General features: G+C 48.1%; 54 protein-coding genes (2 of these 54 cut by a window edge). 4 read left to right on the top strand and 50 right to left on the bottom strand.

The annotated features are described in order from the left end of the window. The 8 genes from carB to lspA form a co-directional block, all read right to left on the bottom strand. A protein-coding gene (carB, locus tag ACXX53_RS11160; protein ID WP_458568718.1) for a carbamoyl-phosphate synthase large subunit crosses the window boundary here: on the bottom strand, positions 1-673 show its 5' end (the start). The gene continues 2,546 nt to the left of window position 1, outside the view; the window shows 673 of its 3,219 coding nt (coding positions 1-673); the start codon lies at positions 671-673; the stop codon falls past the left edge of the window. 1 nt (position 674) lies between these two features. Continuing rightward, complete coding sequence (locus tag ACXX53_RS11155; protein WP_458568717.1) at positions 675-1,805, bottom strand: carbamoyl phosphate synthase small subunit; 1,131 nt, start codon at positions 1,803-1,805, stop codon at positions 675-677. 116 nt (positions 1,806-1,921) lie between these two features. Next, complete coding sequence (locus ACXX53_RS11150) at positions 1,922-3,196, bottom strand: dihydroorotase (protein WP_458568716.1); 1,275 nt, start codon at positions 3,194-3,196, stop codon at positions 1,922-1,924. A gap of 79 nt (positions 3,197-3,275) precedes the next feature. Then, positions 3,276-4,187, bottom strand: a complete 912-nt coding sequence (locus ACXX53_RS11145) for an aspartate carbamoyltransferase catalytic subunit (protein WP_458568715.1) — start codon at positions 4,185-4,187, stop codon at positions 3,276-3,278. 6 nt (positions 4,188-4,193) lie between these two features. Next, a complete protein-coding gene (gene pyrR, locus ACXX53_RS11140) occupies positions 4,194-4,739 on the bottom strand; it encodes a bifunctional pyr operon transcriptional regulator/uracil phosphoribosyltransferase PyrR (RefSeq protein WP_458568714.1) in 546 nt (181 codons plus the stop codon). Between the two features lie 687 nt (positions 4,740-5,426). After that, positions 5,427-6,680 carry an LL-diaminopimelate aminotransferase gene (locus ACXX53_RS11135; RefSeq protein WP_458568713.1) on the bottom strand — a complete coding sequence of 418 codons (1,254 nt, stop codon included), beginning with the start codon at positions 6,678-6,680 and terminating at the stop codon, positions 5,427-5,429. A gap of 135 nt (positions 6,681-6,815) precedes the next feature. Beyond that, positions 6,816-7,724, bottom strand: coding sequence for an RluA family pseudouridine synthase (locus tag ACXX53_RS11130; protein WP_458568745.1), 909 nt, complete (start codon positions 7,722-7,724; stop codon positions 6,816-6,818). A 62-nt stretch (positions 7,725-7,786) separates the two neighbouring features. Further along, the gene (gene lspA, locus ACXX53_RS11125) at positions 7,787-8,287 is read right to left on the bottom strand and encodes a signal peptidase II (protein WP_458568744.1); all 501 of its coding nucleotides are present in this window, start codon (positions 8,285-8,287) and stop codon (positions 7,787-7,789) included. Positions 8,288-8,472: 185 nt separating this feature from the next. On the opposite strand from lspA, the gene ACXX53_RS11120 reads away from it, so the two are divergent. After that, positions 8,473-9,213, top strand: coding sequence for a TraR/DksA C4-type zinc finger protein (locus tag ACXX53_RS11120; RefSeq protein ID WP_458568712.1), 741 nt, complete (start codon positions 8,473-8,475; stop codon positions 9,211-9,213). A gap of 46 nt (positions 9,214-9,259) precedes the next feature. Here ACXX53_RS11120 and ACXX53_RS11115 read toward each other — a convergent pair whose 3' ends face one another. Together ACXX53_RS11115 and ileS are read right to left on the bottom strand one after the other, a co-directional pair. Beyond that, positions 9,260-9,649 carry a DUF5665 domain-containing protein gene (locus ACXX53_RS11115; protein ID WP_458568711.1) on the bottom strand — a complete coding sequence of 130 codons (390 nt, stop codon included), beginning with the start codon at positions 9,647-9,649 and terminating at the stop codon, positions 9,260-9,262. Positions 9,650-9,795: 146 nt separating this feature from the next. Next, positions 9,796-12,897 (bottom strand): isoleucine--tRNA ligase, encoded by a 3,102-nt coding sequence (gene ileS / locus ACXX53_RS11110; RefSeq protein ID WP_458568710.1) that lies wholly within the window; start codon positions 12,895-12,897, stop codon positions 9,796-9,798. A 158-nt stretch (positions 12,898-13,055) separates the two neighbouring features. Between ileS and ACXX53_RS11105 the strand changes: the two genes are divergently transcribed. Further along, entirely contained in the window at positions 13,056-13,256 is a 201-nt protein-coding gene (locus tag ACXX53_RS11105) for a hypothetical protein (protein WP_458568709.1), read from the top strand. Between the two features lie 105 nt (positions 13,257-13,361). Here ACXX53_RS11105 and ACXX53_RS11100 read toward each other — a convergent pair whose 3' ends face one another. From ACXX53_RS11100 to ACXX53_RS10945, 32 genes are all read right to left on the bottom strand, one after another. Beyond that, positions 13,362-13,844, bottom strand: a complete 483-nt coding sequence (locus ACXX53_RS11100; RefSeq protein ID WP_458568708.1) for a DivIVA domain-containing protein — start codon at positions 13,842-13,844, stop codon at positions 13,362-13,364. A gap of 95 nt (positions 13,845-13,939) precedes the next feature. Next, entirely contained in the window at positions 13,940-14,728 is a 789-nt protein-coding gene (locus ACXX53_RS11095) for a YlmH family RNA-binding protein (protein WP_458568707.1), read from the bottom strand. A gap of 24 nt (positions 14,729-14,752) precedes the next feature. Beyond that, the gene (locus ACXX53_RS11090) at positions 14,753-15,022 is read right to left on the bottom strand and encodes a YggT family protein (protein ID WP_458568743.1); all 270 of its coding nucleotides are present in this window, start codon (positions 15,020-15,022) and stop codon (positions 14,753-14,755) included. Positions 15,023-15,036: 14 nt separating this feature from the next. Next, positions 15,037-15,495 (bottom strand): cell division protein SepF, encoded by a 459-nt coding sequence (locus ACXX53_RS11085; protein ID WP_458568706.1) that lies wholly within the window; start codon positions 15,493-15,495, stop codon positions 15,037-15,039. A 1-nt stretch (position 15,496) separates the two neighbouring features. Beyond that, positions 15,497-16,180 carry a YggS family pyridoxal phosphate-dependent enzyme gene (locus tag ACXX53_RS11080; RefSeq protein ID WP_458568705.1) on the bottom strand — a complete coding sequence of 228 codons (684 nt, stop codon included), beginning with the start codon at positions 16,178-16,180 and terminating at the stop codon, positions 15,497-15,499. Positions 16,181-16,184: 4 nt separating this feature from the next. After that, positions 16,185-17,036 carry a peptidoglycan editing factor PgeF gene (gene pgeF, locus ACXX53_RS11075; RefSeq protein ID WP_458568704.1) on the bottom strand — a complete coding sequence of 284 codons (852 nt, stop codon included), beginning with the start codon at positions 17,034-17,036 and terminating at the stop codon, positions 16,185-16,187. 96 nt (positions 17,037-17,132) lie between these two features. Further along, entirely contained in the window at positions 17,133-17,441 is a 309-nt protein-coding gene (locus ACXX53_RS11070) for a YlmC/YmxH family sporulation protein (RefSeq protein WP_458568703.1), read from the bottom strand. Between the two features lie 135 nt (positions 17,442-17,576). Then, the gene (gene sigG / locus ACXX53_RS11065) at positions 17,577-18,359 is read right to left on the bottom strand and encodes an RNA polymerase sporulation sigma factor SigG (protein WP_458568702.1); all 783 of its coding nucleotides are present in this window, start codon (positions 18,357-18,359) and stop codon (positions 17,577-17,579) included. Positions 18,360-18,519: 160 nt separating this feature from the next. Further along, positions 18,520-19,242 (bottom strand): RNA polymerase sporulation sigma factor SigE, encoded by a 723-nt coding sequence (sigE, locus tag ACXX53_RS11060; protein ID WP_458568701.1) that lies wholly within the window; start codon positions 19,240-19,242, stop codon positions 18,520-18,522. A 64-nt stretch (positions 19,243-19,306) separates the two neighbouring features. Further along, positions 19,307-20,302 carry a sigma-E processing peptidase SpoIIGA gene (locus tag ACXX53_RS11055; protein ID WP_458568700.1) on the bottom strand — a complete coding sequence of 332 codons (996 nt, stop codon included), beginning with the start codon at positions 20,300-20,302 and terminating at the stop codon, positions 19,307-19,309. Between the two features lie 388 nt (positions 20,303-20,690). Beyond that, positions 20,691-21,815, bottom strand: coding sequence for a cell division protein FtsZ (ftsZ, locus tag ACXX53_RS11050; protein WP_458568699.1), 1,125 nt, complete (start codon positions 21,813-21,815; stop codon positions 20,691-20,693). A 64-nt stretch (positions 21,816-21,879) separates the two neighbouring features. Further along, on the bottom strand, positions 21,880-23,118 hold the full coding sequence (gene ftsA / locus ACXX53_RS11045; RefSeq protein WP_458568698.1) for a cell division protein FtsA: 1,239 nt from the start codon (positions 23,116-23,118) through the stop codon (positions 21,880-21,882). 289 nt (positions 23,119-23,407) lie between these two features. Beyond that, positions 23,408-24,211 (bottom strand): cell division protein FtsQ/DivIB, encoded by an 804-nt coding sequence (locus tag ACXX53_RS11040; protein ID WP_458568697.1) that lies wholly within the window; start codon positions 24,209-24,211, stop codon positions 23,408-23,410. Positions 24,212-24,269: 58 nt separating this feature from the next. Next, the gene (gene murA, locus ACXX53_RS11035; protein ID WP_458568696.1) at positions 24,270-25,568 is read right to left on the bottom strand and encodes a UDP-N-acetylglucosamine 1-carboxyvinyltransferase; all 1,299 of its coding nucleotides are present in this window, start codon (positions 25,566-25,568) and stop codon (positions 24,270-24,272) included. A 16-nt stretch (positions 25,569-25,584) separates the two neighbouring features. Continuing rightward, positions 25,585-26,490, bottom strand: a complete 906-nt coding sequence (gene murB, locus ACXX53_RS11030) for a UDP-N-acetylmuramate dehydrogenase (RefSeq protein ID WP_458568742.1) — start codon at positions 26,488-26,490, stop codon at positions 25,585-25,587. Positions 26,491-26,704: 214 nt separating this feature from the next. After that, positions 26,705-27,811: an undecaprenyldiphospho-muramoylpentapeptide beta-N-acetylglucosaminyltransferase gene (gene murG, locus ACXX53_RS11025; RefSeq protein WP_458568695.1), complete on the bottom strand. Its 1,107-nt coding sequence runs from the start codon at positions 27,809-27,811 to the stop codon at positions 26,705-26,707. A 5-nt stretch (positions 27,812-27,816) separates the two neighbouring features. Further along, on the bottom strand, positions 27,817-28,914 hold the full coding sequence (spoVE, locus tag ACXX53_RS11020; protein ID WP_458568694.1) for a stage V sporulation protein E: 1,098 nt from the start codon (positions 28,912-28,914) through the stop codon (positions 27,817-27,819). A 55-nt stretch (positions 28,915-28,969) separates the two neighbouring features. After that, the gene (gene murD, locus ACXX53_RS11015) at positions 28,970-30,394 is read right to left on the bottom strand and encodes a UDP-N-acetylmuramoyl-L-alanine--D-glutamate ligase (RefSeq protein ID WP_458568693.1); all 1,425 of its coding nucleotides are present in this window, start codon (positions 30,392-30,394) and stop codon (positions 28,970-28,972) included. A gap of 4 nt (positions 30,395-30,398) precedes the next feature. Beyond that, positions 30,399-31,361, bottom strand: coding sequence for a phospho-N-acetylmuramoyl-pentapeptide-transferase (gene mraY / locus ACXX53_RS11010; protein ID WP_458568692.1), 963 nt, complete (start codon positions 31,359-31,361; stop codon positions 30,399-30,401). 30 nt (positions 31,362-31,391) lie between these two features. Beyond that, positions 31,392-32,795, bottom strand: a complete 1,404-nt coding sequence (locus tag ACXX53_RS11005) for a UDP-N-acetylmuramoyl-tripeptide--D-alanyl-D-alanine ligase (RefSeq protein WP_458568691.1) — start codon at positions 32,793-32,795, stop codon at positions 31,392-31,394. After that, on the bottom strand, positions 32,792-34,288 hold the full coding sequence (locus ACXX53_RS11000; protein WP_458568690.1) for a UDP-N-acetylmuramoyl-L-alanyl-D-glutamate--2,6-diaminopimelate ligase: 1,497 nt from the start codon (positions 34,286-34,288) through the stop codon (positions 32,792-32,794). The genes ACXX53_RS11005 and ACXX53_RS11000 overlap by 4 nt, the downstream gene beginning before the upstream one ends. Positions 34,289-34,293: 5 nt before the next feature. After that, a complete protein-coding gene (locus ACXX53_RS10995; RefSeq protein WP_458568689.1) occupies positions 34,294-36,222 on the bottom strand; it encodes a stage V sporulation protein D in 1,929 nt (642 codons plus the stop codon). Positions 36,223-36,292: 70 nt separating this feature from the next. Further along, positions 36,293-38,479 (bottom strand): penicillin-binding transpeptidase domain-containing protein, encoded by a 2,187-nt coding sequence (locus ACXX53_RS10990; protein ID WP_458568688.1) that lies wholly within the window; start codon positions 38,477-38,479, stop codon positions 36,293-36,295. A 13-nt stretch (positions 38,480-38,492) separates the two neighbouring features. Then, complete coding sequence (ftsL2, locus tag ACXX53_RS10985; RefSeq protein WP_458568687.1) at positions 38,493-38,876, bottom strand: cell division protein FtsL; 384 nt, start codon at positions 38,874-38,876, stop codon at positions 38,493-38,495. A gap of 2 nt (positions 38,877-38,878) precedes the next feature. Further along, a complete protein-coding gene (gene rsmH / locus ACXX53_RS10980) occupies positions 38,879-39,844 on the bottom strand; it encodes a 16S rRNA (cytosine(1402)-N(4))-methyltransferase RsmH (RefSeq protein WP_458568686.1) in 966 nt (321 codons plus the stop codon). A 70-nt stretch (positions 39,845-39,914) separates the two neighbouring features. Further along, complete coding sequence (gene mraZ / locus ACXX53_RS10975) at positions 39,915-40,346, bottom strand: division/cell wall cluster transcriptional repressor MraZ (protein ID WP_458568685.1); 432 nt, start codon at positions 40,344-40,346, stop codon at positions 39,915-39,917. 125 nt (positions 40,347-40,471) lie between these two features. Then, complete coding sequence (locus ACXX53_RS10970) at positions 40,472-41,581, bottom strand: DUF4349 domain-containing protein (protein WP_458568684.1); 1,110 nt, start codon at positions 41,579-41,581, stop codon at positions 40,472-40,474. A 117-nt stretch (positions 41,582-41,698) separates the two neighbouring features. Continuing rightward, a complete protein-coding gene (locus ACXX53_RS10965; RefSeq protein WP_458568683.1) occupies positions 41,699-42,973 on the bottom strand; it encodes an adenosylhomocysteinase in 1,275 nt (424 codons plus the stop codon). Between the two features lie 82 nt (positions 42,974-43,055). Further along, complete coding sequence (gene bshC / locus ACXX53_RS10960; protein WP_458568682.1) at positions 43,056-44,687, bottom strand: bacillithiol biosynthesis cysteine-adding enzyme BshC; 1,632 nt, start codon at positions 44,685-44,687, stop codon at positions 43,056-43,058. 67 nt (positions 44,688-44,754) lie between these two features. Then, positions 44,755-45,138, bottom strand: coding sequence for a DUF3397 domain-containing protein (locus tag ACXX53_RS10955; RefSeq protein WP_458568681.1), 384 nt, complete (start codon positions 45,136-45,138; stop codon positions 44,755-44,757). Positions 45,139-45,160: 22 nt separating this feature from the next. Continuing rightward, the gene (locus ACXX53_RS10950) at positions 45,161-46,132 is read right to left on the bottom strand and encodes a ketopantoate reductase family protein (RefSeq protein ID WP_458568680.1); all 972 of its coding nucleotides are present in this window, start codon (positions 46,130-46,132) and stop codon (positions 45,161-45,163) included. Between the two features lie 210 nt (positions 46,133-46,342). Then, positions 46,343-46,981 carry an RsfA family transcriptional regulator gene (locus tag ACXX53_RS10945; protein ID WP_458568679.1) on the bottom strand — a complete coding sequence of 213 codons (639 nt, stop codon included), beginning with the start codon at positions 46,979-46,981 and terminating at the stop codon, positions 46,343-46,345. A 294-nt stretch (positions 46,982-47,275) separates the two neighbouring features. On the opposite strand from ACXX53_RS10945, the gene ACXX53_RS10940 reads away from it, so the two are divergent. After that, positions 47,276-47,512, top strand: coding sequence for a DUF2626 domain-containing protein (locus ACXX53_RS10940; RefSeq protein WP_458568678.1), 237 nt, complete (start codon positions 47,276-47,278; stop codon positions 47,510-47,512). Positions 47,513-47,570: 58 nt separating this feature from the next. Here the strand turns inward: ACXX53_RS10940 and ACXX53_RS10935 are convergent, their stop codons facing one another. Next, on the bottom strand, positions 47,571-48,686 hold the full coding sequence (locus tag ACXX53_RS10935; RefSeq protein ID WP_458568677.1) for a class I SAM-dependent methyltransferase: 1,116 nt from the start codon (positions 48,684-48,686) through the stop codon (positions 47,571-47,573). A gap of 143 nt (positions 48,687-48,829) precedes the next feature. Between ACXX53_RS10935 and ACXX53_RS10930 the strand changes: the two genes are divergently transcribed. After that, on the top strand, positions 48,830-49,945 hold the full coding sequence (locus tag ACXX53_RS10930) for a hypothetical protein (RefSeq protein WP_458568676.1): 1,116 nt from the start codon (positions 48,830-48,832) through the stop codon (positions 49,943-49,945). Between the two features lie 53 nt (positions 49,946-49,998). Here ACXX53_RS10930 and ACXX53_RS10925 read toward each other — a convergent pair whose 3' ends face one another. The 7 genes from ACXX53_RS10925 to typA all read right to left on the bottom strand — a co-directional run. Continuing rightward, positions 49,999-51,405 (bottom strand): extracellular solute-binding protein, encoded by a 1,407-nt coding sequence (locus ACXX53_RS10925; protein WP_458568675.1) that lies wholly within the window; start codon positions 51,403-51,405, stop codon positions 49,999-50,001. A 606-nt stretch (positions 51,406-52,011) separates the two neighbouring features. Further along, entirely contained in the window at positions 52,012-53,346 is a 1,335-nt protein-coding gene (locus ACXX53_RS10920) for a PhoH family protein (protein WP_458568674.1), read from the bottom strand. A 328-nt stretch (positions 53,347-53,674) separates the two neighbouring features. Then, complete coding sequence (locus ACXX53_RS10915) at positions 53,675-54,127, bottom strand: pyridoxamine 5'-phosphate oxidase family protein (RefSeq protein ID WP_458568673.1); 453 nt, start codon at positions 54,125-54,127, stop codon at positions 53,675-53,677. A 91-nt stretch (positions 54,128-54,218) separates the two neighbouring features. Then, on the bottom strand, positions 54,219-55,331 hold the full coding sequence (locus tag ACXX53_RS10910; RefSeq protein WP_458568672.1) for an LCP family protein: 1,113 nt from the start codon (positions 55,329-55,331) through the stop codon (positions 54,219-54,221). 15 nt (positions 55,332-55,346) lie between these two features. Then, entirely contained in the window at positions 55,347-55,619 is a 273-nt protein-coding gene (locus ACXX53_RS10905; RefSeq protein WP_458568671.1) for a hypothetical protein, read from the bottom strand. A gap of 24 nt (positions 55,620-55,643) precedes the next feature. Further along, positions 55,644-55,934, bottom strand: a complete 291-nt coding sequence (locus ACXX53_RS10900) for a YlaH-like family protein (protein ID WP_458568670.1) — start codon at positions 55,932-55,934, stop codon at positions 55,644-55,646. A 164-nt stretch (positions 55,935-56,098) separates the two neighbouring features. Beyond that, positions 56,099-57,671: the 3' portion of a translational GTPase TypA gene (typA, locus tag ACXX53_RS10895; RefSeq protein ID WP_458568669.1), read on the bottom strand. The gene runs 263 nt beyond the window's last position; the window shows 1,573 of its 1,836 coding nt (coding positions 264-1,836); its start codon lies beyond the right edge, outside the window; it ends in the stop codon at positions 56,099-56,101.

Here is a 57,671-nt window from a genome sequence, read left to right as displayed (position 1 = left end):
TCGCGTCGCGCATAACTTCGTATTCGACTTCCTTCATGCCAGCTATGCTCTTCTCGATCAAGCATTGTCCGATCGGGCTGTAGCGGATACCGCTTGCTACGATGTCGCGAAGCTGCGCTTCGTCATCACAGATACCGCCGCCTGTACCGCCAAGTGTATAAGCCGGGCGAACGATGATCGGGTAGCCGATCTCATTCGCGAAGTCGACAGCTTCTTGTACAGAAGTAACGATAACACTCTCAGGTACTGGCTGCTCCAGCTCGCGCATCAGCTCGCGGAACAAGTCGCGGTCTTCCGCGCGCTCGATCGCTTCAAGCTGTGTGCCCAGCAGGCGAACATTTTCCTGTTCCAGAATGCCCGCGCGAGCCAACTCTACCGCCATGTTCAAGCCTGTTTGTCCGCCAAGCGTTGGCAGTAAGCCGTCTGGACGTTCTTGGCGAATGATTTGAGTTACAAATTCTAGGGTAATCGGCTCGATGTAAACCTTGTCCGCCATATTCGTGTCCGTCATGATTGTTGCTGGATTGCTGTTGATTAGGACTACTTCCAATCCTTCTTCTTTTAGCGCTTGACATGCTTGTGTCCCAGCATAGTCAAATTCCGCCGCTTGGCCGATAACGATAGGACCGGAACCGATAACGAGTATTTTTTTAAGTGTAGTATTTTTCGGCATGTTATTGTTCCCCTCTCAACTGAGCTTGCAGCTCCGCTTGGCGCGGCAGCTTCGGATTGTTGCGCTTATGTTCACGAATCATGTTCAGGAACTGATCAAACAGGTAGCTGCTGTCGTGCGGACCTGGCGCTGCTTCTGGATGATACTGCACTGTAAATGCAGGGTATTTCTTATGTTTAAGACCTTCTATCGTCTTATCGTTGTTGTTGATATGTGTAACTTCAAGCTCTGTTCCTGCAATCGACTCGTCTACTACGGTGTAGCCGTGGTTTTGAGAAGTGATATAGCAGCGGCCTGATGCAAGCTCTTTAACTGGATGGTTACCGCCACGGTGACCGAACTTCAGGCGACCCGTATCCGCGCCGCAAGCAAGTGCGAACAACTGATGTCCCAAGCAAATGCCGAAGATTGGAATCTCACCGATCAGCTCTTGCAGCATCTTCACAGCGTGAGGTACATCTTTCGGGTCCCCAGGGCCGTTGGACAATTGGATACCGTCTGGACGCAAGCGGCGAATCTCATCTGCTGTTGTATCATGCGGTACGACAACTACGTCACAGCCGCGTTGAGTCAACTCGCGGAGGATACCGCTCTTCGCGCCGAAGTCTACCAATACGATGCGCTCGCCCTTGCCGGAGCTCGCGAACACTTCCTTCGTGGAAGTGCAGGCCACTTGATCGCTTATTAATGGAGTAGTTTGCATCATCTCTTGCAATTCTGCAGGCGACTTGTCTCCTACGGACAAGATCCCTTTCATCGTACCGTGATGACGCAGGATGCGAGTGAGCATCCGTGTATCGATATCGCTGATACCTGGTATTCCATACTCCTTCAGCAGTCTATCTACGGAGTATTCTGCACGCCAGTTGCTTGGAATCTCTTCATGACGTCTTACGACAAAGCCGTGTACATATGGACGAATCGCTTCAAAGTCATCGCGAGTAATCCCGTAGTTTCCGATCAGCGGATAAGTCATCGTTACAATCTGTCCGCAATAAGAAGGGTCAGACAGCACCTCTTGATAACCTGTAATACCTGTATTAAATACGACTTCCCCGACTGATACTCCATCCGCACCAAACGCTTTGCCTGTAAACAGGGTGCCATCTTCCAATAACAATCTTGCTTGCATCTTCGTCACTCCTCGCTTGAATCGGTTTGGCTGAATCTCCGCCAACCGTTATCTATCTATTCAGTATTAAATCTATAAGGACAATGTTGGGTATTGCTAGAGTTACTCGTAACAATCTACTCGGACCATACAACCTTGCCGTCAACCAATGTCATGACTGTCCAGCCCTTCAGCTTCCAGCCTGTAAATGGCGTATTGCGGCCTTTAGACAAGAACTGTGTCGGATCAACTTCACGCTCTGTATCCAAATCTAGTACAGTCAGATCGGCAGGCGCTCCTTCTACCAGACGTCCAGTAGACAATCCGAACACCTTAGCAGGGTCTGAAGTCATGCGGCGGATAAGCAGCTCAAGCGGCCATTTTCCTGTAGCTACGAACTTCGTATACATGAGCGGGAACGCTGTTTCCAATCCTACGATACCGAATGGCGCAAGCTCCATCCCCTTCGCTTTCTCTTCCTCACTATGCGGCGCATGATCCGTTACGAGAATATCGATTGTTCCATCCTCAATCGCTTGAATGCAAGCTTCTACATCGCGTGGTGTGCGGAGAGGAGGATTCATCTTCCAATTTGCATCCATACTTGGAATATCTTCATCAGACAGCAGCAGGTGATGCGGGCATACCTCAGCAGTTACATGAATGCCGATCTCCTTCGCCTGACGAATCAAGCGGATCGATTGCTCTGTGCTCACATGGCAGACGTGATAGTGAACACCTGTCGCTTCCGCCAACAGGATGTCGCGGCCTACATGGATCGCTTCCGATTCGTTCGGGATCCCTTTCAGTCCATGCTTGCGTGCAAATGCGCCATCTGTTACAGCAGCGCCCTTTACAAGCGAGTCGTCTTCGCAGTGTGCGATAACCGGCATGTCAAGCGCCTTCGCGCGAGCCATGGCGTCCTTCATCATCTGTGCGTTCTGAACGCCTACTCCGTCATCTGTGAAGCCGATGACTCCAGCATCCTTCAGCCCTTCAAAGTCAGTCAAATCTCGCCCGAGCTCATTTTTCGTAATCGAGCCGTAAGGGAGCACTTTCACGATTCCTTCTTGCTTCGCTTTATCGTGAATGAGTTGTACCGTTTCCGCTGTGTCGATCACAGGTCGTGTGTTCGGCATGCAAGCGATCGTCGTGAACCCGCCGCGTGCAGCGGAGCGCGTTCCTGTCGCAATCGTTTCTTTATGTTCGAATCCCGGCTCGCGAAGATGCACATGCATATCGATAAAGCCTGGGCTGACAAACTTGCCTTTGACATCTATGATTTCTGCTTCGCTAGGAAGTGGAGCAGCTGCTTCTGTGACTCTTCGGATGACGCCTTCTTCAACCCAGATGTGCGCTGAAGTCAGGCTCCCTTGTTCGTTTAATATGCTTGCATTTGCTAGAATCAACATGTAATAGTTCTCCCTTCGCCTAGTTCCGGTTTGCGCTTTATTCACTGCTATTTCGTTATATCAGCATATCGTTTCAATACTAGCGAACCGCTCGTTCCATAACCGCCATTCGAATCGGCACTCCGTTAGCCATCTGCTCGAAGATGCGGGATTGAGGACTTTCTACTAATTCGCTGTCAATCTCAACATCTCGGTTCACTGGCGCTGGGTGCATGATGATCGCGTGTTTCTTCATGCGGCTTGCTCGTTCGACGGTCAATCCATATGCTTCACGGTAATCCGCTGCTGTGGTGTACACCTTGTGGTCATGTCGCTCCAGCTGTACACGTAGCATCATGACAACGTCTGATTGCAGCGCTTCTTCCATCTCTACATATGGAGCATCAAGCTCATGAGCTCTCATATTGCTCGGTGCGCAGAAGGAAACGTTAGCTCCAAATTTGCGCAGCGCCCACAGATTGGAGCGGGCGACCCGGCTGTGCTCCACATCTCCGACAATTGCGACATTCAAGCCGCGCAGATCGCCGAAGTGCTTGCGCATCGTGTAAAGGTCAAGCAGCGCTTGCGTCGGATGCTCGTTGTTGCCGTCGCCGGCATTGACGAGCGGCATCTTCACGCGTTCCGCGATCTCTTGCAGCATCCCGACCGGCTTCAAGCGGATGACGCCTGCATCCAGTCCCATTGATTCCAAGGTGCGGACTGTATCGTATATGGACTCGCCCTTTGCTACACTGGAGGCAGCAGCCGCGAAGTTTATCACTTCAGCTCCCAGACGCTTCTCCGCCACTTCGAAGGAGGAGCGAGTACGAGTGCTGTTTTCAAAAAACATATTCGTTACGATCCGATGCTTGAGTGCATCGTGAATCTTATTCGGCTGCATCTCCCAGAATGCAGCTCGTTTCAAGATGGATTCGATCTCATCACGGCTTAGATCTTTTAGCCCTAACAGGCTGCGTTCGTTTACCATGCGTTCCAAATGTATCGTAGCCATTGATGATTACCCCCGTTGATGTATGATTTTGACTTCATCGATTCCATCGACTTCTTTTAGTGCTACTTCAATTTCTTCTGTCTTTGATGTTGGAACGTTCTTGCCAACAAAGTCAGGCCGGATCGGCAGTTCCCGATGGCCTCTATCTGCCAAAACAGCAAGCTGAATCATTTGTGGTCTGCCTTGATCCATGAGCGCATCCATCGCGGCACGGATCGTCCTGCCCGTGTAGAGCACATCGTCACACAAGATAATCGTCTTGTCATGGATCGAGCACGATAGTTCATTTGCTGCCAAGACATCTGATTCCATCACTTTGCGATCATCCCTATATCGTGTGATATCCAACTCGCCTACTTGAACGTTTGCGTTCTCTATAACTTGAATTCGTTCCGCGATTCGGTTCGCGATGTAGATGCCTCGCGTACGAATCCCGACTAGCATGCAATTGTCAATGCCTTTGTTTCGTTCTAGAATCTCATGAGCGATACGCGTCAGCGCGCGTCGGATAGCTGCTTCATCCATGATGATGTTGTAATCCGCCGTACTCATAATTGAACTGCTCCTTCCGTTTGCTACAGGCTTGTTGCCAACTCAGCTTCGATTAACTTGACGGGCTTTCTTGTAAGTATTTGTCACAATAAGATGAACTTATTACTTATTTCTTGTTACGTCTCCATGCAAAAAACTCCTTGCCCAGAAGGCAAGGAGTCGTGAAGTCAGATGGATAAGGGCGTAACGATACACAGGCATATTAAAATCGGCCGCATACTGTTCATCACCCTCTACTCTCTGATAGAGCGGTCTATGTTACGCGTCCGACACCCATGCACGATCCCTTTTCGTTAACGAGCGTCACCTTGCCAGTCTCTCGGACTGATTTAAAGGTTCCTTATGAAGTTGTGTTTATTATTTCACTTCTGACTTCCGGTGTCAAGCTATTATCATATATATTTAAAATTTGAACGTTGGTAAATGAAGGGACTTTGTATGTATCTGTAAAACACACTTCTGTAACACGGAAAAACCCCGCTATCTCGTCCAGACTAGCTACTACACTCGCTGTAACACGGTATTTCCGCGTTAACTCTCACGCGCCGATCTCACTTGCCTTTCAAATGCCGCTATTCCCCGCGCCCACACTCCACTCCACAAAAAAGCACCTTCGTTCACGCTGCCTAAGCTCAAGCCTCAATGCTAAAGCTTCAACAGCAATGAACGAAAGTGCTGCGTCATCGCTTAGAATACAAATTCAACATCCGTCAAACGGCGCTTCAACTCGTCAATTACCCGCTTCTCTTCAGATTCACCCTTCGCATGGAAAGTAACGGAGAATCGAATATAGCGTCCCGCATCATCCCAAGGTACCGTTGAAATCAGCTTCTCACGAATCAAGTACTGCGAGAAGTCTTCGGCTGTAGCGAACTCAGGACCGTTCTTAACTGCCTTAGGCGCTTCCACGTAGAGGAAGAAGGAGCCCTTCGGTTTCTCTGCACAGAATCCGATCTCATTCAGCGCATCCACCAGCATATTGTGGCGGCGGGAATATTTCTCCGAGATCGCTTCCGTAATCTCCGGATGCTCTAGCCCGTATATTGCCGCTTTTTGAATGGCGATAAACTGTCCGGAATCATTATTGTCTTTCACATCGCCAAATGCCTTAACAATCAACGGATTGCCTGCGATGAATCCGATCCGCCAGCCCGTCATATTGTATGACTTCGACAAAGAATGAAGCTCGACGCCAACATCCTTCGCACCAGGAACGCTCAGAAAGCTGAGCGGCTTCTCGCCGTCATATGTGAGCGCAGCGTACGGCGCATCATGAACGACGATCACTTCATGCTTCTTCGCCCATTCTACAACCCTCGCAAAGAATTCAACTGTTGCTGAGGCTCCTGTAGGGTTGTTAGGATAATTCAGATACAGCAGCTTCGCGCGCTTGCATATATCTTCAGGGATGCTGTCCAAGTCTGGCAAGAAGTTATTCTCCTTCGTTAGCTCGACTGTATACACCTCGCCGCCCAGATACTTTGTATGCGTACCAAGTACAGGGTACCCAGGAACCGTCATAATCGTGACATCTCCAGGGTTGATGAAGCATGACGGCAGCATAGCCAGCGCAGGCTTCGAACCGATGGAATGCAGCACTTCAGTCTTCGGATCAATACCATCCACGCCGAACACATCGCATAGATATTTTGCCGCAGCAGCTTTAAATTCAACGATTCCATTATCAGCATATCCGCGATTCTCTGGCTTGGCCGCTTCTTCAGCAAGCTTAGCTACGATACCTGCGTCTGCCATTTCGTCAGGTTCGCCGACACCCATATCGATTAATTCCACATTTGGATAAGCGAGCTTCGCAGCAGCCTTCGCACGCTTAATCTTTTCGAATTTATAAATGTTTGTATCTTTTCCATAGTTCGCGCCGCCGATGCGGTCAGCGAAGACAGTCTGAATGTATGTCTGTTCATATTGTTCGATACTCAAGATAGCCACACCCCTTATTTGCTTTCATCATTATCATGAAGCAAAGAGACCGCTGACGGAATGGACGATGTATGCAACATTTTGTACTCGTTGCATATATCGCTTCATCCCGCTGCGGCCTCTCGTAAGAGTGTCCTAACGGTTGCGTATCGATTGCAGCAGCAATTCCATATCATCTGGAATCGGCGCTTGGAATTGCAGTGTTTCACCAGTAGTTGGATGGACGAAACCGAGCGTTTCAGCGTGCAGCGCTTGACCATCCATCGTAAGACCGCGCGTGCCGCGGCTGTACATCGGATCACCTACGAGCGGATGCCCGATGAATTTCATGTGCACCCGAATCTGATGGGTGCGTCCCGTCTCAAGCTTCAATTCGACAAGTGTAGAATCGCCGAAGCGCTCGAGCACCTTAAAGTGCGTAACTGCATGCTTCGCATTGCGCTCTGTCACGGTGTACATCTTGCGGTCATGCTCATCGCGACCGATCGGCGCGTCAACTGTGCCTTGATCATGAGGCACATTGCCGTGAACCAGCGCAACGTATTTGCGAATAACCGTATGCGCTTTAAGCTGCTCAGCAAGCGATACATGTGCGCGATCATTCTTCGCCGCCATCAAGAGACCGGACGTATCCTTATCGATGCGGTGCACGATACCAGGGCGCAGTTCTCCGTTGATCCCAGACAAGTCCTTACAATGATGCATCAGCGCATTCACGACTGTACCGGAAGTATGTCCCGGCGCAGGATGAACGACCATTCCGCGCGGCTTATTGATCACAATGACATCCGCATCTTCGTAATAAACATCCAGTGGAATATCCTCCGCCGCGATGTCTACAGACTCCGGTTCGGGCATATGAAGGGTAACAACGTCGCCTTCCATACATTTCGCATTTGCCTTTACCTGCTGGCCATTAATAAGAACATGCCCATTTTTAATCCACAGCTGCACCTGTGAACGAGACACATTTTCCTCAATCGATTCTGTTATATATTTGTCTATTCGTTCCTTTGCATATTCGGCAGTTACTGTCCATACCATCGTATCTTGTTGGTCGTCGGCCTCTCCGAATTGCTGTGAAGAATGGTGTTGTTCATTTACATTCATTTGCCTTCTTCAACCGTTCCTTCCTGATGCTCATTCATCTTATTCTCACGTCTTACAGCTAAGAACGCATCAAGGAGCACTAAGCCTACACCGATGCAGATTGCGCTGTCCGCAATATTAAAGATTGGAAACGTGTATGAACCAAAGTTAAATTGCAGGAAGTCGACAACTTCTCCCGTAATCACACGATCCACAAAGTTTCCAAGAGCACCGCCCAATATTAAACTCAAACCAATCGGCAGCACTTTACCCTGAGTAAATTTAACCTTTTGCAAATACCATATGATACCAACCACAGCGATAATCGTTACAACAATGAAAAACAAACGTTTGCCTTCCAACATACTAAAGGCGGCTCCTGTATTTCGATGGGATGTGATCAGGAAGAAATCTCCAATCACTGGGATTTTATCTCCTTCTTCCATCACTGTGGCAATCAGCCACTTCGATCCTTGATCCAACAGCAGCACAATTAGTGCGATACTATACACATACAACACGGTTTAAAGTCACCTCATTTATTAATGCATGTCGATTCCTTACTTGCTCCGCTCATTGTACCATATTCCTAAAAATAACGTCCAATCCAAGCCAAACAAATCGGCATTTACCATGTGAATTCAGCTTCTGACGGTGCATCCTATTACAGAATGAGATTGCATGCCAGGAAGGAGAATGAGGCATGTCCCACTTAACCTCAACCCAGCTTCACCAACTTCGAACCAAGCTGTTGGATATGAAAAAACAATTTGAACAGCGTGAAGTGAGCGCTGAACGCTTTGGCTTAGATTCATCCATGCGTGAGAATACAGGCGAGCTGTCAGGCATCGACAACCACCCTGGCGATCTCGGCTCCGAGATGTTCGAGCGCGGGAAAGATCTTGCATTGAACGAGCTCCACGAAACTCAATGGGAGCGAATTGACACCGCACTTCAGCGAATGGACGAAGGAAGCTATGGTACATGTACAGTTTGCGGTCAAGATATTCCGTTCGAACGTCTGGAAGCCGTCCCGGAAACAATGTACTGCATCGAGCATAGCCCTAAGTACTTTTCCGCTAATCCTCGTCCTGTGGAAGAAGAATTCTTATCACCTCCATTTGGACGCACCAGCTTAGATGAATTGGATACGCAAAATGGATTCGATGGTGAAGACGCGTGGCAAATCGTTGAATCTTGGGGTACCTCCGATACACCAGCCATGCACGAAGAATATGACATCTTCAGTTATGATCAGATGATGATCGAAGCCGCAGATGAGTTAGATGGATTTGTGGAACCATTCGAGAGCTTCGTAGCAACGGATATTACCGGCAAGGATCTGGTTATCGTTCGCAACCATCAGTATGAAAAATACATGAGTGATGGCGAAGGTGAACCCCTGCTCGAAGAGGATATCCATTACGATGAAAATGATGAATAAGAATTTACACGGACAGAGCTGCAGCGCTGTCCGTGCCTTATACTGCCTAATATAACCTTGTGTCCAGCTGCAATTGCACGATGCGAACAATTTCTGCAATGAAATCTCCGATGATCGGCAAATTCAATGCCACAAGATGCTGCAAGAAATATAAGATAAAAGCAGTAATGACAGTCAAACCGATCGCGATTCCAACTCCGCGGCCAACTCCCGCGAGCATGTTCAGCCACAACAGCCGTCTCGGCGTATGCATAAGTTCTGTATATTCCCTGATCTTGGACTTTTCCAACAATATAGCCAATTTCATAGTCAAGACATGAATTTCTTCAAGTATCTCTCTCTCGCTCTTGTCTGAATCATCGATCGTGTCCGCTAATTCATTCGTTACTATGTCCTTCCTTAGATCTTCAAACTTCTCTTTCTTGCGTTTACGCAAGAACAACTCCCCCAATCTTCGGGTCATCTCCTATTATGTAAAGAGAGCGCGACCGCGTGGCCTCAAGCCAATGAAGCCTCCGTGATCGACGCTCTCCCTCTAATGCGTGAAGTTCATCATAAACATATCCTTAGTTTGACACGCGATTAACGAATTGATACGCCAACCGTCTTGCTGCCAAGCTCAACCTTATCCATTCCTTCAGCTGTACCGAAGGATAATCCCGATACGAGGACATTATCTCGCAGCGTAGATTCAAATGCCGTAATTGCCGCCTTCAGCTCGTCATCGACATCCAACACTATATCGACACGCTTCTCGATCGGCAGATCCAGCTTCTTACGAGTATCCTGGATGGCGCGGACAACTTCTCTTACCCAGCCTTCCTGCTCAAGCTCAGGCGTAATGTCCGTATTCAACGCGATCGTCATCTTGTAGCCGGATGCAGATGCGAAGCCTTCCTTCGCTTTCTTCTCGATCAGCAGCTCTTCATGAGTCACGACAAGCACTTCGCCTTCTGGACTTGTGAATGTGAATTCACCGCTATCTACGACCTTGCGGGCAGCTTCAACGTCCATATTGCGCAGTTCGTTCTGCAATGGACCTACATTCTTGCCGTATTTCTTGCCGGCAACCTTAAGATTGAGCTTCAAGCTGAAGTCAACGAAGCCGTTGTCGCTGTTCTCGATCCGAATATGCTTCACGTTGATTTCATCCTTGATGACATCTTCGTAGCCAGCCAGATCAAAGTCGCGATCCATCGAGACGATGAGCTCTGACAATGGCTGACGAGTCTTAATGCCTGTTTCGTTCCGCACATTGCGTGCAAGCTCTACGATTTGACGAGCTGTTTCCATGTCGCGCTCCAGCTCTTCATCGATCATAGAAGCATCTGACTTCGGATATTCATCCAGATGGACGCTCTCCTTCTCACCGCCCAGATTGCCGTACACTTCTTCAGCGATCATCGGCGCATAAGGTGCGATCAGCTTGGCGATCGTCAGCAGCACTTCACGAAGCGTCTGATAGGCGGACAGCTTATCTTCCGTCATCTCACTGCCCCAGAAGCGGTCGCGTGAACGGCGGATGTACCAGTTGCTCAGCTCATCTACATAAGTTTCAATCGCTTTCGCAGGATTCAGGAAGTCATTCACTTCCAGCCCTTTGTTAACGAGCGCTACGAGCGATTGCAGACGAGACAGGATCCAGCGATCCAGCTTGTTATTCGAACGCTTCACCGGATACGCGCTTGCATCATAGTTATCGATGTTCGCATACAGCGCGTAGAACGCGTGTGTATTTACCAGCGTATCGATTACCTTGGACTTCGCTTCAGCCACGATCTGCTTCGAGAAGCGCTTCGAGTTCCACGGCGCACTGTCGGACAGCAGCGCCCAACGGAATGCGTCTGTACCGTACTCGTCAATGATTTCCCAAGGATCAATAACGTTGCCCTTGGACTTCGACATCTTCTGACCATTCTCATCCAGAATATGTCCTGTTGCAATTACAGCTTTGTAAGGAGCTACACCTTTGTACAGCGTCGATACTGCCAGCAAGCTGAAGAACCAGCCGCGCGTCTGGTCGATACCTTCACATATAATATCTGCCGGATATTGTTCTTGGAATGCCTTCTCGTCGCCAAATGGATGATGATGCTGTGCGAACGGCATAGAACCGCTGTCGAACCATACGTCGATCACTTCTGAAGTGCGTTCCATCACGCCGCCTTCGCAATGCGGGCAATGAAGCTTCACTTCATCCACATACGGCTTATGAAGCTCTAAGTCTTCCGCAATCGGCTCAACGGAGCGAGCACGAAGATCCGCATGGCTGTCTGGCGCGTACTGACCTTTACAGCTTGTGCACTCCCATACGTTGAGCGGCGTGCCCCAGTAGCGGTTGCGGCTAATATTCCAATCCACCAAGTCTTCCAGGAAGTTGCCGAAACGTCCTTCACGAATGTGAGCAGGATACCAGTTGACTTGATTGTTATTCGCGATTAATTGATCTTTAACCGCTGTCGTCTTAATAAACCAAGATTCAGTCGCATAATAGAGCAGCGGGGACTTGCAGCGCCAGCAGAATGGGTAGCTGTGCTCATACTTTTCTTTGCTGAACAGCGTGCCATGCTCGGACAAGTATTTGACGATGTCGATATCGCAATCCTTAACGAATCGTCCTGCAAAATCGACGATTTCATCTGTGTAACGACCGTGAGTATCCACGACGTTCACAAAGCTAAGATCATGCTCGCGGCAGCTCTTGTAGTCATCTTCACCGTGAGCCGGTGCCATATGAACAATACCTGTACCGCTGTCATCAGTTACGAAATCAGCGCCAACGATGTAATGGCCTTTCTCAGGCTTCACATAAGTAAATGGTGCTTCGTAAGATTTGCCTACAAATTCTGCGCCTTTATGAGTGGAAAGTACTTCGTAGTTCTCTTTGAGCACATCCTCAACGAGATTGTTAGCCACGATGAAGACTTCGCCGTTCTGTTTCACGCGAGCATATTCCATCTGTGGGTTCATCGCCAATGCCACATGAGAAGGCAGCGTCCACGGAGTTGTCGTCCAAGCCAGCACATAGTCTCCGCTGTCATTCAGCTTGAACTTCACCGTTGCGGACAGATCCTTAACCGTCTCATAGCCTTGAGCCACTTCATGAGAGCTAAGTGTTGTCTGGCAGCAAGGACAGTAAGGGCTCACGCGATGACCGCGATATAGCAAGCCTTTCTTGTGAATGGTGGACAAGATATGCCATACACTCTCGATATACTTGTTATCCAATGTGATGTAGGGATGATCCATGTCAGTCCAATACCCGATCGCTTCTGTCAGTTCACGCCATTTATGTTCATATTCAAATACACTGTCTTTGCATTTCGTGATGAACGCTTCTACTCCGTACTTCTCGATTTCCTGCTTGCCGGAGATGCCGAGCTGCTTCTCTACACCTAGCTCAACTGGCAGTCCATGCGTATCCCAACCCGCTTTACGAACGACGCGATAGCCGTCCATCGTCTTGTAGCGGCAGATGAAATCCTTAATAACGCGACCAAGCACGTGACCGATATGCGGTGCTCCATTCGCAGTAGGAGGACCTTCATAAAATACGAAGTTAGGTTTCCCTTCACGGGATTCAATCGATTTCGCGAATATGTCTTCGCGATTCCATTTCTCAAGCACACGCAGCTCGCGGGAGCGGGCGCGTTCTTTGACGTCTACTTTTGATACCACAGTCATCTTCCTTTCTTGATAACAGCCCGTATTCAATCTATTCCTTCAATAAAAACAAATAAAGCCTCATCCCAATAAGGGACGAGGCTTGCTCGCGATACCACCCTTGTTCCGCATCATTCAAGCAATCTCAAGCATCCTGTAAGGATGCCGTCAATCCTGCAATGCGGCACTCAGCAGCGCCTGTCGGTAATGATGATGCATATACCAAAGAACTGGCGCGCCCTGATAACGGCAGGGAACCGATCAAGCTTACATACGATCGAGGATGTTGCACGGAACAATCGTTTCAGCAAGATGTCTCAGGGATGATGTCCAGCAGCGTTGTGTTCGTCGGCTCTCAGCTAATACCGACTCTCTGGTAGAACTGCAACATGCTACGGCGCGTTCCCGTCAATGACATGACGTTCATGAAGTTGTAAATCATACTAACTCGAATCGCCAAAAAAGTCAAACCTTCAGATCAACAATTAATATAAATCCTTAACTTCCGCGCGTTCCAACGCTTCCCATCCGTCTTGACCGAGCAGATCCAACTGTGCTTCGATCAAAGTACGGAAACGAGCGCGATAGATGGAGGCTTGTTTCTTCAGCTCTTCTACTTCCATCGCCACCTTGCGCGATTTACCTAAAGCTTCGTTGATGATCCGATCCGCGTTCTTCTCTGCTTCCTTGAGGATCAGCTGGGCTTCCTTCTTCGAGTTGCCTTTCACTTCATCTGCAGCTTCTTGTGCTACAATAATCGTCTTGCTCAACGTTTCTTCCAGATTCACAAAGTGATTGAGCTTGTCCTGCAGAACTTGTGCATGGTTTTGTAGCTCTTTATTTTCACGCATCAACGCTTCATAATCTTTAATGATTTGATCTAGGAACTCATTGACCTCGTCTTCGTCATAGCCCCGCAACTTGCGTCCGAATTCCTTATTATGTATGTCCAATGGTGTCAGTGGCATCGTGTGCACCTCCTAAGATTTACGAACCCCTATTGCTAGTGAGTACATTTATTCGACATCATCCTGCATTATCCTTCTGAATCTTGACCGTTTCTTCACAAATAAATGCCTGCAGTGACCCTGATGCGACCGCTCTTCGATATACCTGTAACTTCCATCACCTTAAAACGTCCAAAGCCCTTCAGCGATACGACATCTCCAGATTTCAGCAGTTCAGCAGGATCTTCAACCGTCTTCCAGTTCACTTTGCATCTGCCGGCTCGAATCGGTACTACGATCTTCGTTCGGCTCAATCGGAACATATCGCTTGCGATTCCGTCAAGGCGCATAGATGCAACGAACAATTGCACTTCCTTAAGCTCTGTATGTACGGGCTGAAGCTCGGTTATCGGAATCACATCGGTCATCACAGATACGCGATGAACTTGACGCAGATGCGTATCTAGAAACGACGCGATATCTTCTGTGACGACAATATGACATCCATGATCGTGAACATGAATGTCTCCGATCTTCTCACGTTTGATGCCAAGCCCAAGCACCGCTCCCATGAAATCGCCGTGCTCCAGCTCCAGCCATTTCTGATCAGCAGAATGGACTGCAAGTACTTGCAGTCCCATCGACTCTGCTTCCAAATAAACATAATCCGGAGCGATGCATGCCCGCTTCCGCTCGGCGTCTGCCCAACCACCGTCGAAACGTACATGAACGTCCGGATTTCGGTTGACTAGCGATTGCAGAATCGAGATCTGACGAGGATCTAGGAAGCCGGTAATCCGAATCTCATGGCGGTCGGCAGCACGCTGCACCCATTCCATGGCGCGTTCCGCAAAAGCTCGTTCATCGGAATGGAAATGATGAAATAATGGCTCATGTTGGGACATGCTGTTCACTCCGTATTCAATAATCTAAAAAATATAGCCAACGATCGCGACTACGCCCATTTCTACAAACTGAAGGACAAACAATGCAAGGATCGGGGAGATATCCAGCATGCCGCCAATCGGCGGTATAAATCGACGGAAAATAGATAGATACGGCTCAACCAGCTTGCCAATGAATTCGCCGACAAAGCTGGCTCGTACATTCGGTACCCAAGACATGAGTACATAAATGAAGATGAGCCAAAAGTATATTTGAAACAGTAAGTGCACGTAACTTATAACTTGAATTTCCAATCCAGACAATCAGTTCACCTCGTTTGTTTGTAGTCGAAGTCTTCCGCAAACATCTCTGTGATCGCACCTTGAACTTCTACATTCTCGGGCACGCATAAAAAGATGTTGCTGCCGATCTTCGAAATGTTGCCACTTACAGCATACACGGTTCCGCTCAAAAAATCGATAATCCGCAACGCTTGATCGTTGCGAACACGCTGTAAATTAACGACAACAGAACGGCGGGAGCGCAGATGGTCCGCAATCTCTTGCGCTTCATCGTAGGAACGAGGTTCGTAGAGCACAACTTTACTTTGCTTCTGAGAGTGAATACTCACAACGTTAGCTCCTTTACCGCTCTTGCGCGGCTCAAATACCGGCGCTTCCACTTCCTGCTCAAATTCCTGCTCAGGAGAATCCATCTTCTCGCGCTCTATGAACTCTTCCTCATCCTGCATCCCAATAAAATTCATGAATCGGTTCATAATACCCATATTATTCCCCTTCTTTCCCCACCAGGATGGATCCTAGTCGAACCCATGTTGCTCCTTCTTCGATGGCGACTTCGAAATCATTAGACATCCCCATGGATAAATGATGAATCGGTTCTGCTAGTGTCTTGTTAATATCGTCACGCAATTGGCGCAAGCTGCGAAATACAGGTCTTGTGGACTCCGGCTCTGCTTCATAAGGAGCCATTGTCATGTAGCCTATCGGTTGTATATGAGGGTATTCCTTCAACTTTTCCAGAAATGGCTTAACATCCTGGGGCGCTAAGCCGTGCTTGCTCTCTTCCCCAGACACATTCACCTGAATAAAGCAGCGAACGCGCTCATCAAGTGCCTGTGCCCGCTTCTCAATCGCTTCCGCCAATGACACGCGATCTAACGAGTGAATATAGCTGAACTTGCCTACTACGTCCTTCGCCTTGTTCGTTTGCAGCGAACCGATATAATGCCAAGTAGCCTCTGATTGATAGGCTCTCCACTTTGCTTCTGCATCTTGCCAGCGGTTCTCACCAATCTGATGCAGCCCAGCTCGAATCGCGTCTCCTGTCGTTTCAAGCGAAACATACTTCGTGACTGCGATAACTTGAACGTCGTCGCGGCTTCTGCCGCTGCGTTCGCATGCTGCTTGGATCCGTTGTTCAACCGCTTCAATTCGTTGTACTAATGTCATTCTGTCATCCCTTCTTCCAGCCGATCCAGCTCGCCATACGTCCCGTCTTGCCGCCTTCCGCGCGATGGGAGTAAAACAATTCTGTATGGCAGCCAGTACACCAAGTAGTACATTCGATATTTGATGGCATAATTCCTGCTTTTATCAGCAAATGTCGATTGATTTCTCTTAAATCAACCACAGCGCGACCATTATCGCGGTACTCCAGCGCGCTCCTTGCATCCTCAGGAAGCTTCTCTAATAGCACTTCTACAGGCGCGATTACACGCTCGTCCACTTCGTAACAGCATTTGCCGATAGAAGGACCAATAGCTGCTAATAATTGTTCGGGCTGAGATTGGAACGTCTGCTGCATCTGTTCAACCGTGCGGACAGCAATCTCCTGTACAGTTCCCTTCCAACCGGCGTGCGCAAGTCCGACAACACGACGGATAGGGTCAACCAACAATAAAGGTACACAGTCAGCATAAAATGAAGCCAAACAAATATCCGACTCTTGCGTTATAATAGCATCCGCATCCGGAATTGCATCCGCTCTCGATAGACGTCCCTTGCCGCGTTCATCGCGAGTAACGATATGCACATGATGACTATGTACTTGCTCCGCGCAAGTCCATGCTTCAAACGGCATATCGATCGCATCCATCAATCGGCGACGGTTAGCAACGATCGCCTCAGGCTCGTCTTGAACATGAAGCGCCATGTTCATCGTATCGTATGGAGCTTCGCTTACTCCGCCTAAGCGAGTCGTGAAGCCCGCCGTCAAGCCCTCAACCCGTTCCGTCCAATTGCTCAGCTCTAACAAGACCGGCCCGTCTTGTTGAGCGGCTTTCCTCATAAACGGTTCCATGTTCATGTATTCACCTCATCTGTCGATTCGGGTAACGGCACACACAATAATTCATCTGCCTCCGTACTAGTTTACCACAGGAGGGGCTGCCCCGCATCCGACCTACGGTTTATACGGCTGCAGGGCATGTTCGGTTTCTTCCATTTTCACCGGACGAGGTTCTTCCATCTTCACCAGCACAACATCCGTTCCGATCTTGACGATATTGCGCCATGGTATGATCAGCTCCGTACCACCGCCAAACAGACCGAGGAACTTACTGTAATTAGGCACTACAACGGCTTCTATTCGACCCTGCTTAAGATCTAGCTCCAGATCACTAATTTGACCAAGCTTCTTACCGTCCACAATGTTGATGACGTCCTTCGTTTGAAAGTCTGATATTTTCAATCCGCTCACCACACTTGTCATTTGGTCAGGCTGCGCCCGTTTGAACTAGTATATGTGGCGAATTCTCAAAATGTCCTGTCCCACTTTCATACTGCCAACTGATTTCAGCATCATCTAAAAAAAAGCCGATGCTTGCGCAATCGGCTTCAGTACGTTTTAAGTGCGAACATGCTTCTGCATCTGATTGATAGCTGACTTCTCCAGCCGCGATACTTGAGCTTGCGAGATGCCGATCTCATCGGCAACCTCCATCTGTGTTTTCCCTTCAAAGAAGCGCATAGATAAGATCATCTTTTCTCGCTCATTCAGCTTCCGCATCGCCTCGCGAAGCGCTATTTCTTCTATCCAAGAAACGTCCTTGTTCTTGTCATCACTGATCTGATCCATTACATAGATGGGATCGCCCCCATCATGGTAGATCGGCTCGAATAAAGACACGGGATCCTGTATCGCATCCAACGCGAACACGACATCCTCCTTAGGTACGTTTAGGGCTTCCGAGATTTCATGAATCGTAGGCTCGCGTGAATTCTGATTCGTCAAGGAGTCCCGAATCTGCAGCGCCTTATAGGCAATGTCTCTCAAGCTGCGCGAGACGCGAATCGGATTGTTATCTCGTAAATAACGGCGTATCTCGCCAATAATCATCGGAACTGCATACGTAGAGAATTTTACGTTTTGACCTAAATCAAAATTATCAATGGCTTTCATAAGACCTATACATCCTACTTGAAACAAATCATCAACGAATTCACCTCGGTTATTAAAGCGCTGAATGACACTTAGAACGAGACGTAAATTGCCATTCACCAGCTTTTCCCGAGCGGATAATTCATTTCGTTCCTGTAGAGCCACGAACAATTCGCGCATTTCGGCGTTTGTGAGAACGGGCAGCTTCGAGGTGTCGACACCGCAAATTTCGACTTTGTTTCGGGTCATACATCATTACCTCCCAAGGAGAAACATTAATGTTCATTATCTCCTTGGACCCCCGAATTATTCCTCCACGGACTTCGAACAAGAGCAGTTTCATATCAGGCAAACTGCCCCTAATACATAGAAAACCGCCTCCATCAATGATTTGAAGGGGCGGCAGGGATCATAACATTTTATTGAATTCTTTGCGAAGCCGTTTAATGATTCGTTTCTCTAATCGAGATATGTAGGATTGAGAAATGCCCAGCATATCTGCTACATCCTTCTGCGTCTTCTCCTCGCCGTCGGATAATCCGAATCGAAGCTCCATAATCATTCGTTCTCGGTCGCTCAGCTTATCAAGCGCCTTGTGCAGCAGTTTGCGATCTACCTGTTCTTCGATGTTTTTGTAAATGGTATCATTTTCAGTACCTAGAACATCGGACAACAGCAGCTCGTTTCCATCCCAGTCAATGTTAAGCGGTTCATCAAATGACACTTCTGTACGCGTCTTGCTGTTCCGTCGCAAGTACATCAAGATCTCGTTCTCAATACAGCGTGAAGCATAGGTAGCGAGCTTAATCTTCTTCTCAGGATCGAATGTGTTGACAGCTTTAATGAGTCCTATCGCGCCAATGGATACTAGATCCTCAATATGAATGCCTGTGTTCTCGAATTTGCGGGCAATATATACAACTAATCTTAGGTTTCGCTCAATAAGCATTCCACGTATGGCAGAATCGCCCGTAGTCAGCCGATCCAAGAGATATTCCTCTTCTTCTCTTGTCAAAGGCGGCGGCAGCGCTTCACTTCCGCCTATGTAATAAATGTCTCCTCGCTTTAAGCCTAACAACAGCAATAAACGATATATCTGAATCTGCATAAACATTTTCATTTTAAACCGCATCGCCGATCCTCCTCATGGACGCAACTGAATGATATCGAAGACTGGAGATCCCTGAAAGCTGCTATTACGACGCCTTCGATGCCGATGGAGCGGAATCTTCCGGTTTCTGCAAGGAAGCTGCTATTAAATCTGGATGGATAATCGCCTCAAATTGCTCATCCCTGGATAATTGACCGCTGTCTAACCCAATAATGACTTGTTTGCATACATATGTATGAGAATTATGAATAATCTGAATGTAGTCGGGTTTGAAGCCGATCATCCACTGCGTCTTCGCATTCACACCGCGATACGGCAGAAGGCGAAGTCTTGCGTCATCGATCGTACTGCTCGAATACGTTTCGGCACCTGCCGCTTCAGCTCCCGTTAATTGAGTTAAGGCATCCCAGGATGTTCCTTCAAGAGAGCATCTGAGCCAACGCTCAGGCAATACACCTTTCCACATGTCCGCATTCGTAATGACGACCGGGGCACCTGATAGAGGTTCTTTCAAGCCGTTGCCTGTATCGATCAACCCTCGGCAGGACCTGGTCATACCTCCAATTCCGATCTCGATGTCAGCCAAGAAGCTTTCCATCTGCTTTCGGGATTGCTGCTGTTTCCATACCAAGCGGTAGCATAACATAGCTGCAAGCAATGCAAGCAGCATAATACCCGCTCCCATCTTCATCTCTTGACTAATGTGCCACTCACTTTGATTCGAGATGATGGACCATGATGAAGCATCATGCAGCAAGTACTGAACGCCGAACGCTCCACCCGCAATAACAAAGGCGTTGAAATAGAAAAAAAGCATATTGCGCAGTAAATATCCAAGATGTTGATATCCGAACGCAACGATGAGCATACATATAGAAATAAGCACTTTGCCAACTAATGTAAGCATCTGAGGCACAATCGGCAGAAACAATAAACCGGCATACGCTGTGCCAATCGCTGTACTACCAATCCAACGCCATTTAGCCAATTGAATTCCTCGCATACGGGCGGTTAGATACAGCAGGGTGCCGTCCAGAATCACGTTCAATCCTAATACGAGATCAGCGTAGACGACTGTCAAAGCGATCCCCCTTTCCTGACTCGGCACTATGTAATGAAAGTTAGTATTAGTATAAAGTGGAGTAGTTTCGAAGTCTGTCTAACGCTGAAAGAGGAATGTCACTTTTTTTGTCGATACAAGTCATAAGCTTCTTAGCTTGGCGGCGACAGAATGCAATTGTCTTAAATATCTATTTAAATATGGGCAATGATCATAAAATGTGTTTAATAGATGAATGCAGATTATGATGATGTACGATAAGAAGAAGTATTCTGGAGTTAATGAGCATCTGATAAACTTATAGATTACATGCTCTGCTTACTCAATCTCAATAAAGAAAAGGTTGCCCAATCGTCATCTCCATGACAAAACCGGGCAACCCATTATACTTTATAAGCTAGATCGATCATTAATCGTGATTGTTGTTGCGTGGACGATTATTCCGCAAGAACGTAGGAATATCCAATTCACTTGGGTTTTCCGACATACCGAACTTGCGCGGTAGAACTTCTCGAGGCTCGCGAAGCTCTGGCGCCACATTGCTAGGAGTCTTGCGAACCGTATTAGGTTGAATCAACGGTTTATGCTCGAAGCCTGTCGCTATGACAGTAACCTTAATGTCATCCTTCATGTTCTCATCAATGATCGCACCGAAGATCATATTCACTTCTGGATCCGACGCAGCTGTAACAATCTCTGCCGCTTCATTGACTTCATACAGGGAAAGATTCATACCGCCTGTAATATTCATAATGACGCCGCGAGCGCCATCGATAGAAGTTTCGAGCAGTGGGCTCATGATTGCTTTGCGAGCTGCTTCTGCTGAGCGATTCTCGCCATTCGCGACACCGATACCCATAAGAGCTGAACCGCGTTCGGTCATGATCGTCTTCACGTCCGCAAAGTCCAAGTTAATCAAGCCTGGCACCTTGATCAAGTCAGAAATACCTTGTACCGCTTGGCGAAGGACATTGTCAGCTTCACGGAATGCTTCCAGCATCGGAGTCTTCTTATCGACAATCTCGAGCAATCGATCGTTCGGGATGACGATCAGCGTATCTACTTTCTCTTTCAAAGCTTCGATTCCCATCTCCGCTTGATTAGAGCGTTTACGCCCTTCAAACATAAATGGACGCGTAACGACACCAACCGTCAGCGCACCGCATTCACGCGCAATTTCAGCAATTACTGGAGCTGCTCCTGTGCCAGTACCGCCTCCCATACCTGCAGTGACAAAGACCATGTCTGCACCCTTTAGCGTATTGCTAATGAGATCACGGGATTCCTCCGCAGCCTTCTTGCCTACTTCAGGATTAGCACCTGCTCCAAGACCGCGTGTAAGCTTGTCTCCGATCTGAAGCTTGTGCTCGGACTTAGCGTAATGCAGCGCTTGAGCATCGGTGTTCACCGTAATAAACTCTACGCCCTGTACGCCGTTATCAATCATTCGGTTAACAGCATTACTGCCGCCGCCGCCTACTCCAATAACTTTTATCTGCGCAAGTGTGTCCATCTCAAATTCGAATTCCAACATGAGTTCTCCATCTCTCCTTTATTGTGCATGGATGGCATGAGGTCTAAACGCTCCATATACTCTATTAAATAAATTCACTGAACATATTCTTAATACGTTCCAAGAATCCTGGTTTCGCCTCCGCTTCAGTCGTTGCCGCTTTGCGCGGCGCGGACTTCTTCGCGCTTCCTCGTGGGCGAATCGCGCGCATCACATGATGCAGCACGCCGACTCCGCTGATAAAGCCCGGATCGCGCACACCAATAAAGTCTGGCACTGCGATACGAACCGACGTTTGCAGTTCTGCTTGCGCCGCATTCAGCACACCCGCCATGGACACCGTGCCGCCTGCTAAAATATATCCGCCAGGCAAATCAGTAAAGCCTAATCTCTTAACCTCATTCTTTACGAGGTGAAAGATTTCTTGAACGCGCGGTTCAATAACATTCGCCAAGAATACCTGGTCGAATTCCTTCTCTACGTTGCTTCCAATTCGCGTAACCTTAAATACGGCATCTTCTGAAGCATCATCAATCCAGGCGCAGCCAAACTTCAGCTTCACCTTCTCAGCTTGATCCGACATCGTACGCAAACCGTACGCAATGTCATTCGTAACGAAATCACCGCCTATCGGCAGTGTAGAAGTCGCTTGAAGCGTCCCATCCTTGAATATAGAAACCGTAGTCGCACCCGCACCTACATCGACAAGTACAGAACCGACCATCTTCTCATCCTTAGACAAAGCTAATTGTCCGCTTGATAACGGCATCAGGACAAGGTCCTTCACATGAAGGCCAGCCTTCTCCACACACCGCATTAAGTTATGTATAGCTGTCTTAGCGCCAGTGATAATAGTAGCATCCACTTCAAGTCGAACACCAATCATTCCACGAGGATCGTGAATATCGTGAAGTCCATCTACAACAAATTGTTTAGCGACTACGTCGATAATTTCACGTTCTGGTGGAAGCGCTATGACTTCCGCTGCTTTAAGCACTCGAACAATATCTTCTTCGCCAATTTCGCGATCTTCGTTCGAAACTGCAACCACTCCGTGGCTCGTTTGTAACCCGATATGATTACCGGTAATCCCTACATACACTTCCGATATTTCAATACCGACCATGCGCTCAGCGTGCTCGATTGCATTGCGAATAGATTGCACAGTCTGGTCAATATCTACAATCGCACCTTTTCGGATACCTTCCGATTCCGCAGAACCGACACCGATAATTTGCAGAGTTCCGTTGTTAATTTCTCCGATGATAGCGCGTACTTTGGATGTACCGATGTCCAAACTCACAATGATGTCATTGCTGCTCAAGCCGTGGCACCTCCCAATTCCAATTCAATGGTTTGTTGTATCCCCCGGACACCTTAATATGTATTCAACAAAGTTCAGTCATTCCCTCTTTATTTCTACAACTTTTTTCGTTGACGTCGAAAAAAAGAGATTTCGATGAGGTCTTAAGAATTATACTTGTCCACTATAGCGATGAACATAGTTCAAAATACCTAAATAACGAAAGGGAATTGAAGAAATTTGAAAAATCTCTCGAGAAATACCATAAAGTTTATTCTAGCATCATTTCAGTTTATTGAGTAGTGTCTTTTTACTCATCTGGACTTTCTTGCTCTTCTTGAGCTTCTTGCCCCTCGTCGCCATTCTCGCCCTTAGCTAGATTCGTATACGAGATATAGGAATCAGCCTCCAGCATCGTAATCTGACCAGGCTCCTGCGTCTCTACTACACCGCTTAAATACGCAATCTTATCCGGCAGAAAGCTTATCGTCGTGACAACTTCAAAACCGGAACGAGTATAGAGCTTAATTCGGTCCGCATACGAGGAAGACGGAAAATAACAAATCTCAGAAATATCTGCAAGCAATCTGTCAGGTATAAGCGCCAACTGTTTGCCCAGCTCATCCTTCAGATGCTTCGCCGCCGGTTCGTTCCAGTTGGTCAACAGAGGCTTCTCCAGTACAAACTTCTTGCTGTTGGACAGCACTACATCGGAGCCGTTCTCTAGAATGGCCATAACTTGTCCATCTGCAGACAATTCATAAGCGACTACCTTATACTCTTGAAGCTGCACATCTACTCGACCCGGAAAATGCTTCTCTAATGTAACATCCTTGATGTATGGAAACTGCACCTTGATTCGTTCTGCCGCCTGTGCCTCCGTCACTCGAAAGAATGGTTCGCCCTTCTTAACGCCGCTGACAGTCTGAAGCACTCCAGGATCTGCGTATGTATTATTCACAAATCGTACTTCTGTGATCTTGCTGATAGGCGATCGGAAGAATAGGACGCCAAGAATGACGATAAACAAGAAAACTAAGAGCCAGACGAGTTTCGTTCCTTTTCGCTTCTTAGAAGGCTTATCTGGTAATGGCGGGATAGCTCTAACCTGCATCGCTTAAGTTCCTTTCTTACCTGTAATCCCCTCCTTGCGGGAGGGGACTCGCATCCTGCTATGCTTGCTTCATATCAATCGCTGAGTAATCTAGATTCTGATTAACGGAATAGCGTTCAATATTAGCGCCTAGTCGGGTAAACATGTGTTCAATTCGATCATATCCTCGGTCAATGTGATGAACCTGTTCGATCACTGTTCTACCTTGAGCAGCCAGCCCCGCGATTACGAGAGCTGCACCTGCCCGCAGATCAGTAGCCTCCACTGTTGCGCCATATAATCGAGACTTCCCTTTAACGTATGCGCTGCTGAGATCAACCCTGATATCGGCTCCCATTCGGCTAAGCTCATCGACATGCTTGAATCGGCCTTCGAATATCGTTTCCTTCATAACGCTTATTCCGTCTGCCAATGACAGGAGCACCATAAGCTGTGATTGAAGATCTGTCGGAAACGCAGGGTAAGGTGAGGTAACGATTCGCTCTACAGCCTTAGGACGACCAAAACTCGTTACGTTGATTATACCATCACTAATAGCAATCTGCACACCCGCGCGACGCAAGATGTGGATCAATGAAGTCAAATGACCCGCATGCGCATTCGTCAAAGTAACAGCGCCCCGAGTTGCGGCAGCCGCAATCATCAATGTACCTGCTACGATGCGATCCGGCATAATCTCATAACGACAGCCGCTTAGCTCTCTAACACCTTCTACCGTTATCGTATCGGAGCCTGCGCCGGATATTCTAGCACCCATTTTATTTAGAAAATGCTGTAGGTCTACAATTTCCGGTTCACGGGCAGCGTTCGTCAATACGGTAGTCCCTTCAGCCAGCACAGCAGCCATCATAATGTTTTCTGTGGCTCCAACACTTGGAAAGTCCAGATGAACGTCAGTTCCAATCAGTTTCGATGCGCGACACGTAATTCGATTGCCTTCATAGATCAACTTGGCACCCAGTGCCTGCAGCCCTCTTAAATGCAAATCAATCTTGCGCTCACCGATCGCACAGCCGCCTGGTTGATAGATATGCACTTCCTTATAGCGAGCCAGCATCGGCCCCATAAGAAAGATCGAGGATCGCATTTGACGCATCAGATCTTCCGGCACATGAGAGGAATGAACCTCTGTGTTGTCAATGGTGATAGTATTTCCTTCGGTTGATGTCCGACAGCCGATGCGGCGCAAAATATTCTGCATCACCTCGATGTCCAGCAGCTTAGGTACGTTATCCAATTGAACGACACCGTCGGCTAAGATGGCAGCAGCCATTATCGGTAAAGCGGCATTTTTCGCGCCATGGATACGAATGGTTCCCGAAAGAGGTTTTCCACCCTCAATCACCAATTTGTCCAATGTATCACCTCCGAGATTACCACTCACCCACCACTAATACTTCCGGCACTAACTCTACTTCATACTTGTCACGAATCGTATCTTGTATATGCTTCATCAGGGTGAGTACGTCTGACGCTGTTGCTTGCCCGGTGTTTACAATGAAATTGGCGTGCATCTTGGAAACCTCGGCCCCACCGACAGTGAAGCCCTTAAGCCCAGCCTCTTCAATGAGACGTGCCGCAAAGTTTCCGGGTGGATTGCGGAACACGCTGCCACAACAAGCCGCAGTAAGCGGCTGTGTCTGCAATCGCCGTTCCTTATTCGAAGCAAGCGCATCGGTAATTGTCGCACGATCTCCATGCTCCATACGGAACGTCGCCTCCACCACAATTCCTTTACGTTCATGCAGAACGGAATGGCGGTAAGAAAACTGCATCTCCTCCACGCTGTAAGTCACCAATTCCCCTGTCTCCAGTACAATCTCAGCTGATTCAAATATACGTGACACATCAGACCCATGCGCGCCAGCATTCATATACACGGCCCCGCCGACCGTGCCAGGAATACCACCTGCGTATTCCAGACCGGACAACCCTGCTCTGCTCGCTTGAACGGACAGCTTGATAAAAGAATATCCAGCTCCTGCGGTTACCTTGTTTCCATCGATATGGAAATAATCCAAGCTCTTCTTCGTTTGGATGATGACTCCTCGAAAGCCCTTGTCACTTGCAAGCAGGTTTGACCCTCGTCCGATAGTCATCCAAGGAATACCGCATTCATTAAGCAAACGAATGGTTTGTATGATCTCCTGCTTGCCCTTTGGTTCGACCATGACGTCCGCAGGACCACCAATCTTCCATGTCGTATGCTTGGATAGGGGTTCGTGAAGTGTATACGTTCCTAGGTCTAGTTGAGAATATTGACTGATAAAGTGCTGTATCATCGTTGAACCTCCTTGTTCCTTTTCGTTCTGTCCGCTCCTTATCAGCATCCCGAATGCTTAACCGTTAAGGCTACACCATCAGGGAGATAGTCACGATTATAGAGTATCTTATGACAGAATATCATGTTGTGTGACAGACGCCCAATAGGTCATATTCTCAACTTCTTTATAAGAGTGATAAGCGCCTAACATAACAAAAAGCGGGCAAGTGTTACTTGCCCGACAAACGTTTGAGTTCAGTTACGATGCGCATTGCAGAATCAGGATGTCCAAACAGCTTCGTTTGACTCGACATCTGCTTGCGTTTCTCATCCTGCTTCATCATACCCTCGATCTGAGCGAATAAGATCTCAGGTGTCAATTGCTTCTCCGTGATCATAATGGAAGCACCGGCTTGCTCTAATGAGCGGGCATTTGCTTCTTGATGATTATTTGTCACGTTCGGAGACGGAATTAAGATGGACGGAATGCCCAATGCTGTCAATTCCGCGAGTGACGAGGCTCCAGCACGACTCACGATCAATGTCGTCGCGGCTAATACTTCTGGCATATTGCTGATATAAGGAAGCACATGGAGGTGGTTGCGCACATTATCGCTCGCTTGCTGCACCGCCTTGTACGTATTGTCGTAGTAATGCTGCCCTGTTACATATACAAAGTGGACATCAGGCAAACGTTTCAGCATTGGAACCATATCAATCATCGCCTGATTAATCGTTCTAGCCCCTTGACTTCCGCCCACAACTAACACGATCGGACTGTCCACCGACAGGCCAAGCGACGCAAAGCCTCGTTCACGATTCGCTTCCATGACGGCTGTGGCGCGCGGATTACCGCTGAAGAGCACGTTCTTAGCTCTTGTAAAATACGGCTCAGACTCTTTAAAGCTAACTGCTACAGTATTAACGTAGCGGCTCAAAAATTTGTTGGTCAGACCAGGTATAACATTCTGTTCATGAATGAGTGTCGGAATGCCTAGCTTTGCGGCTGCATACAACACAGGACCGCATACATAACCGCCAGTACCGATAACAATATCCGGTTTAAATTTGCTCAACAGTTGTTTTGCTTTTGATACACCTTTGATGAATCTCATAACTGTCTTTGCATTTTCAAATGACAACTTACGCTTGAATCCTGTAATTTCGATCGTTTCAAACGGAATTCCTGCTTCACGAACGAGCTTGCTCTCTAATCCACGTTCGGTTCCGATATATAAAAAAGCGCTCTTGGGGTCCTGCTTCTCGCATTCCCTCGCGATAGCAAGCGCCGGATAGATATGACCTCCGGTACCTCCTCCGCTTAGCACGACGCGCATGCCGTTCACCTCGCATAACGTGATATGTTTAGTAATATTCCCAATGCTGTCAACATTAAGGTTAGTGATGATCCGCCGTAGCTGATAAGCGGCAGCGTTATTCCTGTGACTGGCATTAAGCCAACAACTACACCAATATTTATGATGACCTGCACGGCCACAATGCCCACAATTCCAGCGGCCAAGAAACTTCCGAAATTATCAGGCGCTGTTAAGGCAACGCGCATCCCTCTCCATACTAGCAGTAAAAATAATAGGATAACAGTTATACAGCCAATGAAGCCAAGCTCCTCAGCTAGTATAGAAAAAATGAAATCGGTCTGCGGCTCAGGCACGTAGCTATATTTCTGTCGGCTTGCTCCAAGGCCTAGTCCTGTCAATCCACCCGGTCCGATCGCATACAACGATTGAATCGCTTGATAACCTGCGCCAAGCGGATCGCTCCACGGATCCAGAAAAGAAGTGATCCGTTTCAAGCGATACGGGGCAGCTAGGATCAAGACGACAAAGCCCATCGCTCCGATAAGCGCCAGCGACATCAGATGCTGAATTCTAGCGCCGGCAATAAAGATGACGAGCAGCGCTGCACCCATCATCACAGTGCCGGTTCCCAGATCAGGCTGCAGCATGATCATGCCGAATGCCAAGCCCATGATGCCGAGGGCTGGCAGCAGCCCGGTCGTAAACTTAATAATGTTGTGCTGAGGCTTGGACAAATAAAAAGCAAGAAATATAATCATCGCGAGCTTCATAAACTCAGACGGCTGGATTCCAAACGAACCGACACCCAGCCAGCTGCGCGCTCCGCCGCGAACATCTCCAATTCCCGGAATGAGCACGATCAGCAATAAGCCAAAGCAAATAACCAGTCCTACTTTAGCATAACGGTTCCAGATATGGTAGTCCACATTCATGGTAAAGAACATGGCTGCCAATCCGAGCACTGCAAACAGCAGCTGACGCTTTACAAAATAGAACGAATCTCCATAGTCATGGAATCCCAGTACGGCTCCCGCACTGTAGACCATAACCATTCCGATTGCTAACAACGATACGACTGCAATGATCAGCCACACATCGGGCGCGGTTTTTGCTTTGACCATACGGCACACCTCATCTATCAATGTAGAGGCTCAAACTAGAGTTTGTACAACCCCTCTACTTAAGATTATGCACCGCTTCTTTAAACATGCTTCCGCGTACTTCATAAGACGGGAACATATCCCAGCTTGCGCATGCCGGCGACAACAATACAATGTCACCTGGCTCTGCAAATTGCCGTGCCGATTGCACGGCTTCTTGTATCGCAAGTGCGGCGTCTTCTACATTGTCGACGACACTTACATTGTTCAAACCCGCTTCTAATGCCAGATCCCGTATAACATAGCGCGTTTCGCCCATCGCGACAACTGCTTTTACGCGTTCCTGCAGATATGGGATCAGCTCCTTGAACGCCAATCCTCTATCCAAGCCGCCAGCGATCAGCACCACGCGATCTGGAAATGCACCCAGAGCATTCTCTGTAGCAATCGTATTCGTAGCTTTGGAGTTGTTAAAGTATTGAACGCCTTGCCATTCGCGCACCCACTCCAAGCGGTGCTCGACGCCTCTAAACTCGCTTAGCGGCTTCTTTAACTGCTCTGGCTTGGCGCCAGCAGCAAGCGAAATCGCTGCAGCAGCAAGTGCATTGTCTACGTTATAGCGTCCCGGCAAGCCGATCTCGTCAACCGAGATTAGGACTTGCTCCGCGCCAGATTCATCACGGAATACGATATGGCGCTCCATATCATTTTCAGTACCTTCAGTGAAAGGCGGAGAAACGAACACGCCGACTTCCACTTCCTTGCGGGATGAGAACATATAGACTCGAGCTGGTACGCAGTCTTTGAGTGATGCAGATACAGGATCATCTGCATTGAGCACGGCAATATCGGAAGCTGTCATATTTCCAAACAATTTCTTCTTAGAATCGATATAATCCTCTATCCCGCCATGATAGTCCAAGTGTGTCTCCGCAATATTCAACAAGCAGGCGATTTGAGGATGAAACTGATGTGTACCTTTGAGCTGAAAGCTGCTAAGCTCCAGCACCACCGGTTGATTTGCCTTGGCATTTTCCGCCACACCGATAAATGGTGTACCAATATTGCCTGCTACGATCGGCTGAAGTCCTGCTGCATCGAGGATTTGGCCCACCCAAGTTGTAGTCGTGGTCTTCCCATTGCTGCCAGTAATGCCGATAATCGGCGCTGTGCACAGATGATACCCGACCTCGATCTCGGTTACGACTTCGATGCCAAGCGCAATAGCCTGTTGAACAGGCGCGGCAGAATAAGGGATCCCTGGGTTTTTAACGACCAAAGCCACATCCGCATGAATCAAGTCATCAGGATGACCTCCCAATACAACAGAAATGCCCAAAGCTTCTAATGCAGAAGCTTCGGGACATTGATCGCGTCCTTTTCTATCATTAATCGTGACTTTCGCTTCGTGTTCATGAAAGCGCAGCGCAGCCTCGGTGCCGCTCTTGGCCATGCCTAAAATAACCACTTGCTTGCCTCGGTACATATCTGGATGATTCATTATTCTACAGCCCCTTGTTAATCCATAATCCGAGTCCTGCCAGCACGATGCCTACCGCCCAAAAGGTGATGACAACGCGCCACTCCGACCATCCAGACAACTCAAAATGATGGTGGATTGGGCTCATTTTGAACACGCGCTTACCTCGTGTCTTGAATGAAACGACTTGAATAATAACGGACAACATCTCAATGACGAATATGCCGCCGATAATTATAAACAATAGCTCAGTTTTAGTCAAAATTGCAACTGCTGCGATTGCTCCCCCGATTCCGAGTGAGCCACTGTCACCCATGAATACTTTAGCGGGATGTGCGTTGAATACGAGGAAGCCGAGCACTGCCCCTACCATAGCAGCAGCGCACACCGCAGCTGATATCTCGGAGGACTGCAATGCAATTATGGCGAATGCCGCGAATGCAATAGCACTCGTACCGGACAACAGTCCATCTAAGCCGTCGGTGAAGTTAACCGCATTGCTGATCGCCAGCATCATCAGAATGACGAATACATAGTAGAACCAGCCGAGGTCAAGACCAAGGTCAGTACCTGGAATGCCAACGAACGTGCTGTGGCCCGATTGGAATAAGAGCACACATACGATTCCTGCAAACAGCAATTGTCCAAACAATTTCTGCCAAGCAGTTAATCCCATCGAACGCTTGAACACGATCTTAATGTAATCGTCCAGGAAGCCGACAAGTCCGAAGCCTAATGTTGCAACTAATATTACGTAAAAGTCGGTATCGATTACAGAAAATTTCATAAATGCTAGCGTAAAAGCAAGCAAAATAATGACGCCGCCCATCGTTGGCGTTCCTGCTTTCTTGAGATGGGCTTTTGGTCCATCTTCCCGCACCTGCTGCCCAAACTTTAGACGTCTAAGCAGCGGTATGCATAACGGGCCTAGTATGACTGATAGTAAAAAAGATATTCCTAGTGTCATTATTATTAGCTTGAAGTCCATTCTTGTTCACCTCCCGTTACTGCATGCTGGCTAATGTATTGTTGTGATCCAATCCTTGATGATTTCCTCTAGGTTCGTTCCAAAAGAGGCCTTAACAAGGACGGCATCATGCGGCTTCACCAGTTGCAGCAACGCCTGACGCAATTGTTGTTTATCTTGATAGCTGCGGATCCGATCATCCGCCATATGCTCGCGTGCGCCATTCGCGATCTCTTCTCCAAGACGGCCGTAAGTTAACAGCACGTCGACGTTATCCGGCGTCAATGTTCTCCCGACTTCACGGTGAAGCTCCACCTCTTGCTCGCCAAGCTCCAGCATATCACCAAGTACGGCGATCCGTTTTCCGCTGCGCATTGAAGCGAGCACCGTTAAAGCTGCTTTCATCGCAGACGGACTTGCGTTGTACGTATCATTAAGCAGCGTCCAACCCTCGTCTGTCACGATCTTCTCAGATCGGCTTCCCGTGATGCTGGCATCGCGCAGTCCCGCTGCAATCATCGGGTCCGGCACTCGCAGCAGACGACCAACCGCAACAGCGGCCAGCGCATTCATTACGTTGTGCTGACCAAGAAGCGGAACCGTGAACATGCTCGTGCCCACCTTAGGCGATGTGATCGAGAAGGACATTCCATCCTCAAGCTGCATGATGCCGTCTGGTTTATAATCATTGGACGTATCCATTCCAAATGTAATGATCTCCATACGAGCAGGCTTTAGCGTTTCTTGCTCGTTGAACGCTTGACGCAGCAGCGGATTATCGCCTTCGCTGACCAGCACGCCGCCTTCCTTCAAGCCAGAAATAATCTCCATCTTAGCTCGAGCGATCTCTTCTCTTGAACCGAGCTGCAGCAGGTGAGCTTCGCCTGCATTCGTGATCACCGCTATATCCGGCTTCGCAATCATCGACAATTCGTGAATCTCGCCGCGTCCGCTCATTCCCATTTCCAGAACGATCAGATTCGACTCAGCCGGCATGCTCAACACCGTGAGCGGCAGACCAATATGATTGTTGAAATTGCCGTTCGTCTTGTGAACGACGTATGCCTGCCCCAGCACAGAGGCGATCAGATCCTTTGTCGTCGTCTTGCCGTTGCTGCCAGTTACCGCCACGACCTTCACCTGACGCTGAGCTAGATGCGCTTGCGCCAGATCCTGCAGCGCCTTCAGCGTGTTCGGTACGACAACTAATGGCAGCCGTGCTTCAGGCAGCGGTTTATCCGCTTGCCATAGGGCAACCGCCGCTCCATCCTGTATAGCTTGTTCGACGTAGTCATGACCGTCGAAACGTTCGCCGCATAGCGGTACGTACAAGCTTCCCGGTTGGATACTGCGCGAATCCCTGCAGACTCCTTTTACAATGATGTCATTGTCTTCTTCATGCTGCAAGGAGCCGCCGGTCACCGACGCTATCCATTGTAGATTTGCTTCAATCACTGCTTCAATCCCCTTATCGCTTCCTCGGCGACTACACGGTCGTCGAAGTTTAATATATCTTTGCCAACGATCTGATACGTTTCATGCCCTTTCCCCGCAATCAATACTACATCGTGAGGGCTTGCCATTTCAATAGCTTTCGTAATGGCTTCGCGACGATCCGCAATCATTTCATAGCGATCTTGGGATACTCCGTCCGCTTTTAATCCTGCTTCGATATCGATCAGGATCAGGTTCGGATCCTCTGTGCGCGGATTATCCGACGTTACAAGCACGTAATCAGCGTACTTCGCAGCAATCTGCCCCATAATAGGACGCTTCTTGCGATCGCGGTCGCCGCCGCAGCCGAATACACACAATACACGCCCTTCAGCAAACTCCTTCACGGTCGAGAGTACATTATCCAATCCATCCGGCGTGTGCGCATAGTCAACTATAACAGAAAATGGCTGCCCTGCGTCGACAGCTTCCACTCTGCCTGCTACGCCGGGAACAGATTCCAAACTGGCTACGATGGCAGACAGTTCAATTCCTTCAATTAAGCCGGCGGATATCGCTGCCAGCGCATTATACACATTGAACTTGCCTACCATGCGCAGCTCGACGTGCTGCGACCCGCGGAACGTATCCACGTGGAAACTGGTTCCCTTGGACGTAATACGGATGTCGCTTGCGCGCACATCAGCGTCTTCATGCATGCCGTACATGATCGTTTCCGCGGAAGTCAAGGATCTAAAGTAGGCACTTGCTTCATCGTCCGCATTCAGTACAACGTAGGAGCGCTCTTGCTCCTTCTCAGAAAAGGTATTGCCTAATCGAGAGAAGAACAAACCTTTCGCTTCACGATAAGCATCCATCGTGCCGTGATAATCCAAGTGGTCCTGTGTTAGATTCGTGAAGATTGCTGTGCGGAAACGGCAGCCCTGCACACGCCCTTGATGCAGAGCATGCGAGGATACCTCCATCGCGCAAGCCTTTACGCCTTTATCAGCCATATCACGAAGCGAACGCTGCAATTCATAGGCGCTAGGCGTTGTGCCTGACATCGGATGGGTCTCGCCGGCATATCTCATTTCAATTGTACCGATAACACCGGATTCTAGTCCTGCATCCATCAGTATTTTTTCAATTAAAAAAGTAGTTGTCGTCTTTCCGTTCGTGCCCGTAACGCCAATCAATCGAAGCTCTTCGCTAGGATGGTTGTAATAAGCGTTTGAGAGTACCGCAAGCGCATATCTCGCATCCTTCACCAGCAGCTGCGGAATGTCTAGATCAAGTGGACGTTCGACTACAAGTGCCGCTGCGCCTGCTTCTACAGCTTGAGGCGCATATCGATGTCCATCATCCGCAGTTCCTGATATGCAGAAGAACAGATCCCCCGGCTGAACGCGCCGAGAGTCCGCTGCAATTCCTGTATATTCTGTGAAAGACTCCCCAATAACTGACGATGTTAACAATCGGGAAGTTGCTTCTGACAAGCTAAATGATTTCATTTCCCTTACTCCTCCTTCTCGGGTCCCATATAGATTCGAATGGTCGTCCCTCGTTCCACACGGGTACCCGGCTTCGGTGCTTGATGAATGACAGCAGCACCCGAACCCGATGCAGATAACTGAAAATTGCTGTTTAAATCTTCGAATAAATCAGATGTCTTTTTCCCAACAAGATTGGGCACTGTAACAAGCGGCACCTCGTCATAGCGGTATTCACGCGGCACCTGCTTCTCTCTAGGCTCTACACCCATGACCTGAAGGGAATCCTCCATGATCCGCTTTACGATAGGAGCAGCAATCAAACCGCCGAATTGAATGCCTTGCGGATCGTCTACCGCCGTATAGATCACGATCTTCGGGTCATCCGCTGGCGCGAATCCGATAAATGACACAATATGCTCATTCGGCGAGTATCTGCCGTTAATGACCTTTTGCGCTGTACCTGTCTTCCCACCGACGCGGTAGCCATCGATAAATGCATTTTTACCGGTGCCTTGTGCAACGACATGCTCCAGTGCGTCACGTACTTGCTTCGACGTTTCCGGCGAGATCACTTGTCTAACCATATTCGGCTCAATCTGATCGACTACCAGGCCAGTCTCAGGATGAATGAACGATTTCGCCACATGAGGCTGATACAACTTACCTCCGTTTACGGCGGCCGCAACTGCGGCTATCTGCTGGATAGGCGTCACCGAAACCCCTTGACCGAACGCCGTTGTCGCCAGCTCAACCGGACCAACTCGATTCAACTTGAATAGGATACCATTTTCCTCGCCGCTCATGTCAATTCCGGTTTTCGTACCGAACCCAAAATCGCGTATGTACTTGAACAGCGTTTCTTTGCCGAGCCGATTGCCCAGAGTGACAAAGCCTGGGTTGCAGGAGTTCTCTACTACTTCCAAGAAGGTCTGACTTCCGTGTCCGCCTTTCTTCCAGCAGCGCAGCCTCGCACCGCCGACCTCGATTCTGCCGGGATCGAAGAAATATTCATTCTGCAGATCCACTTTGCCTTCTTCAAGCGCAGCAGCCAGCGTAATGATCTTAAAGGTTGAACCTGGCTCATACGTCATCCAGATTGGCAGATTACGATTGTACACTTCTGTAGGATAATCGCGATAATTCTCAGGGCTGTAATTCGGGCGGCTGGCCATGGCTAATATTTCCCCTGAATTCGGATCCATCGCGATCGAAAGAATATGCTTCGGGTTCAGATCAATCATCGCCTGATCTAACTCCCGCTCCATAATTGTCTGTATATCTTTGTCAATCGTCAATTGTAAATTTAACCCATCTCTTGGTTGAGTATACTTTTCGGTCGAATTCGGCATCTGCCTGCCCTTCGCGTCGGCTAAAAATGATACGCTCCCTCTGATGCCTGTAAGAGCAGAATCATAACGCTTCTCTATGCCTGTGAGCCCCTGATTCTCGATACCGGTGAAGCCTAGAATGTGAGCCGCTAGGTCCTTGTAAGGGTAGAAGCGCTTGTTGTCCTCAGTCACCACGATGCCGGCCAAGTTGAGCGCCCGAATCTTCTCCGCCAACTCAATCGTTATCTTGCGACCGCCTGGCTTCAATATGACGAACAACGTACGCTTCGTAATCTCCGTATGAACCTTGTCCACAGACATACCAAGAAGCGGAGCCAACTGCTGCGCCGTCTGCTCCGCATCCTTCACTTGTGCTGGCACCGCTATGACCGTAGGAGAGCTGACGTTGTATGCTAGCCGCTCTCCATTACGATCTAGAATCTCACCGCGCTTCGCAGTAACTGGAACGTCACGACGCCACAATTCCTCCGCTTGCCGACTTATTTCAGCGCCTTCCCATAGCTGCACATAGCCTAATCTTATTATAATCGCGATAAATCCGATTGCCATCAAGGCAAATCCGATCAGTAGACGTTTGCGGATTGTCATGCCTGACACCTTCACGCCTATCCCCCCCTTTGTCCGACAATGGTTCATAACCAACCTATTCGGGACAAACTGGGGTTAGAACAAGCTATGGTGACTTTGGAGCTAGTTTGACGTGTACAACCCGTTTATTGTTTTTCGTAGATATATCGTAGCCTACAACATAGCCTTCGCCTTCTACCTTAACCTCCCATTCAAGCAGGGAGCATATTTCCATCACATCTCGTAAGGATTTGCCTGTCAGATTAGGAAGCGGCAGCTTCTTCGGATCATCAGTCAGAAGATAGACACGCTGGCCTGCAGCGAGATTAGTACCAGGCTCTGGATACTGCTGCTTCACCTTTGTACCCGCACCTACTGTTTCAAATACGATGCCTTGCTCAGCGAGCTTCTGCTTCGCCTCGTATGGACTTAAACCTTGAACATTCGGAGCTATTCTAGTATTGGAAACTTTACCAGTGCTGGATGAGCCCTTCTCGTTGTTCATTTCTTGTGTAGTAGGCACATCCATATAGCGCAGGGACTTACTTACAATCTCCTTGAACATCAAAGGAGCTACGAAACCTCCACCTTCATAGAAATCATGAGGGTCATCCACGACGACGATCAGTGCAATCTTAGGGTCATTGACAGGGGCATATCCGATAAAGGATACAACTGCTCTCGTACTGTCATATTCACCGTCAATAACTTTCAACGCCGTACCCGTCTTACCTGCAACACGATACCCGTCAATGTAAGCAGCTTTACCCGTACCAATTTCTTGGTCTGATACAACTTGCTCCAAGTATTCGCCCACCTGCTTCGCCGATGGCTTATCGATCACAGTACGGACCGCTTCCGGCTCTCGCTCCGTAATCTCGCCAGTAGATGGATCTTCGATCTTCTGTACAATATTAGGCTTCATCAACGTTCCGCCATTCGCAATAGCGGATATCGCCATAATCTGCTGAATAGGCGTTACGACGGTTTGACCATGGCCATATGATGCAGCGGCTACGTCAGCGGGATATTGAAAATTGATTTTACCCGCGTTCTCGCCAGGCAGCTCTATACCGGTCTTCTTCCCGAATCCAAAGCTGTCAATATACGCTTTGAATTTTTCCTCCTGCAGCTTCTCGAATCCGAGCTTGACAAAGGCAACGTTACTTGAGCGCTTCAAGCCTTCAAGATAGGTGATCTCCCCCCAACCGACCTTATTGTGGTCATGGATGCGGCGTCCACCGGCAACGATGCTTCCAGATTGAAACGTCTCATTAGGATCAAACAGCCCTTCTTGTACAGCTGCAGCCAGTGTAACAATCTTAAAGGTTGAACCCGGCTCATATCTTGACATAATCGCATGATTATAAAAATTTCGGATGTCGTAGTTCCAATACTCATTAGGATCATATGTTGGCGTATTCGCCATTCCTAGTATATCACCCGTCATTGGATCAGCAGCAATTACCGTCATGCTGTACGGATCATACTTGTTCTGTACTTCCTGCATCACTTCTTGTATATACTGTTGAATGGTTCGATCAATGGTTAGATAGATGTTATCGCCATCCTTGACAGGTGTATATACTTCTTCAGCGGTAGGAAGTTTCGTCCCTTGTCGATCCTTTTCATAATACAGAGAACCATCAGTCCCCGTCAGCTGGCTGTCGAATTGGCTCTCGATCCCACCGACAGGCTTATCCTCTTTATCTATGTATCCGAGAACATGAGCGGCTAGATCACCCTTCGGGTAGTAGCGCTTCTTATCTTCAACCAAATTTAAGCCGATGTCCGTCACTTTAAGCTGCTTCTTCAGCTCTGTAGTAAACGAACTCAGCTCATCATAAGCCTCTTGCTCAATTCTCCAGCCCTCTGGTCTAACTTCACGATAAATGTGGTATTCGCCAGTATCCTCGCGCTTCTTGCGCACAAGCTCGTTTAGCTCATCCTTCGGCTTTCCCAGCACTTTGTTCAGCTCATCGACAATCAAGGTTTCCACATCAATATGCTGTTCGACCAGCTTCGGATTCTTCCGCAACTCCTGTATCACCTTGGGATTCACCGTCACGTTATAGGCTGGAGCATCCATTGCCAGCACTTCGCCTGAATGATCATAGATCGTCCCCCGCTTGGCTGGCAGCACCTGCTTAGCAGACCAGGAAGCTTCCGCTTTCTCCATCCAGAAATCCTGATTAACAACCTGATACCAGAACAACCTGCTTATGATAATAACAAAAAATAGAATAAATAGTCCGCCAATAAACAACGTTCGCAACTTAATTCGTTTGACCATCGTTACACCTTAATCAATTTCCAGAATCTTGCTGAACTTTGATATCATTAAGATCTTCCGAATATACTAAACCGTTCTGTGCTGCGATATCAGCAATACGATCCCAATCCAGCTTTTTTTCCTTGGTTGCTTCCAGCACTCCTGCTTCCTTCTTGAGCGCCTCTGTATCTCGCATAACTTGCTGAATATTCCGATTCGTATTATAGATTTCCGTATATCTCCCGATAAGGACTATTGCGATCGCCACACAAAATATAATCGTCATCAGATATAAAACTTTCTCTCTTCCAGACAGATTCGACTTACGGACGACCGTTTTGGCCGTCTCGCGATATCGTTCCTCTCTCTGTGGCTGCCTTTTCGGTTGAACAGCCAAATTGCCTCTTACATACGCCATATTCACTTCTCCTTCCAGTCCACTTTCTCAGCAATTCGCAATTTCGCAGAACGTGACCGAGAGTTATGTTCCAATTCCTCATCGCTTGGCAAGATCGGCTTGCGGTTAACCAACTCCAACGTCCCTTGATGATCACAAGTACATATTGGGAAATCAGGAGGGCATGTACAGGCTCCGACATACGATTTAAAGGTTTGCTTGCAGATACGATCTTCTAAGGAGTGAAATGTAATCACAGCGACTCTGCCGCCTGGTCTCAAACATCGCACCGCTTCATGAAGCGCATCTTCAAACGCACCCAACTCGTCATTGACCGCAATGCGCAGCGCTTGAAAGCTTCGTTTTGCGGGATGTCCGCCTGTTCGTCTGGCGGCTGCCGGAATCCCCTTCTTCACCAATTCAGCCAGTTGACCTGTCGTTTCGATTGGAGCCAGCTTGCGTTCCTCAGCGATAACACGAGCAATACGTTTAGCAAATTTTTCTTCCCCATATTCAAACAATATCTTCGAAATTTCCGCCTCTGACCATTCATTGACGATATCATGCGCAGTCAGCATGCCTGTTTGATCCATTCTCATGTCGAGCGGAGCGTCCTGATTATAGCTGAAGCCACGCTCTCCTTCATCAAGCTGCGGTGAGGATACACCCAGATCGAACAAGATGCCGTCAACCTGCGGCACACCATCAACAGTGGGAACTCCAGCTTCTAACAAAGCCTGTTCCAGATGGCGAAAATTAGTACGCACTAATGTTACGCGATCCAAATATGGCGCTAGGCGCTTCTGCGCATTGTCATGCGCCCAATCATCTTGATCAAGGCCGATTAATCGCCCGGCAGGAGACAGCTTAGACGCGATTAATTCACTATGTCCCGCTCCGCCTAATGTACAATCCACATATATGCCATCGGGTCGCACGGCTAAACCGTCGACGGATTGCTCTTTTAATACCGTAATGTGATGAAACAATTGCTATTCCTCCCAAATCCTCTGTATCCTTCTCAGTTGTCTGCCAGCTTGCGGCGATAAGCAACAGATGTTAGAAATCAAAATCAACCAATGTCTCGGCAATGTCGTTAAACGATGCTGCTGACTGATTCATATATTGTTCCCAAGCATCCTTGCTCCAAACTTCCACACGGCTCTGTACCCCTACAACCATGCATTCTTTCTCAAGCTTGGCGTACTCACGCAGATGATTCGGAATGTTTATCCTACCTTGCTTATCCCATTCGCATTCCGATGCCCCAGAGAAGAAAAACCGGGTGAATGCGCGGGCATCTGCTTTCATCAGCGGCAAAGCCTGCAGCTTCTGTTCAAGCTTCTCCCATTGATCCATAGGATAAACGAACAAACACTGATCTAATCCTCTTGTAATGACGAAAGTGGTACCAAGACTGTCGCGAAGCTTAGCGGGAATGATTAAGCGACCTTTGTCATCGATGCTATGTTGGTATTCGCCCATGAACATTCTCCACCACTCCCCTCTATTATTCCACCACAAGTCCCCACTTTCCACCACAATGCATAACATATTCGCCACTACAACAAAAAATCCTGCTATGCAAGCAGGATTTTTCGAAAATGCATATTTATTTATTGTTCCGTGCCTTTATGCTGATCGTCACGATCTGTTCGTTGCTCTGTTACAGTTTGTTGGGACTCCCGTTCATTTCGCTTCATTGCTTCTAAGTTAAAGGCTTGATGTCGGTTGGTCTTAGCGGCTTGCCGGTTATGTCTATTCCTGCGAATAATGAGCCAGACTGGGATGGCTAGCAACAGGATGACGATTAGGAACGGTGCAAGTGCCACAATGATAAGGATTACCCCTTGAACGACTGCCAATAGCGCTTCAAGACTGTCTTTCAACGTGCTGCTGATCTTCTCGCCGAACGTGGCCGTCAATATATCTTGCTTCGGCGCTTTAACGGTTTCGTACATTCTTAGTTCAATCGTAGACATCTCGACGTTGTTATCCAGATAGCGCATACGGCCGACAATCTGTTCAATAACCTCCTGCTCTGCAGCTAATTGGTTGGACAACTCTAGAAGATCCTCCGTAGTGGTTGCTTTCTCCATGTACGAGAGAAGTCGAGATTCATTCACTCGACGCGCTTTCAGTCGCGATTCCAGATCTACATATTCTTCGGTCACATCATTAGCTGAATAGCTTCGCTCGAAGCGCAGATGCTCTAGCTTGTTGATCTGATCCAGCACCGATTGAAAGCCTGAGGAAGGAACCTTGAAAACAAATGTGCCGCCCCGTTCGTATTCCGATACTTGATCATTATATTGCAGCGTGTAGCCGCCGGCCAGATGCACGATGTCGTTAATTCGCTGCTTCGCTTCTTCATATCCCTTAACTTCCATAACCAGATTCGCCTTATAGATGAGCTTGCGATTCATCTGCGTCGGAGCTTCTACTATGCCGCCAGCAGTCTGTCCGATCGCATTTCCACTCTGATCGCTCACTTCCATCTCTCTTGGCATTTCAGCTTTTGCTTCTTCAGAACGAGGCGGCATCGCCGCTGTGTCATGAGCACTATTGTTGCTTATAGCTGCCTTCTCACTGCTACCCACGGCACCACAGCCGCTTACTAGCACCGTAATAAGAATTAGCGGCCATACGATCTTAAACCACACTTGATGTCTGCCTGCTTTTGAATGATTGGTCTTGCTTCGCTCTTCTCTCTCTGTCAAATGCATCGCAACAACCCCCTAATCTAGTTCAGAATCAGACTGCAACAGATTCCATATTCTCTCAACGCAAAAGGCATCGGTATGTTGCTGCATACCGATGCCTTAAACAAATTATTTATAAAATTAATGCTCCTGCCAGCTCGATAGATAACGTTGCTGCTCTTCACTTAAAGCATCGATCGAAACACCAATCGACTCCAGCTTAATGCGCGCTACCTGCTCATCCAGCTCATATGGAACATTGATGACTTCCTTGCCCAACTGCTCATAACGTTCGTTCACATATTTCAACGCCATCGCTTGCAGAGCAAAGGTCATATCCATAATTTCCGCTGGATGACCATCTCCTGCCGCCAAGTTGACGAGTCGTCCCTCCGCCAACAAGTATAGGCTGCGGCCATCAGTCAAACGGTACTCTTCAATGTTTCGTCTTACCGTACGAATGCTCGTTGAACGCGCTACAAGCTCCGGCTTATTAACTTCTACGTCAAAATGACCTGCATTAGCTAATATGGCACCGTTCTTCATCACGTCGTAGTGTTCGCCGCGAATCACGTCTTTATTGCCTGTTACCGTCACGAAGATGTCGCCTACCTTAGCCGCTTCGCTCATCGAAAGTACCGTGAAGCCGTCCATATGGGCTTCCACAGCCTTGATCGCATCGATCTCGGTTACGACAATATGAGCGCCCAGTCCCTTCGCACGCATAGCTACTCCTTTGCCGCACCAGCCGTAACCGACAACAACGACGGTCTTGCCTGCTACAACAAGGTTCGTCGTACGGTTGATCCCATCCCATACAGATTGACCTGTGCCATAACGGTTATCGAACAAATACTTGCAATAGGCATCATTAACAGCCATCATCGGGAACTCTAGCTTGCCCTCTTTCTCCATCGCTTTTAAGCGCTGAATACCCGTTGTCGTTTCCTCTGCTCCGCCGCGAATCTGTTCACGAAGATCCGGACGCTCGGAATGCAGGATGGAGATCAGATCTCCGCCATCGTCTATGATGAGATCAGGCTTCGTTTCCAGCGCTTTGATCAGCAGCTCCTTGTACTCTGCCGGCTCTGGATTATACTTGGCATATACAGTGATTCCGTCCTCTACCAATGCCGCGCACACATCATCCTGAGTGGAGAGAGGGTTGCTGCCTGTAATCGTCACTTCTGCTCCACCAGCCTGCACAACCTTGGCAAGGTACGCCGTCTTCGCTTCCAAGTGAAGCGAGATCGTTACCTTCAAGCCTTTGAACGGCTGATCCGCTTCAAACTGCTCACGGATACGGTTTAATACCGGCATATGAGCTTGAACCCAATCAATCTTCAAGTGACCCTCTGGCGCTAAACCCAAGTCACGAATAATGCTCTTGTTCATCGAAGCTGCTGTAGACGACATCTAACAATCCCTCCAATTAGCTATTCATAGACATATGATCCAAGTTCTTCGAGTAAGCGGCTTAAGCAATATCAATTCATGTTTACAAAGAGACGATGCGATGCTCGCCCTTCCAAACAACAGGTGCTTCCAGCAGCGGTCCAAACCACTCCTTGCCATAACGGCATTCATACATCAGCGGATTCAGCACGCGCTCTTGCGGACGGTCCTGTGGCCACAGTGCCAGCTTCAGACGTTCCCATTGGCGCACTCCGGCTTCATGCTGCTTCGTGTGAGCATCCTTCGCGCGTTGGTGCAAATAATCGATCTGCTCCAGCACCTTCATATGATTCGTATCGCCCAGCTTAGCAACTGCAGGCAGAGCTTCTGTCAGCACGGCAAGCAGGTCTCGGTATTGCTCATCAACACCTTTTCGCAGTGACTCGAACCGAGTATCAAGCTGAATCTCGTCCTGCTCGGTCAACCAGGCTTCACGCTTATCTTCAAAACGGAAACAGATATCTTCTTCCGTCACATCATACTTATGAAGCAGCTTCTGCAAAGTACCCTCAACACAAGTAAAGCTCATGCGCGGCCACAGCATCGGCATCCGCATATCGAGTGCACGGAACGATTGCTTCGTCTGCGCCCAGTAAGCGATCTCGCCAGGTCCAAGCACTGTGCCGAGCACTGGAAATAGAAACTCCTGCATCAGCGGACGAGTCAACACATTGTTGCTGAAGCGTTCAGGGTGCTGCTCCAGCATGTCGAGGAGCTCATCTTCCGTGAAGCTCACCTTGCCATGGCGGTCAGCGTATCTGTCGCCGTCACGCAGCAGCAGCAAGCGCTCACCGTCCTCGATGAAGAACAGGTTCGCGCTGTTCTCCGCATGCTCGGCTTGAAGCGGGTAGCCCGCAGCCAATACATTCGCTTCGCTCGTCTTAACGGCAAGCGCAAGCTCATCCTGCTGCTTGATCAGCAGCTCAAACATCGGGCGCTCGATAGCCCGCAGTGCAGGCATTGCTGAATCTAACAAAACGAGGCCGTACTTACCGAATAATTGTCCGAGCAGCTTAGCGCAAGCATCCGTTAACGTTGCGGCATCCTGAGACGCTGCACGCAAACGTTCGATCATCTCTGGCTTGAACTCAGAATTAGGCAGAGCCTTATCCAGTTCCTCTATCACGCGTTCCCATTCCTCTTGCGGAATTGGCAGCATGCTGATAGGAGAACGTTTATCGCTGACGGCACCTAAGCGAATTCGATTCAACGCGGGCTCGTTTGTCAGCACATAAGTATGATTAACTTCATCGTAATCATGGTCTTCACCAGCAATCCAGAAGACTGGTACTACCGGTCTATTCGTCTTCTTCTCCGCCTCACGCGCCATATTGATGATGGAGATTGCTTTGTAAATCATGAGCAGCGGTCCCATAAATAAACCGCCTTGTTGGCCTCCGACGACTACAAGCGCGTCAGGATCTAACAGACGTCCAACCGCTTCAGCAGCGGCAGGATCGGGATTAACGCTTTCCTGATAAGCAGTTAGGACACGCACAAGCTCCGTGCGGTCAACACGAATAGACTTCGACTCTTGAAGCCAGCGAAGTCGTTCTTCCCAATCGGAAATAGGATCATACTCATATAAGTTATTTATAATCTGATTAGTGCCATCTATGTAATCCTTATAACATAAATTGGCTGTAGGAATCACCAAAGTGGGCCATGATAACATGTTAAAGCCGCCTCCTTCTAATGTCTTGATTGTACACAATGCGGCTCTTGCTAGTCAAAGCCGTTCCCTATACTTGTGCAGTATAAACGATTATACCAATGATCACTAAAAATACGTACGATACACTCAATAAAAAAAACGAGATGCGCCAACTAGCGCGAAACAGTCTCGCGCGATTGACCTTGCCATGCTTGCGATACATCGCGCTTCCAGCAAGTCCAGCGAAGATCAGCATTATCAGTATAATTCCATACATACCTAAAGAAGAATGAAACAACAAATTATACAAGCTAGCTACAGATGCAATCAAGAACAATGTCGTTACATCCATGGCCATCTTAAAACTAGTCTTCTTATTGCCGGTTAAATATGACGACAACAGCCATACTGCTGCGAACGGTACAAACGGCAGCAGAGCTAATATACCAAATGAATGCGTGATCCAACTCATCCCCTTATAGCCCGCTCCTTTCCTAAAAAGAGTGTTCAGTCGGGTTTAAAGCTCTAATAAGCAAATAGAGTGAACGCTGTACAGGTACATCTAATCCATGCAGATCAGCTAGTTTCAGCAGCTCGCCTGTTATGGCCTCGATCTCGGTCGATCGCTGCTGCAGCACATCCGCTAGCATCGAAGAAGTATTCCCAGCCGTCTTCTCGCACACTTGTATAATCGACTGCCACTGCTGTTCCTGCAACTGAATGCCAATAGCGGCATAGATGCGTTCGACTTCCTCGTAAACAGTACGCATAAGTTGTACTCGTTCATCACCTAGTAACAGCTCTCCGTTGCGAATACGAAGAATAGCTGTCAGCGGGTTAATAACTGCATTGATAAGTAATTTCTGATAGACCATCTCTTCGATGTTGTTCGACACAAATGTTAGAATTCCTGCCTCGTTCAGCAGATTATTCCACTCTGCGATAGACTGCACTCCATTCACCGTCAGCTCTACTCCGCTCCCAATCCAAGTTGTCCCATTTCCTCTATGAGAGATTCGATTAGGCGCGACTCGTTTGGCCGCTTCTGTCGTCACAGCTGTCAGCAACTGCTCTCGAGGTATAACTGTACTTAATCGCTCGATATGCCCAATTCCGTTCTGAAAGCATACCGTGCTTCGCTGTGCTGTCGCAGGCATTTGCTTGAGCAGCTCAAGCATTTCTCCCGTCCAATGGGTTTGCTTGACAAACAGCCCCAGCTTATCCACCTTGAAGTCGGACTCCCGTATGCGATCAGGCGCTTCAAACAGTGGATGTGCTTGAACTTTATCATATTGCGTCACACTGCCATCAAGCAGCTCAATAAACAACCCTTCTTCTCGAAGCATCCGCGCCTGCTCCTCTGTTCGCGTCCAGATTCGCACCGACCCTGATGCACCCAAGATCTTAGACGCAAACAGCAGTCCCATCGCTCCAGCCCCGACGATATCCATCATTTCACCATTCACCTCTCGAACGTTATCATTTAACCTATTGTATACCAGCTGCTAGGTATTGCGTAACCTAATCCGCAATAATGCCTAACTTCATCTGCAATATAGAATTGCATTATAGAATATTGACCTGATCCAACTTTATCCGACACCAAACCATTTCCACACAAAAAAAGCGCCTTACAGGAAGATAGTCCTTCCGTAATACGCTTCTTCTCGAACTGGCTATTCAATTCTCTCCAAATTGCCGTTCGCGTCCATGCGAAACCGCGTTTTATTCTCATCCTCATCATCCGTCAAGATCGCCAAGCGCCGGGCCCGATCCATAATCTGAATGAGAGCCTTGTAATCATCGTTCACCGTTCGATAATCCGTCTGCACTTCATTGACCTGCTTCGAGAGAATATCATTCTCCGATTGTAGACGAGATAGCTGTTCATCCTTCTGATCCAGTTCCTTCTCCAACAGCTTGATCTGACGAGCCAAGTCTTGATAGCTGTTCTTCCATTGACGCAGGAAGCGCAACACCATATCCATAGAAATGGATTCTTCTGATACGTCCATCTTGATAGCGTCTTCCTGTTCAGTTAGAGCTATAGATGCAACTTGCGCTCCAACAGGCTGCTTTTTCATATAATTTCGCTTTTGCCGCTGTGCTTTCGCTAATTGGATCGCGGCTTCATATTTCTTACGAACACAGCTGTTCCAACGGAAACCGCAAGCAGCGGATGTCCGTCCTATCTTCTCTCCCACTTCTTCAAATGCAGCTAATTGTGTTCCACCTTCACGGATATGCCGGAGAGTTACCTCCGCCAGAATCAAATCATCATCTGCAGTCCATGCATCTTGTCTAATCGCTGTCATACGCGCCCTCCTAACGACATCCATATCATTATGACTCTCGGTAATAAACCGCTTACTCCATCCCTATGCTCATGGTAGAGTTCATAGAATCTATCGGATACTAAAATGTATATCCACTTTTTCTACGAAACATACGTACCATTTGCGATACAATGTCCATGAGTTATATCACAACTGATAGCGCGTACATAAATTGTTCTTAGATTCGACACAATTGCAGTTTACACCTATTCTTATAAAGCTTATAATGTCATTAGAAAAATATGGATATCCGTATCGAGAGGGGGATGAATCATGGCACGTATGTTTCGCGTACTCGGCTTCTGGACGCTGGTATTTGGTCTGATGGCATTTGCCGGGGATTTAACCGAGATGGCATTACTGTTCTTCATGCAAACGGCGGTATTCGTATTGCTGGGCTATCTTAAACTGTCTGAACGTACATACATCTTAAGCTTTTGGGCGTATATGGTTATCTGCTTCGTCGGTTTCTCGTATTGGACCGTATTCGAGATGACTAACCCATATTAATCTGCTGCATATCTAGATAAGGGGCTTGCCGTCTTTAATCGACAAGCCCCTTGTCTATTTATTTGCGAAGTCGCAGCACCTTGAATCTCTCACTCATCTGATCCGACAACAGTAGCTGTCGAATAGCGCGATTACGCTTCGCGGCTTCACTGAAGGGATCGCGCGCATCGTGATTGCGAAGCTCATTCAGCAGACCGTTGTCCAGCAGGTACTGCTGCTGGCTGATGAGCGGCTGAACCGTGCAGCCTGCCTCTAGGAATGCGGCTTTATACACATCAAAGTCCACAAAGGATGTGATATCCTGTGTTCCAATGTTTATGTAGGGGTTGTCATGTGCCTGATGGCGACAATAGCACATCAGCGTGCCATTCATTCGATAGGGAGCGGTCAATTCCTCGCTTATATCACCGTAATCAATGTATATTCCCTCCGCCTCTTGCAGAGCTGACCACATTTTCATAATCCAAGCGGCACCCGCTATATGGGCGTCATATATTTGACCGTTATGCAGTTCAATTCGATGCTTCTCGATCCAGTCAGAAACCTCAGCCTCCGCAGGCTTCCACACTTCAACAGGTGAATTCGAAACTTCATTCCACCCGACATAGGCCATCTCGAGCCTATCTCCTTGAAGGCGTACGCGTTCGACCGGCAAGGCATCCAACAACTCATTGGCGATGATGAACATCGGCTTTCCGCCATTTACCGCCGCATTGAGAACATCCTGTTCATCCCAAGCCGCGACCGTACTGCCATCAACTTCAATGTCCATAGAGTGAAGCAGATTTCGCGCCTGCGTCCGATGATATGGGCTCGTCTCTACCATTGCATAGCAGGCGGGACCCTTCTCCTGCGCACGCCATAGACTAATCAGCTGTGAAGCAAGCCTTCCAGTGCCAGCCCCCCACTCAACAACAGTTACTTCAGACAGCCGCCAGCCTCTTGTTCGACAACGCTCTTGTACGTCATTCGCAATCATCTCGGACATGATAGAACCAATCTGTACGCTTGTGTAAAAATCCCCCTCGCGTCCTACCTTCAGCCGATCTGTACGATAATATCCGAACTCTGGCTCATATAAGCAATATGACATATAATTAGAAAAAGGCATACGATTATCGGGATATTGCGACAGCTGTTGCTTGATTCGATTCATTAGCTCGATCGAACTCATAGATTTCATCCTTTCTCTCGAGATGTGCGGCAGCTTCTGCAACATATCCTTATGGCTGCAGATAACCATTTTGACAGCTTGGTCATGTCTTAGCTCCAACAGTCATACGATGTATTGTGTTACGTAGGAACAGGGGGTTCTCGATGAACAAGAGTAAACGCACCTCAGCCGCCTTTATTCTTATTTGTGTCATTCTCTTTCTAGCAGCTTCAATTCCAACCGATTCATATGCGGAGCCCTTGCAGTCCAGCCCTTGGGACAGCGGCTTACAATCGGAAGAGCTTCAAAACATTCTGCAGCAGAGCTTATCTATTCAAGAGCTGGATGATGAAATATCTCGAATCTCGGCAAGGGCAGATGAAGCGGCCAAGAAACGAACTAAGCTTGAAGCCGAGCTTGCTGTCCAGCAGGAGCAGCTTCAAGAGAAGCAAGAGATGACTGGAAGGGCGCTGCGCAGCTATTATATGGGTGAAAAAGATTTAATTCTGAAAGCAGCGTTATCCGCTGACAGCTTGTCGGATATGTTTCGATTAATGGACTACTATATCTTTCTATTTGAAAACGACAAGCGAACACTGGACGATTACCGCGACAATGTTCGCAGTATCTCGAAGCTGCAAAAAGAGCAGCAACAGCTGGAGAATGAACTGACGCAAGTTAAACAACAGCTGTTGGATCAACGCGAGCGGATGATCAAGCTTGAACAGGATCTCGATAATAGTGTAATGAACAGCAGCGATCCTGAGGCGATGCGTCAATTGATTCTAGAGTTCAACGCATACTGGCAATCAGTCGGTTTGTTTGAGGTCAAGCATTATTTCAATGCAATCGCGAAGGCGATGCAGAGTCTGCCAGACTTTATCGCGAAGAACGGCAACCTCGTAGCCAATGGTTTAAACTATACCTTAACCATTAAGGATGAAGAACTCAATCAATTTTTGCAGGCGCAGGATCCGATGTTTAAGGACTTTGCATTCGTCTTTAAGCAAGACAGCATTGCAGCTGTCGGTAAAAGGGAAGGAATTCAGGTATATGTGGAAGGACGATATACGCTGGAATTCGAACCTGAGCACGCGATTCGCTTCCACATCGACAAGCTGCAGTTCAATGGCTTGACGCTTTCTGAAGCTACGCGCAACGAGATGGCTGAGCAATTCGATCTTAGCTTCTATCCACAACAGCTCGTTAAGTTTATCGAAGCGACTGAAGTGAAGCTGGAACCGGGCTTGCTCACAGTTCAGCTCCAAGTGAAGTTGTAACCGCACAGAAGCTTCCACTTTCTCCTGAATAGGTGAAGGTGGAAGCTTCTATATTACGACACCGGTTCACGCCACAGTTTATTCCACTCCTCAATAACCTGCTCTTCTGCGGCATTATCTTTAACCCACTGAAGCACACGCCCTGACCATACTTTCAGCTCATTGGAACGAAGCAGCAATTCCTGCAGTCCCTCATGCCCTTTCGTAAATATAGACGGTACCCGAGCCGACATGAGCGGCCAAGCCTGCTCATACGCCTCCCGATTAGCCGGCATAAGCGCTACTGCATCCATCATATCCAATTGGATAGAGCTCTGAAGCATATAGGATATCCAACGTATCGCTTCATTCTCAAGCTCGGTATTAGCGGCGATGACATAGCTGCTGCTTCGTACCCACTGACTGTATGGAGGTGTGATAGATTGCGGTTCCTCAATCACAAGTGAACTTTTCAGGTTCAACATTGCCTCAGAGTAGGGCACGACTGCAAACATAATGTCACCCTGCTCCAGTCCATCCCACAGCTTGCTGCGTTCTGCTTCCGCAAGCGGCTTAAATGCCGAGCGGTAAGGCGTCCAAGCCGTAAACATCTGCTGCCACGGTATTACCTTCCTTTCCGTGCCCTGCGTCGTTATATTCGAGAGTATCTGAGGAGCTTCTATGTATTGCTCTTGCGGCAGGATGATGCCAAGACGCCACAACAAGGACAACAGCGCAAAAGGATCGTCCTCATACCAGGCGAACCATGTTTCCGGAGTTGATTGAGCCTTCTCCGCAGGCAATACACCTTCTTGTCCAAGTTCACCTTCCCCTTTAGGCGCTGCCTCCAAACCATTTTCGTCATTCGCGGTCTTAGCATCGGAAGCACTGCCTCCCAGCAGTTGCTGCCATTGAATCCATGTTTGAGGCAAAGTAGCACGCTCGCTATGCTCTCGCCATATCTTCTCATTCCAAACGAAAACATAGGGATCGATATAGGCAGGCACCGCCCACGTAAAGCCGTTCCAGCGCGTATAGTCAGTCATCCAATCCGGTCCGGCTTCCAAGCCATTCATTGCTTGCTCATTAGGCAGAAGCCAGCCTCGAACCGCCAACGGTTTCACGTCTTCACTATTAACCAACAGCACATCCGCATTCTGCTGCAGCTTAAATTGTTCCGCCAAACTAGACTGCGTTCGTTGAGTGTTGAGGTTCCTCAAATCTACTTTGATTCCATAATCTTCAGTAAACATCTGAGACAACCTTCGCATCTTCGTATAAACGAGCGGAGATACGTTAACATCGACTCGAAGAGTCTTATTGTCATAGGCATGTTCGAACTCCGGCATACGAGTCGGACCTTGAGTCTCATTAAGCACAGGAGTATTCGTAAACAATGTCGTACTTCTAAACTGTGAGATTAAGAGCAATGAGATGAGAATCATGATGACCGCAATGAATGTATTTTTCGTACTTGGCATCAGATGCTCCTTCCGTACAACGTGTGAAATGATAAATCTATATTACCATTGTATGCCAACTATGTCTTTCTCTTAACACAGATCTCCACTAATCGACTTCTCTGCGCTATGATCTAGACAGAATTCAGTGATCTTCCCCATCACATTTGAAATTCGCTTGCATAGCACCTCTCTATATGATAGCGATTACAATCGTGATTGTACAGGTAGATTCTCACTCTGCAGCTGACCAGCTTCCCGCTATCTTACCTAATGAGCCACACCGACTCTCGTTCACGCTTCTGTAAGACGGTTTTTACCCGTTATCTCGTCTCACGGCTTGGATTCTCTCTCTGTAACTGGCTAATTCCCCGTTATCTTATTTATTGTTGTCTCACTCATATTAATGAAAAACTATACGAGGCTAGCTTTAATACCTCACCTCGTTGATTCCTGAATGTTCAAGACAAACTACAAGATATCGCAATCCGTTTAAATACCAACAAAAAAAGGGCCTTGATCAAGGCACCTTTGAGCATTGGAGTCCATATGATACACATATTCTCTATACCTTCGCGACTTCACTCATTAGCAAAATAACGCCCCTAGGCACTACTTTAATGGTTGCTACAACAAATCTGCCGCAAGCTGGGCCAGCTTAGAGCGTTCTCCCTTCTCTAACGTTACGTGACCGCTAATACTCTCCGTCTTAAAGCGCTCGATCAAATAAGTGAGACCATTGCTCGCTGAATCCAGATACGGATGATCGATTTGCTCTGGGTCCCCCATCAGTACAATCTTACTGCCTTCTCCGACACGAGATACGATCGTTTTGACCTCATGCTTAGAAAGGTTTTGCGCCTCGTCAATGATGATAAACTGCCCCGGAATCGAACGGCCGCGAATGTAAGTGAGAGCTTCTACCTGAATGCTGCCCATTCCAAGCAGAATCTTGTCGATATCGCCCGCTTTCTTCGTATCAAATAAATACTCCAGATTATCATAGATCGGCTGCATCCAAGGACGAAGCTTCTCCTCCTTCTCTCCAGGCAAATACCCGATATCCTTTCCCATCGGTACAACCGGTCTCGCGATAAGCAGCTTCTTATACTTTCGCTCATCTTCTACCTTCATCAAGCCAGCAGCTAGTGCAAGCAGCGTCTTGCCTGTACCTGCTTTACCCGCTAGAGTCACTAATGGAATATCATCATTCAGCAGCAATTCGAGCGCCATACGCTGTTGTGCATTACGCGCCGTAATCCCCCATACTGGATCATTGCTCAGAAATAACGGCTCAAGCTTAGCTGCCTCTGCGTTTACCTTCAGCAGGGCCGACTTGCTCGTTCCCATCTCATCACGCAAAATGACAAACTCATTGGGATGGAACTTCATTTTCACAGCCAGATGCTTTAACTGCAAATAACGAAATGTATAAAACTCATCGATCACTGCCGGGTGCACATACGTTGTCACATGACCGCTGTACAGCTCATCGCCAGAACGAACCGTCAGATCGGATAAATAATCCTCCGTCAACAGCCCCAACACATCCGCTTTAACACGTACGAGCACATCTTTACTTACCAACACGACTGACTTAGGATTCTCTTGCTCAGCCTGCTCAAGCATATAGTTAAGTGCAACCGCTAAGATGCGGTTATCATTTGACATTTCACCAAACATTTCTTGAACCTTAACGAAGCTGCGATGATTCAACTCCACCAATAAAGTTCCACCGTCTGGCAAGGGGACGCCGCTATGCAAATGCCCTAGCTCACGCAAGCCGTCTAGTAACCTTGAGACTGTTCTTGAGTTGCGACCGATCTCATCCGCATTCCGCTTCTTCGAATCGATTTCCTCAAGCACAACCGCAGGAATTACGACTTCATGGTTACCAAAGGCAAACAGCGCGTTCGGATCGTGCAGAAGCACATTTGTATCCAATACAAATATCTTATTCATAGCTTCCCCTCCGCTTGAGCAGCATAGCTCATGGCACTCGATCTGCGACACATCTGGGATGACATTAATCGCATAACGCTAATCGTAATGGACGTCGCTCACATGTACTGTAGTAGCTATGCCGCCGCATACTTGTTCTGTAGCTTGAAATGATACGATCAAACAATCATAAAGCCGAGAACCTGCTTATCCCTAATCATGATGGAAGGCAATTACGATCTCATTGACGAAGCACGTGGAACGACCCGTTGAGTAACGTGGGTGGATTGAGTTGGCAGCATAACAGAGACAAGCCTCTAAAAGTACGAAAAGCCTAGCGGATAATCCGCTAGGCTTTCTTCAATGCAGCATACACCTGTCCGTCCAACTTGTCGGCTGCACGCTTGTCGTATGTTTTTTCAAATTCTGGATGTCCAGTCAGCCGAGCACCATAAAACATTGCATCGCGTACATGATCAATGTGAATATCGAAGCAAGCAAGCTTTAATGGCACTTCGCTCAAAGGTTCAACCACGAGCTCACAGCGACCGTAGATAGCCGTCACCGTATTCAAACCGAATACAGTCATAGATGTCTTCGGTTCAGCCTTCAGATTCGCAACAAGGCGTGAGCGCATGTCAAGTGCAAATCGGATCGTATTCGACCCCTTCGCATATACCCATGAAATAGCGCTCGTCGTAGGACCTCCCGATTCCGCGTCAATGGTATGCAGAAGTACGAATGTTTCAGTCTGCAGTTGAGTGAATAAGGCCTCGTTCAGAGCAGCATTGTAGTCGGACATCTTCCTACCTCCTGTGACGGTTCAACGGCTTAATGTTATTGTATTATACCATAAGGAAAATATTTCATCTACTTGAACCAGCCTACATACATCAGTTTCCGCTCCCGGAATTGCCGTCTGAATTCGTCGCTGTCTCATCCTGTACTGGCGATTTCAACGACTCGCCGTTCATGACCTTCTTCAGCGCCTGCTTCCCTTCTTCCAGCTTAGCTTCATCAACGTAAATATATGGACTTATCCATTCTCCATCAACGGAGATGTAGTGAATGTCATTCGGATTAATATCCATATACGTCATGATGGAACTAGTCATCTGATCTGGCGTCATATCGAGTTTAAAGTTATCAGCCACTGCATCAATCATCTTCGTCACCTTCGTAACCGTACCCAGTGACTGCATATTGCTGACGAGCTCATGAAGCACAGCGTTCTGACGAACATTGCGGTCAGCATCTGTCGTTCCCTTCGTCATCGGTTTGCAATTCGGACTTGACTTGCGATAGCGAACGAAGTCCAGCGCCTGCTGGCCATCCAGCTCCTGAAAGCCCGCCTTCAGATTGATATTCGTACCGTCCGCATTATCGCGGTAACACATGTCCTGATCAACGTTGACCTCTATACCGCCGAGTGCGTCGACAATATCGACGAATCCTTGGAAGTTAAGAACAGCAACATGGTCAAACTCCATGTCCAGATACTTGCCTAACATCACTTTCATCTCATCTTCGGGCGAAGCGCTGTCCAACTTCCCCCGCTCCTGCAGTTCAAAGAACTTCGGATAGAAATGATTCAGCTTATCTCCTTGATACCCAGGGACCTCAAAGTATGTATCACGCGGCAGTGAAACCAGCACCGCTTCCTTCGTAACGGGATGTATGGCGCCAGCTATAATCACGTCAGTGCGTTTTCCAGGCAATTCAGGTCGATAGTCGATTCCGAGCAGAATGAAAGAAAAAGGCTCCTTGTTCGGTTTGAGCGCCGGATTCACATCTTTCGTTTGATCGCCTGTAGACGAAATCGTTGATATATCATCTAATTTGTCATAGCCGTATTTCAGTATATAACCTGCATATGCGATGATTGCCAATAATACGATCAGCAGCACAGACAAGAGAACCTTCAACCATGTCGCCATCTTGCGTTTGGGTTGAACGGTTCGCTTGCGCTGCCCATGCCGAGGTGGTAGTGGTGTTTTAGAATTCATATCGGACCTCGCTTACTAGTTATATTTCGGATTCGATTCAATATCCTGCCATAATTGCTCAGCGTTAGTTCGGTCGAATCGGACTTCGGAATGTTCACCATTGGACAGATACGTAATCGTATATGTATCTTCGTCGGTAAGAACAGCCTCAACGTGGGTAAGCGAATGGTCTTCTTTCAAGATAGCCGCAAAAAAATCCAAAGTTTCCTTGGCAGCTCCATCCTGGGGTCGTTGACGAGCAACTACGTCCATCTGGAGCCAATTAAATAGCGCATCGCGAAGTTTCATCGTGTCTCCTCCCTGATCCTCTACTTAGTCCTGCGCGCTATTCGCTCTTTGCTTCTTTCGCCGGCCTTCGATGAAGTAGCGAATACGAACCATGAACATAAGAGCGATAGCGACGCCAAGACTCTGTACGATCGGCAGCTTGTCGATCTGAAACACGAGCAGCATGAAAGAGCCCAGTGCGATCATCAAGTAAATGATGACATCCTTCAAGATGGGAAGCTTTTGCGTGCGAAACACCTTGTTAAAGACGAAGCTCACCATAGCAAAGATCAGTACATAACTGATCAAGGGGTGATCGGCTAACCACTGTTGCATATACATGCACTCCTTATGCAATTATGAATTCACATATGAAGAATTGGGCTAATAGCTAGCCCAATTGCCGCCGATTCACTCCGTGTATATGCCTGATGCCATTCTTACCGACAGTGTTGAAACAAATTCTTGTAAATAAACTGTAAACAGGATGCTGAAGCGATTTACGATTCAGCAGATTTGCGCTGCTTCTCAGCGCGCTCTCGTTCGCTCTTATTCAGAATCTTCTTGCGAAGGCGAATCGACTCCGGCGTAATCTCGCAGTATTCGTCATCGTTCAAATATTCTAGAGCTTGCTCCATCGACATCAAGCGAGGCGCCTTCATGCGCACTGTCTCATCTTTCGTCGCGGAACGAACGTTGGTAAGAGCTTTTTCCTTACATATGTTGACGACAATATCATTGTCGCGCGTATGCTCGCCCACGATCATGCCTTCGTAGATCTCTGCACCTGGTTGAAGGAACAGAATACCGCGATCTTCAACAGACATCATACCATACATCGTAGTCTTGCCAGTCTCTGTAGACACAAGAACGCCTTGGTGACGTCCGCCGACTTGACTGCCAGCATAAGGTCCATAATGATCAAACGCATGATTCAAGATACCGTAGCCGCGAGTCAATGTCAGGAACTGTGTGCGGTATCCGATCAAGCCGCGTGCAGGAATGATGAATTCCAGGCGAACTTGTCCGTTACCATGGTTAATCATGTTCTTCATTTCCGCTTTGCGAGCGCCCAAGCTCTCCATAACAGAACCCATGCAATCTTCAGGAATATCGATCAACAGGTTCTCCATCGGCTCCATGCGTTGACCGTCAATTTCCTTGATAATAACTTCTGGCTTAGACACTTGCAGTTCAAAGCCTTCACGGCGCATATTCTCGATCAGAATCGTCAGGTGAAGCTCACCGCGTCCTGATACGATGAATGCATCTGGGCTGTCTGTCTCGTCAACGCGCAAAGAAACGTCGGTTTCCAGCTCTTTGAATAGACGTTCACGAAGCTTGCGGGAAGTAACCCATTTACCTTCACGGCCTGCAAATGGACTGTTGTTAACTAGGAAAGTCATCTGCAGCGTCGGCTCATCAATATGAAGAACCGGCAAAGCTTCCGGATTAGCCGGATCAGCAATCGTTTCACCGATGTTTATATCCTTAATACCGGCAATCGCAATAATGTCACCAGCGCCAGCTTGCTCTTGCTCGATTCGCTTCAAGCCTTTGAAGCCGAACAGCTTCTCGATGCGCGCTTGCTTCTTCTTACCTTCACGGTCGATAACCGTTACGACCTGACCTTGATTGATTGTTCCGCGATTAATACGGCCGATCGCGATTCGTCCAAGATACTCGTTATAGTCGAGCAATGTAACGAGGAATTGCAACGATGCATCTGGATCTTCAGTTGGAGCCGGAATCTTCTCGATTATCGTTTCGTACAGCGCCTGCATGTTATCTCCCAGATGCTCTGGATCGAGACCAGAGATCCCGTTAAGACCGGATGCATAAACAACAGGGAATTCCAGCTGTTCATCATTCGCGTCAAGCTCAATGAACAGGTCAAGCACTTCATCAATTACTTCTGTAGGGCGGGCATTAGGACGGTCAATCTTATTCACGACGACGATTGGTGTAAGGTTGCTTTCCAGTGCTTTGCGAAGAACAAATTTCGTTTGGGGCATACAGCCTTCGAATGCGTCAACTACGAGAAGAACGCCGTCAACCATCTTCATGATTCGT

Source organism: Paenibacillus marinisediminis, assembly GCF_054343325.1.
This window is presented reverse-complemented; position numbering and strand designations above follow the sequence as displayed.

Coding starts and splice junctions, on each gene's coding strand:
- ACXX53_RS11105 (WP_458568709.1), top strand. CDS start 13,056: ATGCGGCACTCAGCAGCGCCTGTCGGTAATGATGATGCATATACCAAA.
- ACXX53_RS11100 (WP_458568708.1), bottom strand. CDS start 13,844: ATGCCACTGACACCATTGGACATACATAATAAGGAATTCGGACGCAAG.
- ACXX53_RS10910 (WP_458568672.1), bottom strand. CDS start 55,331: ATGAATTCTAAAACACCACTACCACCTCGGCATGGGCAGCGCAAGCGA.
- ACXX53_RS10905 (WP_458568671.1), bottom strand. CDS start 55,619: ATGAAACTTCGCGATGCGCTATTTAATTGGCTCCAGATGGACGTAGTT.
- ACXX53_RS10915 (WP_458568673.1), bottom strand. CDS start 54,127: ATGTCCGACTACAATGCTGCTCTGAACGAGGCCTTATTCACTCAACTG.
- ACXX53_RS11080 (WP_458568705.1), bottom strand. CDS start 16,180: ATGACATTAGTACAACGAATTGAAGCGGTTGAACAACGGATCCAAGCA.
- murD (WP_458568693.1), bottom strand. CDS start 30,394: ATGAATCATCCAGATATGTACCGAGGCAAGCAAGTGGTTATTTTAGGC.
- ACXX53_RS10920 (WP_458568674.1), bottom strand. CDS start 53,346: ATGAATAAGATATTTGTATTGGATACAAATGTGCTTCTGCACGATCCG.
- ileS (WP_458568710.1), bottom strand. CDS start 12,897: ATGACTGTGGTATCAAAAGTAGACGTCAAAGAACGCGCCCGCTCCCGC.
- mraZ (WP_458568685.1), bottom strand. CDS start 40,346: ATGTTCATGGGCGAATACCAACATAGCATCGATGACAAAGGTCGCTTA.
- ACXX53_RS10955 (WP_458568681.1), bottom strand. CDS start 45,138: ATGAGTTGGATCACGCATTCATTTGGTATATTAGCTCTGCTGCCGTTT.
- pgeF (WP_458568704.1), bottom strand. CDS start 17,036: ATGAACATGGAACCGTTTATGAGGAAAGCCGCTCAACAAGACGGGCCG.
- ACXX53_RS11145 (WP_458568715.1), bottom strand. CDS start 4,187: ATGGCTACGATACATTTGGAACGCATGGTAAACGAACGCAGCCTGTTA.
- ACXX53_RS11040 (WP_458568697.1), bottom strand. CDS start 24,211: ATGCAGGTTAGAGCTATCCCGCCATTACCAGATAAGCCTTCTAAGAAG.
- ACXX53_RS10900 (WP_458568670.1), bottom strand. CDS start 55,934: ATGCAACAGTGGTTAGCCGATCACCCCTTGATCAGTTATGTACTGATC.
- ACXX53_RS11120 (WP_458568712.1), top strand. CDS start 8,473: ATGTCCCACTTAACCTCAACCCAGCTTCACCAACTTCGAACCAAGCTG.
- ACXX53_RS10990 (WP_458568688.1), bottom strand. CDS start 38,479: ATGGTCAAACGAATTAAGTTGCGAACGTTGTTTATTGGCGGACTATTT.
- ACXX53_RS10945 (WP_458568679.1), bottom strand. CDS start 46,981: ATGACAGCGATTAGACAAGATGCATGGACTGCAGATGATGATTTGATT.
- spoVE (WP_458568694.1), bottom strand. CDS start 28,914: ATGGTCAAAGCAAAAACCGCGCCCGATGTGTGGCTGATCATTGCAGTC.
- ACXX53_RS10925 (WP_458568675.1), bottom strand. CDS start 51,405: ATGCCAAGTACGAAAAATACATTCATTGCGGTCATCATGATTCTCATC.
- ACXX53_RS11085 (WP_458568706.1), bottom strand. CDS start 15,495: ATGGGTATTATGAACCGATTCATGAATTTTATTGGGATGCAGGATGAG.
- ACXX53_RS10930 (WP_458568676.1), top strand. CDS start 48,830: ATGAACAAGAGTAAACGCACCTCAGCCGCCTTTATTCTTATTTGTGTC.
- bshC (WP_458568682.1), bottom strand. CDS start 44,687: ATGTTATCATGGCCCACTTTGGTGATTCCTACAGCCAATTTATGTTAT.
- ftsL2 (WP_458568687.1), bottom strand. CDS start 38,876: ATGGCGTATGTAAGAGGCAATTTGGCTGTTCAACCGAAAAGGCAGCCA.
- pyrR (WP_458568714.1), bottom strand. CDS start 4,739: ATGAGTACGGCGGATTACAACATCATCATGGATGAAGCAGCTATCCGA.
- ACXX53_RS11155 (WP_458568717.1), bottom strand. CDS start 1,805: ATGCAAGCAAGATTGTTATTGGAAGATGGCACCCTGTTTACAGGCAAA.
- ACXX53_RS10970 (WP_458568684.1), bottom strand. CDS start 41,581: ATGCATTTGACAGAGAGAGAAGAGCGAAGCAAGACCAATCATTCAAAA.
- murG (WP_458568695.1), bottom strand. CDS start 27,811: ATGCGCGTCGTGCTAAGCGGAGGAGGTACCGGAGGTCATATCTATCCG.
- ACXX53_RS10940 (WP_458568678.1), top strand. CDS start 47,276: ATGGCACGTATGTTTCGCGTACTCGGCTTCTGGACGCTGGTATTTGGT.
- ACXX53_RS11095 (WP_458568707.1), bottom strand. CDS start 14,728: ATGTCCCAACATGAGCCATTATTTCATCATTTCCATTCCGATGAACGA.
- ftsZ (WP_458568699.1), bottom strand. CDS start 21,815: ATGTTGGAATTCGAATTTGAGATGGACACACTTGCGCAGATAAAAGTT.
- sigG (WP_458568702.1), bottom strand. CDS start 18,359: ATGACCCGAAACAAAGTCGAAATTTGCGGTGTCGACACCTCGAAGCTG.
- ACXX53_RS11150 (WP_458568716.1), bottom strand. CDS start 3,196: ATGTTGATTCTAGCAAATGCAAGCATATTAAACGAACAAGGGAGCCTG.
- mraY (WP_458568692.1), bottom strand. CDS start 31,361: ATGGACTTCAAGCTAATAATAATGACACTAGGAATATCTTTTTTACTA.
- ACXX53_RS11130 (WP_458568745.1), bottom strand. CDS start 7,724: ATGGTATGGACAGTAACTGCCGAATATGCAAAGGAACGAATAGACAAA.
- ACXX53_RS11070 (WP_458568703.1), bottom strand. CDS start 17,441: ATGACAAGTGTGGTGAGCGGATTGAAAATATCAGACTTTCAAACGAAG.
- ACXX53_RS11000 (WP_458568690.1), bottom strand. CDS start 34,288: ATGAAATCATTTAGCTTGTCAGAAGCAACTTCCCGATTGTTAACATCG.
- ACXX53_RS10965 (WP_458568683.1), bottom strand. CDS start 42,973: ATGTCGTCTACAGCAGCTTCGATGAACAAGAGCATTATTCGTGACTTG.
- ACXX53_RS10935 (WP_458568677.1), bottom strand. CDS start 48,686: ATGAGTTCGATCGAGCTAATGAATCGAATCAAGCAACAGCTGTCGCAA.
- sigE (WP_458568701.1), bottom strand. CDS start 19,242: ATGCGGTTTAAAATGAAAATGTTTATGCAGATTCAGATATATCGTTTA.